This window comes from Ruegeria sp. BF6 (assembly GCF_056538665.1).
Map to the genome: position 1 here is coordinate 55803 of NZ_JBQFTN010000006.1, position 56271 is coordinate 112073.

A 56271-nucleotide genomic window follows, 5' to 3' on the forward strand; every position below is an offset into this window, starting at 1 on the left:
CCCTTCCTCGGACAGGATCAGCGGGTGAGCGGCCAGATCCTTCAGGGAAACTTGGCTGTTTGTGGCCAAAGGGTGATCCGGCGACAAAAGTGCGCGCGGAGAGCTGGCGAACAAGGTGTGTCGAGTGAACGTCGCGTCCATGCTCAGCCCATAGGTCAGCGCGAGGTCGATCCGCCCGTCGATCAGGCCGGAAATCAGGCCCTCGAAACTGTCCACCCGGTAGGACACCGCCACATCCGGCATCTCGGCGCGCAACTGTCGCAGGGCGCGGGCCAGCAGAAACGGGGCCAGATCAACGAAACAGCCTAACCGCAAGCGCGCATTGCCCGCGCTGCTTTCGGCAGCGTTTTCCAACCGGGCAGCGCTGGCAAGCAACACCTCGGCCTCTTCAATGAAGCTGCGCCCTTGCGGGGTCAGCGCCATCGCTGCTCCGCGCCGACGGGCGAACAGGGAATAGCCCAGTTGGTCCTCGACCCGTGTCAGTGCGTTGGACAGCGCCGGTTGCGAGACATTCAGGTGTAACGCGGCGGCGGACAGGCTGCCATGCCGTCCGATGGCGCAGACATATTCGTATTGGCGCAGCGAGATATATAACATGAAGTTAAGTGTATCTTTGAAAGATATGACTTGAACAGAGGGCTTTCCCATGTCCACATCACCCAACCCCACGGTACGGAGATAGACATGACGCACCCTCTGGTCACGCAAGAGAAGATCGACACCTATCAGCAGGACGGCGTTGTCCTGATCAAAGGGCTGTTTGCCGACCATGTCGAGGCCCTGCGCGCAGGCGTCGCTGCCAACATGGCCGAGCCTGGGCCTTACGCGTCGGACAACAAGAAGCAAGGCGAAACCGGCCTTTTCTTTGACGATTACTGCAACTGGTCGCGGATTAATCAGTTTCGCGAGGTGATCGAAAACTCTCCGGCGGCCGAGGTCGCGGCGGACCTGATGCAATCGCAGACCGTTCAAATGTTCCACGACCACGTTTTGGTCAAGGAACCCGGCACGTCGATGGAGACCCCGTGGCATCAGGACGGGCCGTATTATTTTGTCGAAGGGCAGCAGACGATCAGTTTCTGGTCGCCGCTGGATCCGGTGAAACAGGCGACCCTGCGCTGCGTGGCGGGTTCGCATCGGTGGGAGAAAGAGGTTCTGCCAACCCGCTGGGTGTCGGAGGAGGGGTTTTTCCCGGACGAAGGCCAGTACATCCCAGTCCCCGACCCGGATGCCGAAGGTATGAAGGTTGTGGAATTCGAGATGGAGCCGGGCGACGCGGTGGCATTCAACTACCGCACGCTGCACGGCGCGCGCGGGAATCACTCCGACAGCCGCCGCAGGGCGTTTTCATTGCGTTTGGTCGGCGATGATGCGCGGTATGTGGAACGTCCGGGCCGGACATCTCCACCGTTTCCGGGGCATGACATGACCCCCGGCCAGCGCCTGCGCGAAGATTGGTTCCCGGTGCTGCTGCTGCGCTAGTCGCGGCTCAGAACCACTGGCCTGATTCGATCAGGCCAAGGTCGAGCAATTGACCAGAGGTCCACTGGAACGGCACTGAGTTGCGCCAGCAAAAACTCGGGATGTCGAAGGTCGATCCGGCGTTGGTTTTCAACGCTTTGGCCGCCCGGAATGAGCATACGGCAGCCGTCATATTATGATGCCACGGGCAGGAATAGGTGTTGTATTCCGGGTCGTTGAACGTGTGATCGGGGCGCAGTTCCAGACCCTTGCGGGATTTGAACAGGGCGATCCGGTCGATACGGCGGCGTTCATAGGGAATGTGATCCTCAAACCGCCAGCGCAGGCCGCCCGACATGTCCAACTGCCGCTCGACCGGGTGGCCTTCGGCGTCGTGGCGGGTGTGGGCATAGTATCCGGTGCTGTCCAGCATCGCGCGGTCCGGGGCGACTCCGTTCGGAAAGGCATCCAAATCATCGGCATAGAGGTCGATGACATGGCTCAGCATCGCGTCACGGCGTTCTTCGGCGTGAAAGGCCAGCAATTCGCCCACCGTTCGCGTCTCGCAAAACGGAAAGAACAGGTATTCGGCGTTATAGCAGTAATACATCCAAATGCCGGGCGCGGCCTGTATGATTTTGTTGATGGTGTCGAACACGATCGCGCCGGGCACGCAGGTTAGCGTTACGCGGTGAATGCGTTCGGACAACTCCGGGTCCAGCGCAAAATCCTGCGGCATGAAGGCGATCACGGATTTGAACCCCAGGTGCAGATGATGCCGGATCGTGCTGTCGATCTCGACCGTGTCCTCGGCAAAGATCAGGGCGACCGGGCCTTTGGCCAGCGCCGATTTGCCTGAGTTCAGGAAAACGTCGAGTGAATCGTATTGCATTACCTGTCCGGTTCCACTTTGCTGGAATCTTCGGTCAAAATCGGGTATCCGCCCCGGCATTGCAAGCGGCGTTCGTAGGGTATAGATGACGCCGATCCCGCGAACGCAAAGGCCATACCCATGTCAGAACCCAAAAAGCTGTACATCAAAACCTATGGTTGCCAGATGAACGTCTATGACAGCGAGCGCATGTCCGAGACGTTGGGCGGGCAGGGCTACGTGGAAACGCAAAGCCCCGATGATGCGGATATGATTTTGCTCAACACCTGCCATATCCGGGAAAAGGCTGCCGAAAAGGTCTATTCCGAGCTTGGCCGGTTCAAGGGATTGAAAGCGGAAAAGCCCGATCTGAAGATCGGCGTGGCGGGATGTGTTGCGCAGGCCGAAGGCGAAGAAATCATGCGTCGTCAGCCTTTGGTCGATCTGGTTGTGGGCCCACAAAGCTATCACCGCCTGCCCGAGATGGAGGCAAAGACCCGCACTGGCGCCAAGGCGCTGGACACGGACTTCCCCGAAGAAGACAAGTTCGAGAAACTGAAGAACCGCCCCAAGGCCAAGCGTGGCCCGACAGCGTTTCTGACCGTGCAAGAAGGCTGCGACAAATTCTGCGCCTTCTGTGTGGTGCCCTATACCCGTGGTGCCGAAGTCAGCCGCCCGGCGGATCGCATTATCCGTGAAGCCCAAGATCTGGTGGAGCGCGGCGTGCGCGAGATCACTCTGCTGGGTCAGAACGTGAACGCCTATCATGGCTCGGGTCCGAACGGCGACATGACGCTGGCCGGTCTGATCTGGGAGTTGAACAAAGTCGACGGGCTGGAGCGCATCCGCTTTACCACCTCGCACCCCAATGACATGGCCGATGACCTGATCGAGGCGCATGGAACCTGCGAAAAGCTGATGCCGTATCTTCACTTGCCGGTGCAGTCGGGATCGGACAAAATCCTCAAACGGATGAACCGCAGCCACACGGCGGAAAGCTATCTGCGTCTGGTCGAGCGTATCCGTGCGGCGCGGTCCGATATCGTCATGTCCGGTGACTTCATCGTCGGCTTTCCCGAGGAAACCGAAGAAGATTTCCAAGCAACGATGGATTTGGTCGAAGAAGTCAAATACGGCTATGCCTATTCCTTCAAATACTCGACCCGCCCCGGTACGCCCGCGGCTGAGCGGCCTCAGGTCGATCCGCAGGCGGCGGATGACCGTTTGCAACGTCTGCAGGCCCTGATCACGCAGCATCAGCGGGAAATTCAGGATGCAATGGTTGGGCGAAGGGTTAGCGTTCTGTTCGAAAAATCCGGTCGCTTGCCCGGGCAAATGGTTGGAAAATCCGAATATCTGCACTCGGTTCATGTGTCTGATGCAGACGTCGCCGTCGGAGAGCTTAGGGATGTTCAGATCACCGGTTCGGGGACAAATTCGCTGGCGGGGGCAATGATCTGACCTGATCGACTGGTGCTGTCATAATGCCATAGTCAGCACTTGTTTCAATTTTTAACCCTTGATTCACAACCGTGAACTATGTTCCGAGAAGGGCCAGATTTTTTAGGGTCCAGCGCTCTGCGCTCCTGAAAATCCAGTTCTGTACCGGTCCGGTTTTCGGGTTGGGACGATGGAGGTAACGAGTGGAAATTCGAACACGTTTCTTTGGACCAAGCCGTCGGGTTGTTTTCTCGTCAGCGCTGGTGCTTTCCCTTCTATCCAGCGCAACTGTTGCGGGCAATCTGGAGCAGGGTGTGACTGACCCTCCGGTCGTCAGCCCGAAACGTTTCGGCAGCGATGTCAGCGCCTTCTACCTGGGCCTTAGCGGTGGATATGCAACGGGCGGCACGGACCGGTTTGGCCTGACGACCCCGGGCGGTACGTTCGAAATTGGAGAACTCGACCTGAACGGCAACTACGGTGGTGTCCGGGGTGGCTGGCGTGGCGTTCTGCCGGCCATCGGGGGACGCGACTATGTCTACGGGTTCGAACTCGGGTATGATTTTGGCACGCTCGATGACGACGCCATGACGGATATTGGCAGCGTTGCAATCACTGGATCGTCCGAGGTCTCGGACATCCTTTCGATTCGGTTTCGCAATGGTCTGACCAACAAAAGCGGCACGGTATTGTATTTCGTAACGGTAGGATACGTGCAGGGTGACGTGAAAACCACCAGCAGCCTGACTTCCGGCGTCACGACGCAACCATTCGAAGAAAGTGATACCCGGAACGGTTTTTCGGCAAGTATCGGTGCCGAGCACAACCTGAGCGAGAACTGGTCGATTACGGGTGAATACGAATACGTGCAGTTCGACTCGCGCCGGGTCGAATTCAGCAATGGTTTTTCGACGAAATCCACTCCGCGTTACCGCGGTTTGAGATTTGGGTTGAACTACACGTTTTGACCAAGCTCTCAACTAATGGCGATATCGCTTGGGCTACTATTCGGCGGTTTTGCCATCCGTTTTGGAAAATTTAAAACTGTGGCTTGCGCCCACCGAGAGTTGTTGTCTACGCTCGGGGTGAAACGCCAAGACAGGAGAACGGATTGGCCATCGGTGCCCTTACCCCACCGCAAGATGACATGCCCCAAAGTGAGGCGTTTGTTGAATTCCCTGACAATCGGTTGTTGATTGATTTGTGCGGTGAGTATGACCGCAACCTGACCGAAATCGAAAATAAGCTGTCCGTCCAGATTGTCCGACGCGGCAACCAGTTGGTTGTCATGGGCGATGAGGATTCGCAGAAGCAGGCGATTGAGGTGCTGCAAGCGCTTTATACCCGTCTTGAAGGTGGTCGCGATGTTGAGGCTGCCGACGTGGACCGCGAGCTTCGGATGGGCAGCTCCGAGACAGGAACTGGCAGCCGCGATGGCGACCAGCTTGAGATGTTCAAGGGCGGTACGGTCGAAATCAAAACCCGCAAAAAACTGGTCGAGCCACGCACGGACGCGCAAAAGGCCTATGTCCAGTCGCTGTTCAACAACGAACTGGCCTTTGGAATTGGTCCTGCCGGCACTGGTAAGACCTATCTGGCCGTGGCCGTTGGTGTGTCGATGTTTATCGGCGGGCATGTGGACCGGATCATTCTCAGCCGTCCCGCCGTCGAGGCTGGTGAAAAGCTGGGTTATCTGCCGGGTGACATGAAGGACAAGGTCGACCCTTACATGCAGCCGCTCTATGATGCGCTGAACGACTTCCTGCCCGGCAAGCAGCTGGCCAAGCTGATTGAAGAGAAGCGAATCGAAATCGCGCCGCTGGCTTTCATGCGCGGGCGGACACTGGCCAACGCCTTTGTTGTCCTGGACGAGGCGCAAAACGCCACCACCATGCAGATGAAGATGTTCCTGACCCGACTGGGTGAGGGCAGCCGCATGGTCATCACCGGTGACCGCTCGCAGGTCGACCTGCCGCGCGGGGTTCAGTCTGGGTTGGCCGATGCCGAGCGTTTGCTGAAGACGATCTCGAATATCAGCTTCAACTATTTCACCTCGAAGGACGTCGTAAGGCACCCGCTTGTCGCCGCCATTATCGAAGCGTATGAGGCCGACTCGGGCCGTGAGACGGGCTAATCGTCCGCGGCCGCAGGCTTAGGACGTGGTGACATGAACCTTGAACTGACCATCGAAGACGGGCGCTGGCAGGAGCTGGAACCCTTGGCTGCGCGCGCCATTCATGCCGTACTGGATCATTGCGGTCTTGATGCTGACCTATGCGAGATCAGCCTGCTGGCCTGTGACGACACCCGGATCGCTGAACTGAATGCAGAGTTTCGGGAAAAGCCTGCGCCGACCAACGTGCTCAGTTGGCCAGCCGAGGAACTGGCCGCTGACCAACCGGGCCAGTCGCCACTGCCGCCCGACCCGGATTTCACCGGCGAATTCGCGCTGGGAGATATTGCGATCTCCTACGACACCTGCGCGCGTGAGGCGGCCGTGGTTGGCAAACCCATGGATGATCACGTCACACATCTGATCATTCACGGAACACTACATCTGCTGGGATACGACCACATCCGCGATGCAGACGCCGAATTGATGGAAGCGGTCGAGGTCGATATACTTGGCAAACTGGGTCTTGATGACCCATATAATGCGTAGACGGGCCTTCAGGGCTGATAATTTGGAACGGGATTATGGGCGATACAGACGGCAGTTCTATGGCGGCGCAGAGCGCGCAACCGAAGAACGGCGGTGACAATGTCAAAGAGAAAGCTGGTTTTTTTTCTCGCATAGTGGACGCGTTTTCGCCACAGGACGAGGATGAGGTCCACGTAGCCAACGGGCACGAGGCCGACACGACTCAACCGCGCGGCATGATCAACCTGCGGCGGATGCGGGTCGAGGATGTGGCCATTCCGACTGCCGAAATCATCTCGGTCCCTTCAACAATCACGAAAGATGAACTGGCGCAGGTGTTTCGTGATAGTGGCCTGTCTCGGATACCGGTGTACGAGGGAACGCTGGATACTCCTTTGGGATTCGTCCACCTCAAGGATTTTGCGCTGACCCACGGGTTTAACGGCAGCGGCGCCGAGTTCGATCTCGTGTCGATGCTGCGGACTTTGCTGTTCGTGCCGCCCTCGATGCCAATTGGTGTGCTGCTGACAAAGATGCAGACAGAACGCCGCCACATGGCGCTGGTGATCGACGAATATGGCGGTGTTGACGGCTTGCTAACCATCGAGGACTTGATCGAGCAGGTGGTTGGTGAGATTGCCGATGAACATGACGCCGACGAAGATCAGCTTTGGGTGCAGGAAAAGCCCGGCTGCTACATCGTTCAGGCACGTGTCCCTCTGGAAGAGTTCGAGGCCGAGATCGGGCGCTCACTGACCAGTCACGAGGACGTAGACGAGGAAGAGATTGATACCTTGGGCGGTCTTGTTTTCATGCTGTCGGGCCGTGTGCCTGCGCGGGGTGAGGTTGTTCTGCATCCCGAAGGTCCGGAATTCGAGGTGATCGATGCCGATCCGCGCCGAATCAAGCGTTTACGTGTCATGTTACCGGACCTTGCTGCATGAACCCTGCGCAGGGGTGGCCTTTTTGGCTGAGGTTTGTGTTTTCGGCCCTGTTGGGAGCTCTGGCGGCGTTTGGCCTCGCACCGCTTGGGATTTGGGCAGCCACCTTGGCCGCACTGGTGCTGTTGGCACCGCTGTTTCTGTCCTCTGAGACGCGGGGGCGGGCCGCTTGGCTGGGCTGGGCCTTTGCCACCGGATACTTCGCGCACGGACTCAGCTGGATCATCGAGCCGTTTTTTGTAGACGCCGAGCGCCACGCCTGGATGGCACCCTTCGCCTTGATCTTCATGGCAGGTGGGCTTGCACTGTTCTGGGCGCTTGCCTTTTGGGCCGCAAGGAGACCGGGAAAAGGTGCCGTTGGGCAGGCGGTTTTCCTGGCCTTGGCCGTGTCTCTGGCGGAATGCGCCCGAGGCTATGTGCTGACCGGGTTTCCCTGGGCCGGTCTGGCGCAGGTTTGGGTCGATACGCCGATGGTACAGCTTTTATCCCTGTTCGGACCATACGGTCTGGGCACTTTGACCCTTTTGGCAACGCTTCCCATGGGCGTGGCACTGGCGCAACGTGGCGGATTTGCGCTGCCACTGGGCCTGTCGATAGGAATTGCCTGTCTGGCGCTGGCCTATGCGGCCTCGCGTCCGACCGTCACCGAGACCGATCACACCGTGCGTATGATCCAACCCAACGCCCCACAACATCAGAAATGGGATCCGGACTATGCGCCGTTGTTTTTTGCGCGTCAGATTGGGTTCACCGCCGCGCAACCCCGACCGGACCTGATTGTCTGGCCGGAAACGTCGATACCGGCATGGCTGGGCAGTGCACAGCCGTATTTGGCTGCAGTCACAGATGCAGCGCAGGGCGTACCGGTATTTCTGGGTATCCAGCGGGGTGACGGGCCGCGCATCTACAATTCGATGATCTATCTGGACGAGCAGGGACAGCAACAGGGTCTGTATGACAAGCACCACCTTGCGCCGTTTGGAGAATACGTGCCGTTCGGAAACCTTTTGGCACGGTTCGGCATTCACGGGATGGCGACCACCGCTGGCCATGGTTTCAGCTCGGGACCGGGGGCCGCCTTGATGGATGCGGGAAAGCTGGGCAAGGCGCTGCCGCTGATCTGTTACGAGGCCGTGTTCACGCAGGATGTCTTGTCTGCACCGGGGCGCGCTGATTTTCTGCTGCAAATCACCAATGATGCCTGGTTCGGTACGCGGTCCGGCCCATATCAGCATCTGGCTCAAGCCCAGATGCGCGCGATCGAGCAGGGTCTTCCGATGATGCGCTCGGCCAATACCGGGGTTTCGGCGATGATCGATCCGCTGGGGCAAGTTGTGGATTCGCTGGCTTTGGGGCAGGCGGGTTTTGTGGATGCAAAACTGCCGGCGCCGCTGCCCCCCACTGTATACGCCCGGATCGGCGATATCCCGGTCTTTGTTCTGCTGGCGGTTTTGTTCGTGCTGCTTTGGTGCAACGTCCGGCGAAAACACGCTTAAATTCTGATTGACCCTGTGAAGCTGTAGGCGTATCCCCTCGCTTGCCCGTCACAACGGCTTCCTGGCGTGATGGGGAAATCTCAATGGAGCACTTTCATGTCCCGACAGAACTACACATTTACTTCGGAATCCGTATCCGAAGGGCACCCGGATAAGGTTTGTGACCGGATTTCCGATGCCGTCCTTGACGCATTTCTGAACGAAGAACCCGAAGCACGCGTGGCGTGCGAAACCTTTGCCACGACCGACCGAGTGGTGATCGGTGGCGAAGTAGGTCTGTCCGATCAGGAAAAGCTGCACGATTATATGGGCCGCATCGACGAGATCGCGCGCGCCTGTATCAAGGATATCGGCTACGAGCAGGATAAGTTTCATCACGAAACCGTCGAGGTGACAAACCTGCTGCACGAACAGTCCGCCCATATTGCTCAGGGCGTGGACGCCTCGGATAACAAGGATGAGGGCGCTGGCGACCAGGGCATCATGTTCGGTTACGCCACCACCGAAACCCCTGCGCTGATGCCGGCACCGATCCAGTACTCGCACGCGATTCTGCGTCGTCTGGCCGAAGTGCGCAAGAACGGCACCGAGCCCGCACTGGGCCCGGACGCGAAATCGCAGCTGTCGGTTGTGTACCGCGATGGCAAGCCGGTCGGCGTCAGTTCGATCGTGCTGTCGACCCAGCACCTGGATGAGGCGCTGAGCTCGGACGACATCCGCGCCATCGTCGAACCCTATATCACCGAAACCCTGCCCGCAGGCTGGCTGACCGCAGAAACCGAATGGCACGTGAACCCGACGGGCAAATTCGTGATCGGCGGCCCGGATGGCGACGCGGGTTTGACCGGGCGCAAGATCATCGTCGACACCTACGGCGGTGCCGCGCCTCATGGTGGTGGTGCGTTCTCGGGGAAAGACCCGACCAAGGTGGACCGCTCGGCCGCTTATGCCGCGCGCTATCTGGCCAAGAACGTGGTTGCTGCGGGCATGGCGGAACGCTGCACCATTCAGCTGAGCTATGCGATTGGTGTGTCCAAACCTTTGTCGATCTACGCCGATACGCACGGCACCGGCGAGATTGCGGACGCTCTCATCGAAACTGCCGTCGGACAGGTGATGGACCTGACCCCGCGCGGTATTCGCGAGCACCTGAAACTGAACAAGCCTATCTACCAGCGCACGGCTGCTTATGGCCATTTCGGACGTGAACCCGATGCGGATGGCGGATTCAGCTGGGAGCGTACTGACTTGGTCGATGCGCTGAAAACCGCGGTCTGATCCAATGCAATACAAAGCGCGCCGATGTCGGCGCGCTTTTTCGATTCGGCGCCGGGGTTGCAACGTGACGACCCGCGCAGTATGGGCACCGCCATGAGCACCCAGACACCACAACGCCCCCGCAGAAACTTCTATGGCCGCTTCAAGGGAAAGACCCTGAAGCCCAGCCAAAAGACGTATCTGAACGAAGACCTCGACGCCCTGTCGCCCGGCGCAGTGGACTGGGAGACCAATCCCGAACGCCATCCGCTGGACCTGCAGACGCTGTTCGGCGGCAAGGAGGTCTGGCTTGAGGTCGGATTTGGCGGTGGTGAGCATCTGGTGCATCAGGCCGCCAGCAACCCCGATATCGGTATCATCGGGGCTGAACCCTATATCAACGGCGTCGCCATGCTGCTGGGTAAAATTCGTCAGGCCGGCGTCAAAAACCTTGCGGTGCACCCCGGTGACGCACGCGATCTGTTCGACGTGCTTCCCGAAGCCAGCATTTCGCGCGCCTTTTTGCTGTACCCCGACCCCTGGCCCAAAACGCGGCACCACCGCCGTCGCTTTGTCACGCCCGAACATCTGGAACCGCTGGCGCGCGTGCTGAAGCCGGGGTCAATCTTCCGCGTGGCAACTGACATCCCCGACTATGTGCGCCAGACGCTGGAGGAAGTTCCGCACGCAGGTTTCGAGTGGCTGGCTGAACGCCCCGCAGACTGGCGCGAACCGTGGGAGGACTGGATTTCCACTCGATATGAACAGAAAGCTCTGCGCGAAGGCCGCACACCACATTACCTTACGTTCCGCAAAACCTGACCGCTACGGCGCGGGATCGCGCAGGCTGGGGAAGGCTCGGCCTTTTGCAAACCATGCCAGCCCGAATGCCCAAAGCGCGATGGTTTCTACAAAAAAAGTCAGGTTATGGGATTTCCATCCCGTCTGGGCGCCTTCACCAGAAAAGGCGACGATACCCAGAGTCAGAACGCACAACAGGATCGTGATGCCGCATAACGAATACAAAGTATTGCGTCGCTTTTTCGTCTGGATCATTTGCCCGTGTCTTAAGTGACGCTCCGGAACCACGCGGCGTAAAACGAAAAGGCAATAAAGGCCAAGATAGATAAACAGGATGCCCGCAGCCCAGGCATGTAAGTGCGGCGCGCCCGAAAACAGGGTGAAGAATGCTTCCGGTTCGGGGTCCGACAGGACCGGCGGCGGCGTTTGGTTCACATCGGCAAAAATCCGAGACTTAAAGCTGACGGGTTCTTCGCAGCCAGACCCGCTTGTTGGGAAAACCGCGACAAAACATGCGCCTATTCCGGCGATGAATGACCCAAGATCCTCAAGCCAATGATCTCCGGTATAGGCGATTAGGAAGCCACCGATAAAAACCATTAAACCGACGAAGATGGTCCCAAGGAATTGGGCATAGTAGAAATGGCTTATGCTGTCGCGAAAACAGCTGCCACCAAACACTGCGCCGCTGGCAAGGATGATCGGCAGGCCAAAGGCCACGAGGCCGACCAGAAAGGCCAGGCGCATCTGCAGAACACTGTCTGTCTTTAGTGGATCTTTGGGCTGAAAGAACTTTTCCGTTCCGCTGGAAAGCATGGTTTGAAGCTGTGACATGGAAAAAACCTTGGACATTGAATTATGAGCAACAAAAAATGAACTCGTCCTTGAGTTTGACCATTGTAGCCCAGAAACTCCTGATCGCCCAAACCTCGCTCCCTCTGGCGGTCGTATTGCGGCTGGACCAAGCGGCCCCAATTCGCTAATCGGCTTGAGCACTGATAGCGAAAACAGGAGCCCCCATGTCCGGACACGGCACGCCAATCCCGATGACCTCGCATCCCTGCGGCCCGCTGACCGGCACGGCAGAGGTGCCCGGCGACAAGTCGATCTCGCACCGGTCGCTGATCCTTGGCGCTATGGCGGTGGGTGAAACCAAAATCTCGGGCCTGCTTGAGGGCGAGGATGTTCTGGACACTGCCAAGGCGATGCGCGCCTTTGGGGCCGAGGTGACGGACCACGGTGGTGGTGAATGGACCGTGCATGGTGTCGGCGTCGGTGGTTTTGCCGAGCCGGATCAGGTGATCGACTGCGGCAATTCGGGTACCGGAGTGCGACTTATCATGGGGGCAATGGCGACCTCGCCCATCACCGCGACCTTTACCGGCGACGCGAGCCTCAACAAACGTCCGATGGCGCGGGTCACCGATCCGTTGGCGCTGTTTGGTACGCAGTCGGTTGGCCGTGCCGGTGGGCGTCTGCCGATGACGATCGTGGGTGCGGCGGAACCCGTGCCGGTCCGCTACGAAGTCCCAGTACCGTCGGCGCAAGTGAAATCCGCCGTGCTGCTGGCTGGCCTGAACGCGCCCGGCAAGACGGTGGTAATTGAGAAAGAGGCCACGCGTGACCATTCGGAGCGTATGTTGGCCGGGTTTGGCGCCGAAATTTCCGTCGAGGATACCGATGAGGGGCGGGTGATCACTCTGACCGGCCGCCCCGAGCTAAAACCGCAAGTCATCGCCGTGCCGCGCGACCCGTCTAGCGCGGCCTTCCCGGTCTGCGCGGCGCTGATCACGCCGGGTTCGGATGTTCTGGTGCCCGGCATTGGCCTGAACCCGACACGCGCCGGCCTGTTCACCACTCTGCGCGAGATGGGCGCCGATCTGACCTATGAGAACGAACGCCAAGAGGGCGGCGAGCCTGTTGCCGATCTGCGCGCCAAGTATTCACCCAACATGAAGGGCATCAACGTGCCGCCGGAACGCGCGGCCTCGATGATCGACGAATACCCGGTTCTGTCCGTGGTTGCGGCCAATGCCACAGGCACCACGATGATGGGCGGCGTGAAAGAACTGCGCGTCAAGGAAAGCGACCGGATTGATGCCATGGCCAAAGGCCTGCGCGCCAATGGCGTGACCGTTGACGAGGGCGAAGAATGGTGGTCGGTCGACGGGCTGGGCATCGGCAATGTCCCCGGCGGCGGTACGTGCGAGAGCTTTCTGGACCACCGCATCGCCATGTCGTTCATGGTGATGGGGATGGGCGCGCAGACCCCGGTCTCGGTCGATGACGGCGGCCCGATCGCGACCTCATTCCCGATTTTCGAACCGCTGATGGCGTCTCTGGGCGCCAAGGTCGAACGCACGTGAGCTTTACTGTCGCCATTGACGGCCCTGCGGCGGCGGGGAAGGGCACGATCTCGAAAGGCGTTGCCGCACACTTCGGGTTCGCGCATCTGGATACGGGGTTGCTCTACCGCGCGGTTGGGCGTCGCACTCTGGACGGTACCGACCCGGTCGAGGCCGCGCAGGCGCTGACGGCTGACGAGCTGGAGCAGGGTGATCTGCGTACGGCCGAGATTGCGCAGGCGGCGTCGAAAGTGGCTGTAATCCCTGAGGTCCGGTCGGCGTTGGTCGACTTCCAACGCGCTTTTGCCCGTCGTGCCGGGGGCGCGGTTCTGGACGGGCGCGATATCGGAACGGTGATCTGCCCTGAGGCCGAGGTGAAGCTGTTCGTCACCGCCAGCGCCGAAGTTCGGTCCGAGCGGCGTTTTCTGGAATTGAGCGCCAAGGGATCGGAAGTCACCCGCGAAATGGTGCTGGCCGATGTGCGCGAACGCGATGCACGGGATGCCGAACGCAGCACTGCACCGATGAAACCCGCCGACGATGCCGTACTGCTGGACACGTCCGATCTGAGTATCGAGGCTGCGCTAGCTCAGGCCGTGGCCTTCATCGAAAAGAAAAAGCCCGCGACGTCATAGCGCTGCGGGCTTTCAGGATTACAACTCGCCGACGGCGACGCTTTTGATATTCGCCCACTGATCGTCAGCGGTTTTTGCCGTGGCTGTCACGTCCTTCAGGAAGGCCGCGCGGGTTTCGGCGTTCAGGAAAAGGTACAGCTTGCCATCCGCGACGAGATATTGATCCGGATCGCCGTCAAACTTCTTGCCCACCGAAACGCCGAACGAACAGAACCCGCCGTGCTGAGGCAGGTAGGCGGCGGGGTTGGTCTCGAACGCTTCGCGGTTCGCAGCGCTGGTAAAGTAGTAGGATGCCCCGTCATAGGTGGCGGAATGGGTGGCAAAGCCCTCGACCGGATTGCCGTCACTCACCAGCGCGACCAGATCGACGCCGTGCGCGGCCAGCGGCGCACCGGCCGCCGAGATACCGTTAGAAACGTTTATCTCATCCGCGGCAAAGGCGGGTGCCGCGATCAGAGGCAGGGCGGCGAGGACGGTTGTCAGAACCAGAGATTTCATTGGGATTTCCTTTCCTGTTCAGGTTTGGATCAGCCGGGCGGCCAACCGCTGAAACATAAGTAGAGGGGTAGTTCTGAACGGGCTATCGCAGGAAGCCCGCCAAATCTTGCAGATCGTTCAAACCTGCGGTGGGGCGGGATAAGTCCTTCACCAAGCTTTGTTTGGTCACTCCGCCAGCTGGCCCCTATGGTTGGAGCGTAGCCTGCAGGAGAGATGCGATGATCCGACTAGCCCTAACTCTGTTTTTTCTGGCCGGAAGCCTGGCTGCTCAGGAGGCCGAGCCACCGATGGACTATGAACGTCTGGGCAAGATCATCTTCGCGCTCGACCCTGAGGCACAGCCGCGCGGGCCAGGGTTCCAACTGACCGTATCGGACGTTCCGGTTCTGATCATCACCGACAGCAATGCCGACCGGATGCGCGCGATGATCCCGATCCGCAGCGCCGAGGGCCTGACCGCCGAGGACATGCACCGCATGATGCAGGCCAATTTCGACAGCGCTCTCGACGCGCGATATGCGATTGCCAACGGAATGCTGTGGGCAACATTCATTCATCCGCTGTCACCGCTTGAAAAGGACCAGCTGATCTCGGGGTTGGCGCAGACGGTGAACATCGCCAAGACCTATGGCTCGCTTTATTCCGGCGGTGCGCAGCAGTTCGGCGGAGGGGACAGCGGTAGCCTTCAGCGGGACCTGATCGAGGAATTGCTTAAGAAAGGCGAAGAAATCTAAGCCGGAACAGAAGCAGGTGTTCGATCGCCCAGCAAATACCGCAGTACGTCCAAGTAGTCGAAGGCCAGCGACACGGCGATGGTCAAGACCACCACACGGATTATCCATTTGGGAGCGACGGGGATGTCTTCGCGCGCCTGTTGTTTCCAGAGGTAATAGGCAAGCGGTGTCCAGAACACGGCGTGGCCGAGCCCCATCAAACGGACATAACCAAGCTGGTTGAAGATCAGCAGAACGCCGGCCGCCGCCAGCAAACTGCACAGGATCGTAATAATCGCTGTCAGGCGTGTCTGCCGCCAAATCAATAATGAGATCGGTAACAGGAAGGCGCCAAAGCTCAGAATGTTCATCCATATCTGAACCCACTGGGGTTGATGTGCAACGATGACGTTGAACTCTTCCATGATCTGACAATTCCGGTCTGTGTGTCTGCCAGACCAGTGGTGCCGGGGTGATGCAAGGTGTGCAACCGGGCAAGGCTGCTATCAACCGATTGTGAGGTCGGCGATGTTGTCCCTGTTCTTCGCGCTAAGTGCTTTCGACTTGCGAGACCGGAGCCAACCCGCTATAGAGCACCCGTCTTAACAAGGGCGGCTAACGTCCGGATGACGTATCTGAGCAGGGCCGGGTTACCTCGGCCCTTTGTGTTTGTGTAGTCAGATGCGCCCCGGGTTACGCCTCAAGGCACCATGAAACAAGACCGGCGGAGACAACCGCTCGGCCAGCAAAAACGTACTGTAAAGGAAAACAACGCCACATGGCTAACGCATCCATGGAGGAATTCGAAGCCCTCCTTAATGAAAGCTTCGAAATGGACACACCCGAAGAGGGTTCTGTTGTCAAAGGCAAGGTTCTGGCGATCGAAGCCGGCCAAGCCATCATCGACGTCGGCTACAAAATGGAAGGCCGCGTTGATCTGAAAGAATTCGCAAATCCCGGCGAAGCCCCTGAAATCGCTGTTGGCGACGAGGTCGAAGTATACCTGCGCGCCGCAGAAAACGCCCGTGGCGAAGCCGTCATCTCGCGCGAGATGGCCCGCCGTGAAGAGGCATGGGACCGTCTGGAAAAAGCATATGCCGACGACCAGCGCGTTGAAGGTGCAATCTTCGGTCGCGTCAAAGGTGGCTTCACCGTCGATCTGGGTGGCGCAGTTGCGTTCCTGCCCGGCTCGCAGGTTGACGTCCGCCCCGTGCGCGACGCTGGCCCGCTGATGGGTCTGAAGCAGCCGTTCCAGATTCTGAAAATGGACCGCCGCCGTGGCAACATCGTTGTGTCGCGTCGCGCAATCCTGGAAGAATCGCGTGCCGAACAGCGTGCCGAAGTTATCGGCAACCTGTCCGAAGGTCAGACCGTCGAGGGTGTCGTCAAGAACATCACCGAATACGGCGCATTTGTTGACCTGGGCGGCGTTGACGGCCTGCTGCACGTCACCGACATGGCATGGCGTCGTGTGAACCACCCGTCCGAGATCCTGACGATCGGCGAAACCATCAAGGTTCAGGTCATCAAGATCAACAAAGAGACCCACCGCATCAGCCTGGGCATGAAGCAGCTGCAGGAAGATCCGTGGGATCTGGTTGCTGCGAAATACCCGCTGGGCTCGGTCCATCAGGGTCGCGTCACCAACATCACCGACTACGGCGCGTTCGTCGAGCTGGAAGCCGGTGTCGAAGGTCTGGTGCACGTGTCCGAGATGTCCTGGACCAAGAAAAACGTCCACCCCGGCAAGATCGTTTCGACCAGCCAGGAAGTCGACGTTATGGTTCTGGAAATCGACGGCGCCAAGCGTCGCGTGTCTCTGGGCCTGAAGCAGACTCAGCGCAACCCGTGGGAAGTGTTCGCAGAAACGCACCCCGAGGGCACGCAGGTCGAAGGCGAAGTCAAGAACATCACCGAATTCGGTCTGTTCATCGGCCTCGAAGGCGACATCGACGGCATGGTTCACCTGTCGGACCTGTCCTGGGACGAGCGTGGCGAGGATGCCATCCAGAACTACCGCAAAGGCGACATGGTTTCGGCCGTTGTCTCGGAAGTTGACGTCGAAAAAGAGCGTATCTCGCTGTCGATCAAAGCCCTGGGCGGTGACAAGTTCGCCGAAGCCGTGGGCGGCGTGAAGCGTGGTTCGGTCATCACTGTCGAAGTCACCGCGATCGAAGATGGTGGCATCGAGGTCGAGTACGAAGGCATGAAATCGTTCATCCGTCGTTCGGACCTGTCGCGTGACCGTGCCGAACAGCGCCCTGAGCGTTTCTCGGTCGGTGACAAGGTCGACGTTCGCGTCACCAACGTTGACAGCAAGACCCGCCGTTTGGGCCTGTCGATCAAGGCACGCGAGATCGCCGAAGAGAAAGAGGCCGTGGAACAGTACGGTTCTTCCGACTCGGGCGCATCGCTGGGCGATATCCTGGGTGCGGCGCTGAAGTCCGGCGACTAAGCCAAGGCATCAGCCTTAGCCGAATTTACGGCCCCGCGTATCCGCGCGGGGCCGTTTTTGTTGCGAATCAATATGTTCCAAATTCCGGGCTTATTTCGGGTGTGGTTCGCGCTTTAAGCGCGGAATTCGCGTGAACAAGCGAAAAATCGCGCGGTTTAGCAGCAAAATGAAGGCTTTGCACAAAGAGTTTACGTTCCCCCGATCCGACTTTTTTCCTATACTGTTCAGAACAATAGAGATGGTTAACCGATCGCCTGGGAGGGTAGCGCTCATGATCCGTTCAGAACTGATTCAGAAAATCGCCGACGAGAACCCGCATTTATATCAACGCGACGTCGAGCGGATCGTGAATACCGTGTTCGAAGAAGTGACGGATGCCATGGCGCGCGGTGACCGTGTGGAACTGCGTGGCTTCGGTGCCTTTTCGGTGAAACAGCGCGACGCGCGTGTCGGCCGCAATCCCCGCACGGGTGAGACTGTTCAGGTCGAAGAAAAATGTGTGCCGTTTTTCAAAACTGGCAAGTTGCTTAGGGATCGATTGAACGGTAAAGCCTAACTCATGATGCGCTACCTTCGATATGCTTTCCTGGCGATCCTCGGGATCGTTCTTATTTCCGTCTCGCTGGCCAATCGCGAAACGGTTGAACTGTCGCTGATGCCGGAACCCTTTGCCGAGCTTGTGGGTTTTAACTTCAGCACGTCGCTCCCGCTGTTCGTGGTGGTGTTGGGCGGCGTTGTCGCAGGCCTGATCATCGGTTTCCTCTGGGAATGGCTGCGCGAGCACAAGCACCGCCGGGATGCGTCCGTGAAGAAAAACGAAGTGCGCAAGCTTGAGCGTGAAGTCAAAAAGCTCAAGAAAAAGCAGAACGAAGGTCAGGACGAAGTTCTGGCCCTGCTGGACGAGGCCAGCTGAGGCAAACCAATGCCCCAAGACGCAAGTGTCAAAATCTGCGGCCTGACCGCCCCCGATCACGTGCGCGTGGCAGCCGAGGCTGGCGCACGTTATGTCGGGTTCGTGTTCTTCCCAAAATCGCCACGGCATCTGGACATTGAGGCCGCCACTGAACTGGCCCATCTGGTGCCTTCTGGTGTGGCCAAGGTCGCGCTGACCGTGAACGCGTCGGATGAGGAACTGGACCGGATCGTGGCCAGCGTACCGTTGGACATGTTGCAACTGCACGGCAAGGAAAGCCCGGATCGCGTGGCCGAGATCCGCGAACGGTTCGGCCTGCCCGTGATGAAAGCCATTGGTGTGGCCGAAGCTGAAGACCTTGTGGCAATCGACCTGTACTCCGAAGTGGCGGACCAACTGCTGATCGACGCCAAGCCACCGCGCAACGCCGAGTTGCCGGGCGGCAACGGCCTGGCTTTTGACTGGCGCCTGCTGGCCGGGCGCAAGTACTGGCGGTGCCCGTGGATGCTGGCCGGGGGGTTGACGGCTGATAACGTTGCCGATGCCATGCGCATGACTGGCGCGCGGCAGGTCGATGTCTCTTCGGGCGTGGAAAGCGCGCCCGGCGTGAAGAACGCAACCCTCATCCGCGCCTTTATCGACGCCACCCGGTGATCTGATCGCCCGGTGCCTGCGTATCTCCGATAGGGGAGGGCGCGGCAATGCTGGCAGCGATTGGCGGAGTTTCATTGAAACGGTGGTATTACGGGCCGGAGTTTTTTTGGCGCGCCCATCAGGCGTTGCTACAGGCGCGCGGCGATCCGTTGTGTCTGAAAGCGGATGTCTTTCCGTATCAGGGGCTCTATTTCTCGCTCAGTGTCTGGCACGATGCCGAGGCGATGCTGACCTTTGCCCATTCCGGTCCGCACCGACGCGTGGTGCAGGCCGCTGTACGACTGGCCGAGGTGAGTGAGTTTCACCACTTCCCCTGCATTGCAGTGCCCAGTAGAGAGCAGGCGTTGCAAATCTGGGCGCAGCACCTTGAAGCGGCGGAATAATACGTTTTGCCATGGCAAATCCCGCCGCCACCTCCTATGAACAATGGGCACGACGATGGAGACACCCATGGCCAACGATCTTTTCAATTCCTTCATGTCCGGCCCCGATGAACAGGGCCGCTTTGGCATCTTCGGCGGGCGGTTCGTCAGCGAAACGCTGATGCCCCTGATCCTGTCGCTGGAGGAGGAGTATGAGAAGGCCAAGGACGATCCCACCTTCTGGGCCGAGATGGACGATCTGTGGGCGAACTATGTGGGCCGCCCCTCGCCGCTGTATTACGCGGAACGTCTGACTGAGCATCTGGGCGGTGCTAAGATCTACCTGAAACGCGACGAGCTTAACCACACCGGCGCGCACAAGATTAACAACGTGCTGGGCCAGATCATTCTGGCGCGGCGCATGGGCAAGACCCGGATCATTGCTGAAACCGGAGCCGGTCAGCACGGCGTGGCCACTGCCACCGTCTGCGCCAAGTTTGGCCTGAAGTGCGTGGTCTATATGGGCGCGCATGACGTGCAGCGTCAGGCCCCGAACGTGTTTCGTATGCGCCTGCTGGGGGCCGAAGTGATTCCGGTGACCTCTGGCCGCGGCACGCTGAAAGACGCGATGAACGACGCGCTGCGTGACTGGGTGACCAATGTGCGCGACACCTTTTATTGTATCGGCACCGTGGCGGGGCCGCACCCCTATCCGGCGATGGTGCGCGATTTCCAATCGATTATCGGCAAGGAAGCCAAAGAGCAGATGATGAAGGCTGAAGGCCGTCTGCCTGACACGATCATTGCTGCAATCGGTGGCGGCTCGAACGCGATGGGCTTGTTCTACCCGTTCCTCGACGACAAGGACGTCAACATCATCGGTGTTGAGGCCGGTGGCAAGGGCGTGAACGAAAAGATGGAGCATTGCGCCTCATTGACCGGTGGACGTCCGGGCGTATTGCACGGCAACCGCACATATCTGCTGCAGGACGATGACGGGCAGATTCTGGAAGGCTATTCGATCTCGGCCGGTCTGGATTATCCGGGTATCGGTCCCGAACACTCGTGGCTGCACGAAATTGGCCGCGCCAACTATGTCTCGATCACCGACAAAGAAGCGCTGGAGGCGTTCCAGCTGTGCTGCGCGACCGAAGGCATCATCCCGGCGCTCGAGCCCTCCCATGCGCTGGCCCATGTGATGAAGATCGCCCCCAAACTGCCCAAGGATCACCTGATCTGCATGAACATGTGCGGTCGTGGCGACAAGGACGTGCAGACCGTGGCCAAGTATCTGAACTTCGACATGTCGGATACCGAAGGCCGCAGCGCCGATTGACCAGGCGGTAAAATTTGAAATTTGTGACAAGAGCGGCGCACCTTTGACGGGTGCGCCGCTTTGTTTTTGTCGCGCTACCTTTTCGAATATTGCGCAGATGGGTAATTTTGTTGCGCGCTCGCCACAGGTGTGATTTTGACCCTCAAAAATTATTGAACGAATCCAGACCCTTCGCCTAAACCGGCCGTTACCGGTCACAACGGGCCGGACCCTAGCGGGCAGAGGTGATCACTCTCTCGGTGCGGACGGCACTGCCGAAACCGTATGCCAGGGCCGAAACCGGGGATTGGTATGCTTTGTAGCTCAGTTGGATAGAGCGGCAGGTTTCCCATCTGTAGGCGAAGGTTCGACTCCTTCCAAAGCCGCAAATGTAGCTCAACGGTAGAGTAATCGACTGCGAATCGATGTGTTGCGGGTTCGAATCCCGCCATTTGACAAAGCTGTTCAGTCAGCACCGGCCTTCCACGCCGGCCCGTGAAAACGGTCCAAATCATAAGGGTCCGGGTGTTCCCCAGCAGGGGCGGCACTGCGCAACGTCAGGCTTTGGCCCGGCGGGGCAGGGGCCTTCGCTGCTCTGGCCTTGGGCCGGAGGGCGGATGACGGTGCCGCCGGATCGGTGCCCCGCTTGGCCTTCGGGCAGGGCGGCGCATGGATCCCGCGCCCCTCTCTCTGACCCTCCCGCGCAGGGGCAAGGCGCGGGGGATACCCGGATCTTTCCCGCCTTCATCCGAAGGTTTCACACCTGTCACCCAATCGGGGTGCAACCCACTGAAAACATGAAAAGGAGTTCGCGTTTGCGACGACGATAGAGCGAGACGAAAAGGAGAAATGACATGACACTGTTCCAAGATCTGATCGACCGGCTGACCGGTCACCAACGGCTGACCCTGACCGAGACCCAGCGGATGCTGGTCCTGCGCAACGGGGTGTTCGATGCAATCCTCGGCCCCGGGAAGCACCGGCTGCCACGCAAGGATGTGCTGACCGAGCTGCACGATCTGGAAAAGCTCTTTTTCGTGTCGCCCTATGAGCGGGCGCTGATGCAGAACCGGCCCGAGCTGGCCGCCAAGCATCTGACCGAGTTCCGGGCCGAATCTGACGAAGTTCTGGTTCTGCTGCGGGATGGGACACCTGTTCGGGTCCTGAACCCCGAAGCACGGGTGCTTGTATGGAAGGCCGCAGGGCCGTGGAAGATCGAGCATCACGCGTTGACCGACACCATGGTTGTGCCCAAAGCGACGGCGCAGCGGCTGGTTCGGGCCGGGCTGCGGCTGAACCTGACGCAGGTTGAGGTGGCCGAAGGGCATACCGGGCTGCTGACGGTTGACGGGGTACTGGTGGATCAGCTGGCCCCCGGTGCGCATGCCTTCTGGAAAGTCGGGCGGAACGTCGAGGTCAAACAGATCGACCTGCGGCAACGGACCCATGAGGTGACAGGGCAGGAGATCCTGACCAAGGACCGGGTGACCATCCGGGTCAACCTCAGCGCTGATTACCGGGTCGTTGATCCGGTAAAGGCGGTGGGGGCGGTTAAGGACTTCGATCAGGCCCTGCACCGGGCGCTGCAACTGGCGTTTCGGAAGACTTTGGGGGCGATGACACTGGACCGGCTGCTGGCCGAGAAGGTGACTGTCGACACCGAGGCCGCGGATCGGGTGCGGACACAAATGGCCGGGATCGGTATCGAAGTGGGTGAGATCGCGTTGAAAGACGTCATCCTGCCCGGTGAGATGCGGGAAATCCTGACCGCCGTGGTCGCTGCCGAGAAACAGGCCGAGGCCAACGTCATCCGGCGGCGGGAAGAAACCAACGCCACGCGGTCCCTGCTGAACACCGCGAAGGTGATGGCGGAAAACCCGGTGATGCTGCGGCTGAAAGAGCTGGAGGCGCTGGAAACCATCGCCGGGAAGGTCGAACGGCTGACGGTCCACAACGGGACCGAAGGGCTGATGTCCGACCTTGTCAAACTGCGGGAGTGATCCCGAATAAGGGCCGGTCCGGGATGTCCTGGGCCGGTCTGGCTATTCCGCAACCGCGTGTTCGGTCAGCAGCCGCAGTGGCACCAAGTCGAGCGCGCGCTGGTGTGTGGCTTCAAGATGTACCTTTGGCGCGCAGCCTTCGTCATGGGCCTGCAGAAAACGCCCGGCGCACAGACACCAGCTGTCACCCGGTTTCAGGCCGGCAAAGTTGAACTCGGGGCGCGGGGTGCTCAGATCGTTTCCGACATACTTGGAGAACGCGAGAAACTCGGCCGTCATTACCGCGCAAACCGTGTGGCTGCCCTGATCCTCGGGGCAGGTGTTGCAGGCCCCATCGCGAAAGAATCCGGTCAATGGATCACGGGAACACGGGGCAAGCACACCTCCCAAAACGTTGATACTGTCCTGTTTTTGCATGGATCCACCTTACAGGCTTTGCGCGATCTTGCGGAACATTTCTATATTCTGGTCGCTGACGCCCGGATCGCGGAATTTCCGGTCTGCTCCGGTGGACACAATCAGCACGTCGCGGGATTGATCAAAATAGATGTATTGTCCGTAGATTCCACGCGCAAAGAACTCACCCTCATGTGCACCTTTGGGAATCCACCATTGATAGCCATACCCGGTTTCACCCGCCTGTGTCGGGGCGCTGGGCCAGGTTGACTCGCGAATCCATTCAGCCGGAACAAGCTGTTGTCCGTCATGCGTGCCGTTCTGCAGGATCATCTGCCCAAAGCGCGCAAAATCCCGCGTGGTAAAGTTCAACCCAGCCAGCACAAAGGCAACGCCCGCCCCGTCGGTGATGTAATACCCGTCCCGTTCCAGCTGCAGCGGTTGTATGATCTTTTCGGTCATCAGCTCGGGCACATTGCGCCCGGTTGCGCCGCGGATCACCATACCCAGCACGTGGGTATCGATCGACACATATTGCCAAGTCTCACCCGGGGGTGCGAAACCGTCTTGTAGTGAAGCCGCGAAATCATCCAGTTCACCGCCCAGTGCTATTATCCGGCCCATTCGGTTGATGTCGGAATTGTAGTCAAAGTAGTCTTCATCAAAGGTAACGCCGCTGGCCATGTTCAGTACGTTCCGGATCGTCGCACCGTCATAGGCAGAGCCCGCCAGTTTTGGCGCGTATTTCACGACCGGGTCGTCCAGCGACTCGATAGCCCCTTCGGCCAGTAGGACGCCGAACAGCGCCGAAAGGTAGCTCTTGGCAACCGACCATGAAATTCGCCGATCCTCGGGAGACGTGCCCAGATAGTATTCTTCGAACCGGATCTGCCCGTCCTGCATCACCAGCAGAGAGGTTACCGCGCGATCCTCGATCCATTGGTCAGTGCCGTCGGGCAGGTCAAAGCCGGGGCCATAGGGCAGCTCCCATGTCTGGCCATCGCCGCGCGGCAGATCGACCGTCAGAAAAGCCTCATCCATATGAGAGAAATTGTGGACGATTTTTTCTTCGGAAAACAAAGAATTCACAGCCATCAGCCGTTGAATCTCTTCGCGTTTCCAGACCCCGACAACAACTGCAGCCAGCACCAACATCAGCAGGATGCGCAGCACCCACTTGAACAGAGCCTTCATCTTTCGCCTCCCTCATTCCTGCGGCATTGGAACCCGCCCGATGTGGTTCCGCAATTGGGACGTTGCGGCAAGGTCAACAGCCCTATTTGAACTTGTCCAGCAGCTTTTGCATGGCCGAGCGTTCGTCGACCTCGGGTTCCGGCGCGGGGGTGGCGTCCGATTTTGGTGTTTTGGCCGGAGATTTCGAAGACCGCGGCGGCGCGGTGCGCAGGGCAACTGCGTTCATGAACTTGCCGCTTTCCTCATCAGCCAGATATCCAGCGCCGTCAGACACTCCACGCAGCACGTCGTCCAGCCAGTCGGCATCGGCCTTGGCGAAATCGCTCAGGACATATGGAGAGACCAGCTCTTTCCGCCCCGGATGCCCGATCCCCAGCCTGACCCGGTCATAGGCCGGGCTGATATGTTCGTGGATCGAGCGCAGCCCGTTATGCCCGGCATGTCCACCGCCCGCCTTGACGCGCACCTTACCAGGGGCAAGGTCCAACTCGTCGTGAAAGATGGTCACGTCAGTCGAGTCCAGCTTGTAGAACCGCATCGCCTCGCCTACCGACTGACCAGACCGGTTCATGAAAGTTTGCGGCTTGATCAGCAGCACCTTTTCGCGGCCCAAACGCCCCTCGGCGGTCTCAGCCTGAAATTTGGACTTCCACGGACCAAAACCGTGATCTTCGGCGATCCGGTCCACGGCCATAAAGCCGATATTGTGCCGGTTGCGGGCGTATTTCGACCCCGGGTTCCCCAATCCGACAAACAGTTTCATAGTCTCGTCCTTGTGCGATGCACGTGGTTGATGGCACGGAATGCCATCTGTTTTCCAGCCCAAGGGCCAAAAGAAAACGGGGCCCGGTAAAGGCCCCGTTTCTTAATCCGGAATGTTGGGTCCGGACTTATTCTTCTGTTTCTTCCTGACCGACGACTTCTACTTCGTCTGCGGCCACTTCTTCGCCTTCTTCTTCATCGTCGCTGGACGACAGGCCGGTCGGTGCCGAGACATTCGCGATCACGAAGTCACGGTCGATGGTCGGTTTGGTGCCTGCGGGCAGGTCAACGGAGGAAATGGTCACAACGTCGTTGATCTCCATACCGGTCAGATCGACGGTGATCTTCTCAGGGATGTCGCCGGCGGTGCACAGCAGTTCGACTTCCGGTCGGACAACAGTCAGAACGCCGCCCTTCTTGATGCCAGGGGCTGCTTCTTCGTTGATAAACTCAACCGGGATGAACAGCGCGATCTTGGTGGTCCGACGCAGGCGCATCAGGTCCAGGTGGGTCGGCAGGTCTTTGACAACGTCACGCTGAACGTCGCGGCAGATGACACGAACGTCTTCGTGGCCTTCAACCTTCAGGTTCCACAGGGTCGACTTGAACCGGCCTGCTTTCAGGCGCTTGAACAGGACGTTGAACGGGATCTGAATCGGCAGCGGCTCTTTATCGCCACCAAAAACAATGCCCGGAACCATGCCGTCGCGGCGTGCTTGACGAGCGGCGCCCTTGCCTGTCCCCGTCCGTTCCAGAGCTACGAGATCAGGAATCTCTCCAGCCATGATAATTCTCCAAATGTTAGGGCGGGCATCCTCCAAGGCTGTATGCCCGCGTGAAGCCGCGTCCTTAGCTTGATTCACTTGATTTGGAAAGGGCTTTTTGAGCTTTCGCTTCTAGGTTCAAGTCAGTCCTGCCAGCGACCGCCGAAGTCTTCGGGGATCAGCAGGTTGTGCCGCCCCAGATCGCCAACGTTACGTTCGCCGCACAGCGCCAAAGTAGTATCCAGTTCCTTGTGAATGACGTCCAGCGCAGTTGTCACACCTTTCTGCCCCATCGCGCCCAGCCCATAGATAAAAGCGCGACCAATATAGGTGCCCTTGGCCCCCAGAGCCAAGGCCTTGAGGACGTCCTGACCAGAGCGGATGCCACTGTCCAGATGGACCTCGATATCATCGCCGACCGCGTCCATGATTTGTGGCAGCATACGGATGGAACTGAGTGCGCCATCCAACTGCCGTCCTCCGTGGTTGGACACAACGATGGCATCAGCGCCAAGTTTAGCTGCCATCCTGGCGTCGTCGGCGTCCAGAATGCCTTTGAGGATGACCTTGCCGCCCCATTGTGCCATCAGCTTTTCGACCTTGCTCCAGTCGAGGCTGGGGTCGAATTGCTCGGCCGTCCATGCGCCGAGGGAGGAGGCATCCGAGATACCCTCGACGTGACCGACGATATTGCCGAACTCGCGCCGCTTTGCGCCCAGCATCTCGATGCCCCATGACCATTTTGTCATCAGGTTCGCGGTGGTTTTGGCCGTCAGTTTCGGCGGTGCGGACAAGCCGTTTTTCAAGTCCTTGTGGCGCTGGCCCAGAATCTGCAGGTCCAGCGTGATCACCAAGGCTGAGCATTTCGCATCCTTGGCGCGTTGGATGAGGCGGCTGACATAGTCCTGATCCTTCATCGTATAAAGCTGAAACCAGAAAGGTTTCGTCGTGTGCTCGGCCACATCCTCGATTGAGTTGATCGACATGGTGGACAGGGTAAATGGCACGCCAAATTCTTCGGCGGCTTTGGCGGCTTTCATCTCGCCATCCGCATGTTGCATGCCCGTCAGCCCGACCGGGGCCAGCGCGACGGGCATCGCGACGTCCTCTCCAATCATCTGCGAGGCGGTCGAGCGTCCGGCCATGTCCACCGCAACCCGCTGTCGCAGGCGGATATCCGAGAAATCCGAGCTGTTGTCGCGGAAGGTCTGCTCTGTCCAGCTGCCGCTTTCGGCATAGTCGTAGAACATCCGCGGCACACGGCGTTCATAGATCCGCCGGAGATCTTCGATGGTGGTGATTACAGGCATGGGACCGCGCCTTTGGTTGAGTGGTTACATATTTCTACTGAGGCATCCGGCATGGCGCAATTGTCTGAAGACGAGAAAAAACCGCAGCAGGTCAGTTGCTTGCTGCGGTCTGTTGAAAGGGTTCGATGCCAATCGATCAGGCGGAATGCGCGCCGTCGGCAAGGGTCTTCACAAAATCCAGAACTTCGGCCACGGGTTTGCCTGACGCGATCTGGCTGACAATGGCCGAGCCAACCACAGCACCATCGGCGACGCTGGCGATGGCCTTGGATTTCTCGGGCGTGTTGATGCCAAAGCCTACGATCACGGGCAGATCGGTAGCGGATTTGATCCGCGCCACTTCTGGGCCGACATTCGTGGCTTGAGCCTCGGCCGCGCCGGTGATGCCGGTGATCGACACATAATATACAAAGCCCGAGGTGTTCTGAAGCACGCGGGGCAGGCGTTTGTCGTCGGTTGTAGGGGTCGCCAGCCGGATGAAGTTCAGCCCCGCCGCCTGCGCGGGCAGGCAAAGCTCTTCGTCTTCTTCTGGTGGCAGGTCCACCACGATCAGCCCGTCGATGCCAGCGGCTTGCGCATCGACCAGAAACTTATCAACGCCTCGGCTGTAGATCGGGTTGTAATAGCCCATCAGAACAATGGGTGTCGTGTCGTCGGTTTCGCGGAACGCACGCGCCAGGTCCAGAGTGCGCTGCAGGGTCATGCCCCCTTCCAGCGCCCGTTGACCAGCAGCCTGAATGGTCGGGCCGTCCGCCATGGGATCAGTAAAGGGCAGCCCCAGTTCGATCACGTCGACACCAGCGCCGGGCAGGCCTTTCACAACCTCAAGCGAGGTGTCGAAATCGGGGTCGCCTGCCATGATATATGCGACAAAGGCCTTTTTTCCCTCGGCCTTCAAGGCGGCGAACTTAGCGTCAATACGGGTCATCTGCAGTCCTTGCATTCAGAGTTGAACCTGATGTGCAGAAACTTTGCCCGGAAATCAATCCCGCCGGGTCAGATTGCCTCAGAACTGGTAGTGGTATCGCAGCAGGCCCGAGTTGACGCCGGGGTTTTCGTTATTCGTGCTGGCGTTGGATTTGTGGGTGATTGCAAAGGACACCTTGTTGCCATTGTCCAGAGTGTACCCGAGGCCTAGCAGGCTGCGGATCTGGAATTCTCCGCCAAGATCGTTCAGGTCATCGCTATGGGAAAAGTACCCCGGCATGACACTACCTTCGATGAACCAGCGGTCGGCAAAGGTGTAGAAGCCGATTAGTCCGATGCCGATATGGACATTGCTTGCGGTATCCACTGTCAGGGCGCTGCCCCAGGTTGCGGAAAAGCGGGTGGCTTCGTGAAACGGGCGGTGATGATATTCAAGCGCGAATACCGCTTCGTCATCTGCTTCGCTGTCGGAAAAATCTGAGAACCCGGCGCCAAATACAAGGGATTGTGCTTGCGCCGTCTGGGCGGCCAGCAGCAGCGCAAGAGTTACGATAATTTTCTTCATGCCTACCATTCACTATTTGTTTGTTCATAACGTTCTATACGACGATCTTAGAGTGCGATTTCGAACCCCGGCAAGCTGCTGGGTAGTGAACATTTTCGTGATGTTGCAGATTGGACTTGGCCGGGTTGCTTGCAGTCCGGCTTGCGCATCGACCCGGACCTGCATAGAAGCACCCCTCGAATGGCTTCAGGAGACTGTCATGGGCTTTAAAATGGGAATCGTGGGTTTGCCGAATGTGGGCAAGTCGACACTCTTCAATGCGCTGACCAAAACCGCAGCCGCTCAGGCGGCAAATTTCCCGTTCTGCACGATTGAGCCCAACGTCGGTGACGTTGCTGTGCCTGATGACCGTCTGGATAATCTGGCGGCGATTGCAAGCTCGAAACAGATCATCCCCACGCGGATGACCTTCGTGGATATCGCGGGTCTGGTGAAGGGGGCCTCGAAGGGTGAAGGGCTGGGCAATCAGTTTCTGGCCAACATTCGTGAAACCGACGCCATCGCCCATGTACTGCGCTGTTTCGAAGATGGTGACGTGACCCATGTGGATGGCCGCGTTGACCCGGTGGCTGATGCCGACACCATCGAGACCGAACTGATGCTGGCCGATCTGGAAAGCATCGAAAAGCGCCGTGCCAACCTGGTGCGTAAGCTGAAGGGCAACGATAAGGAAGCGCAACAGCAGGACCGCCTGTTGTCCGCCGCGCAGGAGATGCTGGAAAGCGGCAAGCCTGCACGTCTGGTAGAGGTCTCTGCCGAAGACGCCAAGGCCTGGAAGATGCTGCAACTGCTGACGACCAAACCTGTGCTCTACGTCTGTAACGTGTCTGAGGAAGAGGCCGCCGAAGGCAACGAATACTCGGCCAAAGTTGCCGAGATGGCGGCGGCGCAGGGCAACGCGCATGTCATCATCAGCGCCAAGATCGAAGAAGAGATCAGCTTGCTGGAAGAGGACGAGGCGCAGATGTTCCTCGAAGAAATGGGTCTGGAAGAGCCCGGTCTGGATCGTCTGATCCGCGCCGGTTATGACCTGCTCAAGCTGGAAACCTATTTCACGGTTGGCCCGAAAGAGGCCCGCGCCTGGACCATCCGCACCGGCACCGCCGCGCCGCAGGCCGCTGGCGTGATCCACGGTGATTTCGAAAAAGGCTTCATCCGGGCCGAGACCATCGCCTATGACGATTATGTTTCTGCCAATGGCGAGCAGGGTGCAAAAGAGGCGGGCAAGATGAGGGCCGAAGGCAAGGGCTACATCGTCAAGGATGGCGATGTCATGCACTTCTTGTTCAACACCTGAACGGCGACAGTTTCGGCCTGGCATTCTGCACGCTCGACATAAGGCGACTGGATGCCTCGTTTTGAGATTGAGAGCAGGCGTTTGACGTGAGATGCACGGAGCATGGGCGTAAACAACTTAATGCGGGCTAAAAGAGGCCAACCGTCAAAACGGCAACGCTGGCAAGTCGGGGCGCTGGTTGAAATTCCGTTAGGTGAATGCTGTTGGGCTTATGGGCAATTGGGGGAAGAGTATTTCGTTGCGGTTCTCGAAGGCTACTTTTCAGAGCGGCCGAAAATCGAGGATCTGATTGAACTACCGGTACTGTTCAAATCTTTTGTCTGTCGTGATGTTATTAGCAGAGGTTATTGGCTGAAAGTCGGCCGAGTTGAACCTCGTTGCGATGTCATCAGGGAGGACCTTCGCTTCAAACAGGACAAAACATCTGGGGTCCTTTCGCTTTGTCATTCTGACTTTGCAGAGCAAGGCGGGGAGCGACCAGCGCTTTTGAGCGAGTGCCTTGGGTTGGAATGCGTTGCTGTTTGGGAAGCGAGCCACGTTGAAGATCGGATCATCGCTACACGTGACGGCCACGTGTGCAAATGGGTCAGTTCCTTGGCGATCGACTTACAAAAAGTTCCTGCGCACCAAAACGACATTCGCTAAAAGTCGTCTTAGCACTAACCACGACTTTGAATCTGGGTTACATTCTCCTGCCATTTACTTTCTGACGCAGTATGCCGAGTTTTCGTGCGGCTTCGAATTTCCATTCAGTCAACACATTTCTACGCATAGAAAACCTCGTTAGTATGGATTTTGATCCGCCAACCGAGAAGACCCCAAATGATCGAAATCCGCGACCTCCAACTCCTCAGCGCCCTGGCGCGGCATCAGCATTTTGCCAAGGCGGCCGAGGAATGCGGGATTTCGCAGCCTGCGTTCTCGATGCGCATCCGAAATCTTGAGGACCGGTTGGGTGTTTCCATTGTTCGTCGTGCCAACCGATTTCAGGGCCTGACCGAAGAGGGCGAGATGATCGTCCAGCGTGCGCGGCGGATCCTCGACGAAACCAAGGCGCTGGAACAGCAGGTTCTGGCCGCCAAGGGCGAGATCACCGGCACGCTGATTCTGGGCGTTATCCCAACGGCGACTGCATTCACTGGCCGCCTGACCAAACGATTGCGGCAGGCGCACCCCCGGATCGTTACGCGAATCGAAACCATGTCGGCCACAGCGATTCAACATCGGCTGGATGAGGGCAGTTTGGATGCGGGCATCACCTATGGTGACAGCATCGGCACCGATCTTCGGCAGGTGCAGCCATTGTACCAAGAGACCTATGTACTGTTGATCCCGTCTCACATGACCAGCGAGACCGGTCCGATCCCATGGGCGCGGGTGGCCGAATTCCCGCTTAGCCTGTTGGAGCCGCAAATGCAGAACCGACGCATTTTGGATCGGATTTTCGCCGAACAGGGGTTGCACCCGCAAGTTGTTGCAGAAACCAGTGGTTTCACTGCCTCGATGGTCATGGCACGCGAGGGGTTGGCTGCCACAGTCATCCCGCGCGTGTTGGTCAGCGCGCTGGGCGATTTGAAGGGAACGAAGGTATTGCCACTGGTCAATCCCGTGGTCAGCAAACCAATTTGTCTGGCAACTTTGTCTCGCGATCCGGAGCTGCCCACGGTTGAGGCTTTGCGGGCGGTGGTGACGTCTTTGCGGTGATAAGGTGTCGTTATCGTGCGATTGCAATAAGCGATTTGACGATATGTTATTCTGATGAGACACGGAGCCTCAATCGGAGGGCATCATGGCACCATTAGACACCAAGCCATCAGGCGCACCCAAGGGCGTCTGGAAGTCAGGTAAAGGCAAAGGGCGTCACACGCCCAAAGGCCGTCAGTTTACGGATGAGGCGCAGGCAGAAATTCATCGCCTGCTGGGTGACCGCCCGCGCCGTCGCGACCTGCTGATCGAATTCCTGCATTTGATTCAAGACGAACACGGCCATATCAGCGCCGACCATATTGCCGCGCTTGCGGTTGAGATGCGGATCGGACAGGCCGAGATTTACGAAACCGCGACCTTCTACGCCCATTTTGATGTGGTAAAAGAAGGTGAGACGCCTCCTCCGGCGTTGACCATCCGGGTTTGTGATTCCCTGTCCTGTGAAATGGCCGGTGCTCAGCAGCTGCAAAAAGCGCTGGAAGACGGTCTGGACCCGGCTGAGGTTCGTGTTGTCCGCGCGCCGTGCATGGGCCGCTGCGACACCGCTCCGGTGCTTGAGATCGGTCACAACCATATCGATCATGCGACCCCTGAAAAGGTGAAGGCTGCAATTGCTGCCAGTGACACGCACGCCCATTTGCCCGGCTACGAAGCCTTTGCCGCTTATGAGACAAACGGTGGCTACGCCAAGCTGAAAGAGCTGCGCGAAAGCGGCGATTGGGAGAAGGTACAGGAAGACGTTCTGTCCTCAGGCCTGCGTGGTTTGGGTGGAGCTGGCTTCCCATCCGGCAAGAAATGGGGCTTTGTTCGCATGAACGAAGGTCCGCGCTATCTGGCCGTGAACGGGGACGAGGGCGAACCCGGCACGTTCAAGGACCGTTTTTACCTGGAGCGCACGCCGCATGTCTTCCTCGAAGGGATGCTGATCGCTGCCTGGGCGGTCGAGGCGGAAACCTGCTTTATCTACATGCGCGACGAATACCCGGCCGTTCTGGAAATCCTGCGCCGTGAGATCGCCGCGCTGGAACAGGCCGGGATTGTTGAGCCGGGTTACATCGACCTGCGCCGCGGTGCCGGTGCGTATATCTGCGGTGAAGAATCCGCGATGATTGAGTCGATTGAGGGTAAGAAAGGCCTGCCGCGTCACCGTCCTCCGTTCGTGGCGCAGGTTGGGGTCTTCAACCGCCCAACGCTCGTGCACAATGTCGAGACGCTCTATTGGGTCACCAAAGTCTGCCGCGAGGGGCCCGAGTGCCTCAACAGCACTGAAAAAAATGGCCGTAAGGGCCTGCGAAGCTATTCGATCTCGGGCCGGGTGGCAAAGCCGGGCGTTTACCTGCTGCCCGCCGGATCGACCATTCTGGACGTGATCGAAGCCGCTGGTGGGATGGTCGAAGGTCAGACCTTCAAAGCCTATCAGCCGGGCGGTCCGTCCTCGGGCCTGCTGCCTGCGTCGATGGATGACATCCCGCTGGATTTCGACACTCTGCAACCGCACGGTACTTTCATCGGTTCTGCTGCCGTTGTGGTTCTGTCCGATCAGGACACTGCCCGCGATGCCGCGCTGAACATGCTGCGGTTCTTCGAAGATGAAAGCTGTGGCCAGTGTACGCCCTGCCGGGCAGGCTGCGAAAAGGCTGTGAAGCTGATGCAAGCCGACAAGTGGGATCAGGATCTGCTGGAAGATCTGTGCCAGGTCATGGGCGACGCATCGATTTGCGGCCTGGGGCAGGCCGCTCCGAACCCGATCCGCCTAGTCATGAAACATTTCGCTGACGAAATCTGAGGGAGACAGAGCCATGCTTGATGCAAGCCCAAACAAGACCGTCACCTTCAACCTGAACGGCGAAGATGTCACTGTGCCCGAAGGCTGGACCATCTGGGAAGCCGCAAAGGGGCAGGGGTTCACCATCCCGCACCTGTGCCACAAGCCACAGCCGGGTTACCGTCCGGACGGAAACTGCCGCGCCTGTATGGTCGAGGTGGAAGGCGAACGCACTCTGGTCGCCTCGTGCATCCGTCCGGCGGCTGACGGGATGGTGGTCAAAACCGACAGCGACCGGGCCGAGAAATCGCGCGCGATGGTCATGGAGCTGCTGGTCGCTGACCAGCCCGAGGAGGCGCACGACAAGTCCAGCCATTTCTGGGATATGGCCAAGCTGAACGATGTCAGCGACAGCCGTTTCCCGGCGAAAGAGGCCGAGAAAATCCCTCTGCTGGATGACAGCCACGTTGCGATGCGCGTCAACCTCGATGCCTGCATCAACTGCAACCTTTGCGTCCGGGCGTGCCGCGAAGTGCAGGTGAACGACGTGATTGGCATGGCCGGTCGTGGCCACACCGCGCAGGTGGTGTTCGACCAGAACGACCCGATGGGCGATTCAACCTGTGTGGCCTGTGGCGAATGCGTTCAGGCCTGCCCGACGGGAGCCTTGATGCCCGCCACCGTTCTGGACGACCAACAGAAGGGTGACAGCAAGGACTACGATTCTGAGACCGAAAGCGTCTGCCCGTTCTGCGGCGTGGGCTGTAAGGTCTCGCTGAAGGTCAAGGACGGCAAGGTCAGATATGTCGAGGGCATCAACGGCCCGGCAAACGAAGGCCGTCTGTGCGTCAAAGGCCGCTTCGGGTTCGATTACATCCACCACCCGCACCGTCTGACCAAGCCGCTGATCCGGCGTGAGGATGCGCCCGAGAAAGGTTTGAACGTCGATCCGGGCAACCTGTCGACCCATTTCCGCGAAGCGACATGGGAAGAAGCAATGGATCTGGCGGCCACCAAGCTGAAGGCCCTGCGCGACCAAGACCCGCGCAGCGTAGCAGGCTTCGGTTCGGCCAAATGCACCAACGAAGAAGCCTACCTGTTCCAGAAGTTCATCCGTCAGGGTTTCAAGCACAACAACGTCGACCACTGCACCCGCTTGTGCCACGCGTCGTCCGTGGCGGCACTGATCGAGAACGTCGGTTCCGGCGCCGTGACCGCGACCTTCAATGAGGTCGAGAACTCGGATGTGGTTATCATTATCGGTGCCAACCCGATCGAGAACCACCCTGTCGCGGCGACTTACTTCAAGCAGTTCGCCAAGCGCGGCGGCAAGCTGATCGTGATGGACCCGCGCGGCGTCGGCATGCGCAAGTTCGCCGATGAAATGCTGCAGTTCCGTCCGGGGGCTGATGTCTCGATGCTCAATGCGATCATGAATGTGATCGTCGAAGAAGAGCTGTATGACAGCCAGTACATCCACCGCTGGACCGAGAACTGGGAGGCAGAGAAAGAGCACCTGCGCCAGTTCACGCCTGAGGCGATGGCGCCGATCTGTGGCATCGAGCCGGATCAGCTGCGCCGCGTGGCACGCACCTTTGCACAGGCCAAGGCTGGTTTGATCTTCTGGGGTATGGGCGTCAGCCAGCACATCCACGGCACCGACAACTCGCGCTGTCTGATCAGCCTTGCGCTGATGACCGGCAACGTTGGTAAACCCGGCGCGGGCCTGCACCCGCTGCGTGGTCAGAACAACGTGCAGGGCGCATCCGATGCGGGCCTGATCCCGATGTTCCTGCCCGACTACCAGACCGTGACTGACGATGGCATTCGCGCCAAGTTCAACAATGTCTGGAATTCGGACGACTTCTCGAACGAGAAAGGTCTGACCGTCACCGAGATCATCGACCAGGCCTATGCTGGCAACATCAAGGGCATGTACATCATGGGTGAAAACCCGGCCATGTCCGACCCCGATGTGAACCACGCCCGAGAGGCGCTGGCCAAGCTGGACCTGATGATCGTGCAGGACATCTTCCTGACCGAGACGGCGAACTATGCCGACATCATACTGCCAGCCTCGGCGCTCTATGAGAAGAACGGCACGGTGTCGAACACCAACCGTCAGGTACAGCGTGTGCGTCCGGCCGTGACCCCTCCGGGTGCGGCGCGCGAAGACTGGAAAATCACGGTCGAACTGGCGCAGCGGATCGGTCTGAACTGGGATTACACCGATGTGTCTCAGGTCTTTGCCGAGATGAAGTTGACGATGAACTCGCTCAACAACATCACATGGGAGCGTCTGGAGACCGAGACTATCACCTATCCGTCGCTGTCCGAGACAGACCCGGGGCAGGCGATCGTGTTCGGTGACGGCTTCCCGCGTGCGGAAGGCCGGGCCCGGTTTACCCCGGCCAGCGTCATCCCGCCGGATGAAGCACCGGATGACGAATACCCGATGATCGCCACCACCGGCCGTCAATTGGAACACTGGCATACCGGTTCGATGACCCGCCGGTCGAACGTTCTGGACGCGGTGGAGCCCGAGGCGAACTGCTCGCTGAACCCGCGTACGCTTAAGCTGATGGGGATCGAACCGGGTGAGATGATCCGTCTGACCACCCGTCGCGGCTCGATTGAGATCATGGCGCGGGCCGACCGGGCGATTGCCGAGGATATGGTGTTCATCCCGTTCGCCTATGTCGAGGCGGCGGCGAATATCCTGACCAACTCGGCCATCGATCCCTATGGGAAAATCCCCGAGTTCAAGTTCTCGGCGATCCGGGTCGAAAAGATCGAAGACACCGTCGCGGCGGAATAAGACCGACACTCACAAATCCAGGAAAGGCGGCCCCAAGGGTCGCCTTTTTTTCTTTCCTTGACAGAGTGTTGCTTGCGGCCAAACCTGTCATCACCTTGGTGATGGAGGAGCATATGGCCCGCCGTTTTGTCGATCTGTCGGTTCCGCTGGAAACCGGGATCGTGTCCGACCCGCCGATCATGTTGCCCGGAATCGAGTATCTGACGCATGACCAAACCGCTGAGCAGGTGATGGAATTCTTTCCCGGCCTTCAGAAAGACGACCTTCCAGGCGGCGAGGGTTGGGCCATCGAACGGCTGCAGATCGCCACCCATAACGGCACCCATCTGGACGCGCCCTATCACCATCATTCGACCATGAATAATGGCGAACGGGCGATTACCATCGACGAGGTGCCGCTGGAATGGTGCATGAATCCCGGCGTGAAACTGGATTTCCGGCATTTCGACGATGGCTATGTCGCGACTGCTGCCGATGTAGAAGCCGAGTTGAAACGGATCGGCCATGACCTGCAGCCGCTGGACATCGTGATCGTCAATACTTCGGCGGGCACGCAGTACGGCCAGCCGGACTATCTGATGAAAGGTTGCGGTATGGGACGCGAGGCGACCTTGTACCTGACAGAACGCGGTGTACGCGTGACCGGCACAGACGCCTGGAGCTGGGACGCACCCTTTCCCCTGACTGCACAGGAATACGCTGAAACCAAGGATGCCTCGATCATCTGGGAGGGGCATCGCGCCTCGATAGAGATCGGCTATTGCCATATCGAAAAGCTGACCAACCTCGAAGGTCTGCCACCCACCGGGTTCGAAATCTCGTGCTTTCCGTTCAAGATAAAAGGCGCCTCGGCAGGCTTTGTGCGGGCTGTCGCGATCTTTGAGGAGGTTGGTGATGAATAAACCTCTCAGCGGACATGATGGGCCTTATGATGCGCCGGTCGAAATCTGCGGGTTCTCGGTGTTGCCAGAATGGGTCGATTACAATGGTCACATGAACGTGGGTTTCTATGGCGTGGCCTTCGACATGGCGCTGGAAAAGCTGATGGTCGATCACCTCGGGCTGGGTGAGGTGCAGGTCAAGGCGCTGGGGCAGGGGCCGTACGTCCTACAATCCCACATGAATTTCCTGCGCGAGGTTCAGCCAGACGAGCCGTTCTATTACCGCTTTCGTATGCTGGATTCAGACCAGAAACGTGGCCACTACTTTGCGCAAATGCTGTCGGGAAAAGACGACGTCATCTGCGCCACGCAGGAAGCGCTGTTCATGAATGTCAGTCACACCAGTGGGCGGTCAGAACCTTACCCGGATTGGGCAGCGGCCCGGCTGGCCCGCATGGTCCGCGATCACGCCGGGCTGGAGGCCGCGCCGCAGGTCGGGCAGGCGATTGGCATCCGGCGGAAACAACGCCTTCAGTAATCCCGTTCGAAGAACAGGCCCAGACCGGTTTCGCCACGCCCGTCAACAGTGCCGCGCACAGTGAAACTGTCGGTGACGTCGAGGTTCAGGTTCACCTCGGTGTCGCCCTGGGTGTTGACGGTGAAATCGGTGTAGAGGTTGTCGCTCAGATAGGCTCCGGCCCCCAGACGACCGGCGCCGCCCTCGGTTGCCCCGATATCCACCGTGTCCACACCAGTCGAGTCTCGTAGCCCCTTGGTCGCGTCACCCCCCGCACCGCTGAGCTGCGCCAGGGACGCCGCCATCTGGGCAATGATAAAGGGTGACAGTTCCGAGAAACGATTGCCGAACAACAGCATGGCCAGTGCTTCTTCTGCCGGGCGTTCGGGGTCGGAATAGACGTCAACCTCGGGCGCATCCAGCGGGCCGGCGATTTCGATCGTGGCGGTGCCCTCAGAGGTGCTGGTTGACGAGGCGAACTCGATATACGGTGTCAGGTCCCCCTGCAGGGTCACGATGCCTTTGGTCAGGGCCAGTCTGCGGCCCAGAATGTCAAAATTTCCCCGGATCAGTTCGATCTGGCCGGAGGGTACAACCGACGCTGTCGTGCCACCAATGAACAGGTTTCCACCCAGTTCGGCATTAACGCCGCGACCGCGCACGAAAACTGCCTTGGGCGCCCGAAGGGTGACGCCCAGCGCAATACGGGAATCGCTTTTGGTCGCACCTTCCTCAACGACCAGCCGTGCCCGTTCGCGCGTGATATAGCCAGCCCGGCTTTCGTTGATGTGTTCGATCTCGGGGATCGGTGCAGCGCCCACAGCCCCTGCCGCGGCGGCGAGGTTGATGTTGGTCTCTTCAAACGTGATTTGCCCGGAAATGGTGCTGTTACCCGCCAGGGCCCCGGTCATGGCAATCTCGCCGTTCAGTGTGGTTTCATAGAGAAGCATGTCGGTCAGTACGAGCTGGTTGAGTTTGGTGACGATGTTGGCATTAAACGGCGGCGTCAGGTCCAGCGGACCCGAGATGGTAAAGTTGCCCCCGGCCCGCATTCCGCCGTTCAACGAAATCGTAGCCCGGCTTTGCGCCAATTCGACTGAACCGCTAATCCCGGTGACCGTCTGCCCGATATCGGGAATTGCGAGCGACGTCCCCGAGGTGGTGATGGAACCGCTGAGTGCGTTCAGTGAGGGCTTGCCTTTCAGGCGCAGATTGTGCCGTGCCGTTCCGTCGATTTTGTTGGGTGAGATGAACAGGTTAGCGACGCCAAGATTAATGCCACCCTGCGCTTGCAGGTCAGCCTCCCCAGAGGTCTCATCAAAGGTGCCTTTGACTGTGCTGCTGATCTCGGCGGGGCCATTGGCCGAGCCATCGATGGTCCAGACACCGTTCTTGCGTTTGGCATTGCCGGTTGCCGCGACAGTGCCGGGGAATTCGGGCGCGAAACGTTCGATCTTGTTCAGCTTGGCGTCGAAATCCAAATCTGCAGTACCATCCGTGTCCACCGTTCCGGTCAGTGCTGCGTAAGAACTGTCCGGTCCGCTCAGCCGCGTGGTGCCCTCAATACCCGATCTGGTTGGGGCGACATTTCCGTCCAGGGTCAGCGGTCCGGACATCGTGGTGAGGATACGGGAAAGATCATCAAGCTGAGCACTGAAATCCAGCCCGCCGGCGTCACGGTCCAGCTTGCCTGATGCGCTGGCGGACAAGGCTGTGCCCTGCAGGCGGAAAGTGCGGATATCCACCCCTTCCTCACCCTTTACTGCATCGACGGTCAGAGTCGTGCGGCCCTGAACCAGCTTGTCGACTATCTCGATACCGGTCTGAATATCGTCTGCATTCACGTCGCCCTGAATGTCGAAAACCTTGTTGGCGAGGGCCGCGCTGCCCTGAAGATTTGCCGAGATTGATCCGGCCAGGTCGCGATTGGCCAGCCCCGAGAACAGCGACAGATCTGGCGCATTCACCTGCGCCTTGCCATCCACCGCCAGATTGCCGGTGGGGTCATCAACGGTTGCTGCAACCTGCGCCGTCAGGGCGTTGCCGTCGACCGTGGCCTGCCGGATTTCGATCTGATCTGCCGTGCGCGCGCCATCCCAAGTGATCGTGGTTTTGCCGGACAGCAGAGGATCAATATCGGACATCCCGGTCTTGATATCCTGTCCGGTCACGCTGGCGGTGCCGTCGAATTCCAGCGTCTGCACCGTGCCAATGCCGTCCAGTTTCGCCTGCAGGGCACCGCCCAGTTCGCGTTTGGCCAGCCCGGAGAAGACCGACAGATCCGACGCATTCACGCTGGCTTGTCCGTCGATGGTCAGATTGCCGTCGGGCGTAGTGACCTCACCGCTGGCCTGCGCTTGCGCGGCTTCGCTGTTCAGGTCGAACTCGCGGATGGTGATGCCGTCGCTGCCACGGCTGCCATCCAGTGTGATCGTGGTCTCGCCTTTGATGACGGGGTCGATATCGTCGCGCCCGGTGACCAGATCGCGTCCCTCGACCACCACTTTGCCGTCAAAGCTCCGTTCCAACGGAGAGCCCTTGCCCGTAACCCTGACCGAAGCAGTTCCACCCAGATCAAGCTGCGCGAGATCCGAAAACCGCGAAAGGTCAGATGCGTCGAGCGCGGCTGACCCATCTACCGTCAACCCGCTGGTAAGCCCGTCGATCAACGCGTCCAGCGCCAACGAGTAATCGGTTCCCACCAACTCGAAACCCGACAGATTCAGAGACTGATCGCTGCCGTAGTCGAATTGGCCGTCCAGCGTGATGCGCTCGCCCAAAGCGGTATTCAACGCCTGATCGTTCAGGTCGATTCCGTCAACGATAGCCTGCAGATCACCGATGACGGTGAACGCATCGCCCTGTTCCAACGTGCCTTGCGCGGTGATCCGGGCTTTTTCAAGTTTCGCCTGCGGCGATTGAAACGCGTCTGCCGTCAGGCTCAGATCCCACAGGTTACCGTTCTTCTGATCGAACAGGGCAGAAATCTGTGCCGCCTCGATCGAGGTATCCCCGCCCGCAACCGGCAGCACTACGGTATTCCCATCCGGTGGAGTGATCCTGCCCTGCAAGGCTGCAAGCTGCAGACTGCCGCCTTCAGCCAACTGCAGCTCACCTTTCAGGTTTAGCGCCTGGGTGGTCAGTTCCAGATCAGAGACATCCAGCGCGCCTCGGGGTTTGGTCTGGCCGTCCACGAAAAGCCGCGTTCTGGGGCCGAAGAACGGGTCCAGATCTTCGGCCATGAAGGGGGTCAGGTCGCCACCCAGATCGGCGGTAAAGGCTATGCCGTCCGCTGCGCCGGTTTCCGCCGCGCGCAGCTCAACCTGTCCTGTCACCCTTGGCTGCTTGTCGCTGCTCAGGGCAATATCGGCAGTGAAATCGGTCAGGGGGCCCGCGCCCTTGGCCGTAAAGCCGATCGGCGGGCTGTCGGGGATATTCAGCGCGGTCGAAATCAGGCCGCCCTCAGCTTCGTTCACATCCAGATCCAAATTGATTTCACGCGAAGCGTTCTGGAACCCGGCGGTCAGCTTGATTCTGTCGCCGGCGCGGTCCAGTCGGGTGATGTCCAGTTTGGTGTCCAGGGTGCCATCGGCCAGCGACAGGTTGCCGGTCACGGACAATGCGGCAGAAACCCCGATCAAGGGTTTGCCCAGCAACAACTCATCCACCCGAATCTCGCCGATTTCGACAGAGACGGGCAATTCGGGCAGTTGAAAGGGCTTGGTCTCAACCGAGGGGGGCGGGGCCTCTTTGGTCGTCGTGCCGGGCGCACGGGCGATGTCAATTTCCTGCGCTGTCAGGGCATTGACGGAAAACCGCCCCCGGATCAGGGCCAGCCGGTTCCAGTCCAATTCTGCATCCTTGATGGTCAGCCAAACGCCTTCATCGTCCGATACAGTGATCTCCTGGATCGTGGCGCGAGCGCTAAGGGCACCTTGCAGCCCCTTGACGGTGACGTTCTGATCGTCGCCCGATAGCGTGTCCTGCAGGAACCGTTCCAGCATACTGCCTCCGCCCTCATCCTCCTGTGCGATCACAGGAGGGGCAGTCACGATCAGCATCGTGGTCACAAAAGGATATGCGCAGCGCCGTATCAAAATGCCTGTCCGATCCCGATATAGAATTGTAGACCGTCGCCGGTATCGCCCTGTACCGGCAGGGCAAGGTCCAGACGCAGCGGGCCAAACCCGCCCAGATCATAACGGACCCCTAGACCTGCACCCGAGTGGTATTCGGCTCCGCTGCCAATAAAGGATGACGTGTCTACGGTACCAAAATCATAAAACCCAACAAGGGATATTGTGTCTGTGATCTTTCCGCGAACCTCACCGGACAGCCCAAGGAAGGACTTGCCCCCCGCCACGCCGCCGTTGACCGGGATGCCAAGGCTTTCAAAGGGTTGCCCGCGTACGGTTCCCGCACCGCCCGAGAAGAACAGGAAATCCGGCGTCACACCGCTTGCTGAGGGGCCGATCACCGATCCCAGCTGAGCACGGCCCGCGAGAACAAGACGCCCTCCGGTGTTCAGGCTGGTATAGGCGCGCCCGTCAAAGAACAGCCGAATGCCATTCTGTGTGCCGGACAGCCCTGCAAAGGGCATGGCCTGTGCATCCAGATAAAACCCGCGCGTGGCGCTGACCTTGCTGTCGCGCTCATCCCATTCCGAGCGGAACGGGATGATGAAGTACCGAAATTTGCGGCCGCTGCCATAGGCGTCATCCGCATCCGACCACTGGAATCCGGCCGAGGCTTCGGCATAGAGCCGGTCGGAAAAGGTTCGCCGCGCACCATAGGCCAACGAAGCGACCGAGACATTATAGTTCTCGGTGTTGCGCCGCTCCAGCAGGGCGCTCCAGAAGGTGTTGTCATCCGGACCCAGCCGGTCAGGCTGATCCAGACGCAGGCCGATCCGGCCGTCCAGGTCCTCGGACCCGCCGATGTTGCGCAGCGCGGCTTCGAACCGCAGCCGTTCGGCGCGGCGGAACACGTTGCGGTGGGTCCAGGTTGCGGTCACGTCCAGCCCGGCGTTCGAGGCAAGCTCGACCCCGAAGGTCAGGCGGCGTTTGGGCATGTCTTCGAACGTGGCGTCGAAATCCAGCGTGCCGTCGGGGTTGGGGGTTTCGTGCTCCTCGATCGACACGACGCTGAACGTGCCGGTGCGGCGCAACCGTGTGCCGACCCGCTGGATTTTCGCCGGTGAATAGACTTCGCCTGACGGGAACCCGGCGATCTTTTCAATCGACCGGTGCCGAACATCTGTGTCACCCTTGATGATCATCTTGCCAAAGGTCAGACGCGGACCCGGTGCAAGGTCGATCTCGGCGTCCAGCCGTTTCTGCGCATGGCGGGCGATGACCTTTTGGTCTTCGACTTCGGCCTTGGCGTGGCCGGTATCGCGCCACCCCTGCACCCCGGCCGAGGCCGCCTGCTGAATGGCGCCGGTCGTGGCCAGTTTGCCGGGCGCGAATTCTTCGGGCAGGACGGTATCCGGCGCGACGGGTTCAACGATGGCGGTGCCGAACGTGAAGGTTGGACCAGTAGTTACCGTGATAACAGCGCGGTTGATTGCGTTCGGCACGGTAAGCGAGCTCATGTCCGCTGCTTCCTGCCCGTCCAGTTTGATGCTGACGACCGGACTGAAATAGCCTTCGTCGTACAAAATCTGAACGATGGTGCGGTAATCCGACAAAGCGGCGGACAGGATTTCCAGCGGCGTATCCAGGCCTCTGTTTTCAGCGGTTGCAACCGAGGACGTTTCTTCAATGCGTTCAATCAACGCCTTCGGGGCTCCGGGTACCGAGAGCGTCGTTTCAAGCGCGACCAGTGACGAGGGAAAAGCGGCGGCAGCCATGCCAAGAAGACAGTAGTTCACAAAGGCCCGTGGCCTGCTTACCCGCATCGAATGGCTCCAACTGCCCCAAGTCGAAATCAGTTTCACCGTTTTATGAAACGCAACGGCTCATTGCATTCATGTTAGAGCATCAGTTTCTATGCAGGGAAAGAGATTATCGTAAACAAAGCTGAATTTAGGGGCCTGTTGTGGTCAAGACCCGGCATTTTGGAGCAAGAGAATGATTGCGGCGCGATCTTCGGGCTCCACGTCGACCACATCGGCGGTCGGCACAGCGTGGGTGACACCTACCTGCAGTTAATTTGTCTGGCATTTCGGAAAATGGTGCCTGCGGTTCCCAGCAAGACACCTTTTGGAGTCCACTAAATGCCCTTCGACACCGGTTTGAAGGCGATGAACAAAATGGTGGTGACGGCCCAGATCCAGGTCGGGTCCCCTGCGCAGGCAGGGCGCGTGTTGAAGTAATGCCGGATGGTGACGCCCATCAGGAAACCAGCGTGGCGATGATCCAGCTGTTTTCGGTCGCAAACGCCAGCGGGTGGTGCATTTGGAACACGACCGGCAGCATCAGGTAATTGTCGTGGGGCGAGCGCAGATTGGCGATCACGATCGTTGCGGTGAACGCCCCCAGATGCAGCATCATAGTGCGGCCGGTGAAGAACTGGTTATGGCTCCAGCCCATCGCCACCTGCAGCTCCATCAGTAGGGTAGGTCGCTTACTCAGCCCTGATCTGCAGGGAAAGTCGTAGATCAGCCAGTCCGCGGTCAGAATAGCTTCTGGGATCACGACGCCTTGGCACAATTCCAGATCGGTTTTTTCAGCATCGATCAGATACAGCTCACCTTCGACACAGTAAACCACCATCAAAAGCACGGCGCCGCTCAGCCCGGTCTCGCAGCTTTCCCGTTTGAACCATGCCAGGTGGTTCGGCATCTTCTCAGGCGCGACCAGGAATTTCTGGATGCGATAGAATGCACCGCAGAGCACCTGCCGCGCCACGCCTGAAAGGCGTGGCGCTTGGTCCAACGGGAGGTGCTCCGTCAGGGGCAGCCGACGGGCGGGAGCTTTGTGGGTAGCATTCAACTGCCCCGATGGATCGAGTAGCCCGAGGGTAACGGCAACAATGGCACGTGGTAGGGCGCATCCGCGTCAAACATGCCTAAACAGGTCGGCACCTGATCCGGAAGCAGTGGGTCCTCGGTGGCCTGACCTGCGGTGCGCAGATAGTCTCGGCAAAGAAAACAAGCTTAAATGAGCCTGTATTGAAGTCTTTTTGCGGTAGAGCCGGGTTGTTGATCCAGGCGTCGGAATTGGTTTCGGTCTCGGCCAGTTTGCAGCCGGTTTCCTTGGTGACGTCGTTCAGGGCGATCTTCAGCCCTTTCGCCGGGCAATCGCGCGCCGTTTCCAGAACGTGGGTTGCCCGATAGCAAGCCACGGGGTCTTCTTTGATTTGCCTTTAGCTATTTCGCAGTCTGGCGCAAAGTTTGAAACAGCGGAAATGCCGAAAGAACCGGAAACAGCGCTCGGATTAGTCCGACAATCAAAATCGCATTTCCGGGCTATGTCCGAAGAAACGTACAGGAACGGAAGATATTACGTAGCCGCCTCGATACGCTCGTGACTTGACCGGGCATGGAACCAACCCGCCCAACGCCCAGCGGAGCGGGGGCGAGAAGTCGGCCGTGCAAACCGTGCTGAACTACGAAGTGGGCGGCAAACACATTGTCCTGCACCGCGACACGGCGTCCGATGCTCTTCTGTCCGAAGTCGTGGGAGCCGTGACATGGCCCGAGCGGCGGAAATGGAGTAAGGAACCGATTTAAGAATACGGGTCGCGCGCAGGGTTTTGACGTCTGCTACGGTTTATTTAGGGTTTGCGGATCGCGGTTTACGGCGTGGTGACGGCTTTGGTGAGGTCGCCGGATCAAGTGGCGGTGAATAATGCGAGAGGCTGGGATATGGCCAGCCACGGCCTGAAATGGGTCCAGCGCATGGATGTGCCTGAGGCCGAAGAGCACGCGCAGAAAACCGAGGCCTTCCGACTGCATGTCGCAGTTATGGGTGAACGCCCGCGTGATTGGTGTAATGGGTGTTGTTCTAACAATACAATTCGGCTGGTGGCTGAAGAAGGCGGTTTTGACTATGTGGCCGACACGACTGCCGGTGATCTGCCCTACTGGACGCAGACCGACGGGCGGGATCAATTGATTGTGCCGTAAACGCTGGATTGCGGAAAAAGCCTTTGATTTGGAATCTTGACTGGTTCGTGACAATGCGGGTGGCATGCACAATGCACTGTCGCGCGTGTTCCGCTCGGCCTCTGAAGATGAGCGTCTGAGTGTGTTGACCGGGCAACCTGATTTGGCGGACAAGCTGGCTCAGGCCAAGCGGTGGACGCAGGAAAGTTCGTCCGAACAGGCCTCGGCGGGTTGGATGCTTTGACGGATCAGGAGCGCGTCACTATCACGATCTGAAACAGCGCTACACCGTGAAGTTTGGCTTTCCATTCATCATCGTGGTGCACGATCACGACACGGCGTCTTTCTTTCAGGCGCTTCAATAGAGGATCGAGCAGGACCGCGATGCGGAAACCGCCGAGGCTTGCCGTCAGGTTGAACGGATCGCGGATTTTCGTTTGTGGGACGTATTGCTCTCGTGAGCTGCCGGATCGTTGTTGCGCCGCTGATCGCCGAGGTTTTCTCGCCCTTTGGCGATGTGATCGAGATTGCGGGCGAACCGGACAAGATCATAAATCAGGGTCAGTGTGGTCGTTCTCATGATCGCTCTGGGCTGGAATTTCCCGATGGCCGCGCTAGCCAGGTCCGCCCGCTGCGGTATCGCAAGGGTCAGGGTTGCGCCATCAGGCGGGCAACGTCGAGCATGCGTGCAGAAAAGCCCCATTCATTGTCATACCAACCGAATACGCGCACCTGATGGTCACCGATCATTCGCGTTTCGGGGCCGGCGATGACCAGTGATTCCGGTCTGGTCCGCAGGTCTGACGAAACTAGCGGGTGGTCTGTCCAGCCCAGAACGGAAGAGTGTGTGACGCCTTTGCGCAGTTCCGCGTCGAACTCGGTGACCGACATGCCGCGGTCCAAGGTCGCGACCAGATCGACTGCGGACACGCTGGCGGTTGGAACACGCACCGCCGCGCCTGAGATACGGCCTGCGAGGTGGGGCATGACCTCATCGATCAGATGCGTGGCGCTGGTGGTGGTGGGGACCATGGATAACGCCCCCGCCCGTGACCGGGCGAGATCGCCACGTGGCGCATCCACCATGGGCTGGCTGTTGGTGTAGCAGTGGATCGTTGTCATATGGGCCGAGGCGATGCCTCCGATCCCGTCCAGAATCTTGATCAGCGGGGCCAACCCGTTGGTGGTGCAGGACGCGTTCGATACGATCCGGGCGTTGCCCAGGTGATCCTCGTTGGCACCCAGAACGATAGTTACCTCGGTGGCCGGTGAAGGGCCGGAGATCAGCACTTTGCCTGCCCCCGCGGTCAGCCCCTGACTGGCCACGTCCGAGGTACGTGCAACACCGGTGCAATCCATAAGGACGTCGACCCCGGTCAGATCCACACGTGACAAATCCGGGCTGTGGGTGACCGGTATGGAATGGCCGTCGACCACCAAGGCCTCGTCACCGGCCTCGACCGATCCAGGATAAGGGCCGAAGGTGCTGTCGTATTTGAACAGATAGGCACAAGTTTCGAGCGGCGCGATATCGTTGATCAGCACCAGTTCAACATCACTGTCCTGCGGCAAGGCCAGCAGCTGCCGCAGGATCGTGCGGCCGATGCGGCCGAATCCGTTGATCGCAAGTTTCATGCGTAAGCTATGGCAGCGGGTTGCGCTGACCTCAATGCCGTTTCGACCTCAGGTCAGTTGCAGCTGACCTGCGAGAAGAACTGCCCCGAAATGTTCTGATACATGCTGGCCCGGAGCGGCTTGCAGCCGGTCGCCGCCTGGATAGCCGCAATGGCTTGGATGGTGCGCAGGCGCGGCGGCGGACCAAACGGGTTCAGGTTGTTGTTGTCACGGGTTGCGCGATACACGACCGGAGCATCCGAGACTTGCGTAACGGCCCATGTGCGGCTCATGACGAATACCGATTTGGTTTCCTCTTTTGCGGCAACGGGGGTTGCCTCCAGGGCCATCAGGCCAATTACAGCTGCCAGTGCCAGCATCGATCCGCGCAGTACCATTGAACAATCTCCAGTGCTAAAAACCGGTGTTATTTCACCAGATTCAAGCGCTTCTGTGAACCCCCGCACCGGAAAAAGCCAATTTGACGTCAGCGTTTAGGCAACGACAGCGGTATATGGCGTTTCTAATCCTTGTAGAGCAGATAGCGGAATCGCCCCGGCCCGCCCGCATAGCACGCCTGCGGGCAGAAGGCGTGCAGCCACATGTAGTCGTCGGCTTCGACTTCGACCCAATCCTGATTGAGCCGGCGGACCGCTTTGCCTTCAAGCACATAAAAACCATGTTCCATCACGTGTGTATTGGCAAAAGGGAACACGCCACCGGATTCGAAATTGACGGTATCCACATGCATGTCGTGGCGCAGGTCCCGTGAGTCGGCGAAGCGGGTGGTGGACCAGCGGCCCTCGGTGCCAGACACCTCAACAAGGGTCACGTCGCGTTCATTGGTGATGATCGGATCGGGGCGGGCATGCCGTGGATGGTCTCATAGGTTATGCGGACCAAGTGGAAACGGGCGGTTGCTTTGGTGCTGTTGTGCAGGTGCCATACAGAGTCGGCCGGAATACATGCGTATCCGCATATGTCCAGCTGTTGCACCTCGCCGCGCAGTGTCAGCGTCACTTCACTTTCGACTACGAACAGCAAGCCTTGTGCCTGCGGGTCGGCTTCGGGGCGGTCGCTATCGCCGCCGGGCTGCATTTCCACGATGCATTGCGAGAAGATCTCGGAAAACCCGCTGTGGGGGCGGAACGGTAACCAGGGTCGCGAAAGTTTGTTCGGAGTACTTTGAAGGTCGCCTAACGGGGGCTTGGCCCCGGTTCGCTGGCGGTATAATCTTGAATGCAAATCTTTTTCAGCAAGGCGAGGCGATCATGAGAGCCTGGATTTCTTCTACACTGGCGGCGGTTATTGTTCTTGGAGCGGCGGCGGTCGTCCATGCTAAGCCGATTTCACGAATTATTGCCGAAATGGGGCTGACGCCTGCAGACTTCGAAGTCGTGAACTTGACTGCAGATGCGATGCTTGCGGACGGGACACCCCAGGTCGGTGAAGAAAGCACCTGGGTGAATGACGCGTCTGGGTCCAAGGGCACAATCCGTGTCCGCGATGTGCGGGACAACTGCGTTCATCTGCAGCACTTTATTCAGCCCGAAGGATCTGATCAGACCCGAGAGGTCCGGACCCGTCGCTGCCGCGATGCGGGTGGCAACTGGATCCTGACACCCTGATTAAGGTTTAGTAGCCGCGCGCCCTGTCAACCTCGTGCAGCAGGGGTTTTCCCGCGGCCAGCCGCTGAAAGTTCTCGCCTACATCTGACAGTGCCTCGCCCAGGTGCCAGCCTGACACATGCGGTGTGATGGAGACGCCCCGATGCGCCCAGAGAGGGCTGTCCGAGGGCAGCGGTTCATTTGAGGTCACATCCAGAACCGCATGGCCGGGGGTGCCGTTGTCCAGCGCTGCGATCAGCGCAGTTTCGTCGATCAGATCACCCCGACCGGCATTCAGTAACTGGCTGCCCGGTTTCATCGCGGCCAGCATCCCGGCATCGAACAGCCTGACGGTCTGAGGGGTCGAGGGCAGGATCGCGCAGACATGATCGCACTGGCCCAGCAAATCGGGCAGCGCATCATCGCCATGCAGGCACGTCACACCGTCGATCTGTTTGGGGGAACGGCTCCAGCCCATGACTTGAAACCCGACCGCCCGCAGCATCTTGGCGCTGCGCGCGCCGATATGGCCCAGGCCCAGAACACCCACCACAGTATCGGGGGAATAAAGCGGTGCCCTGGGCAGCCATTCCGCGCGGCGCTGGGCAGCCTCGTGAAAGCCCATGTGGCGTTGATGGCGCAAAATGTAAGCCACGAACCATTCGGCGATGCCCTGCGCGGGGGCGTCCGGTTTCAGCCGAGCGACGCGCACATGCTGGGGAAGGTTGGGATTGCTGACGATGGTCTCGACCCCGGCGCCCAGCTTTTGCACCAGTTTAAGGTTCGGCAGGCGATTGGGGTGGTCGTCGCTCAACCCGACGACGGCGATCATGGTGATGTCGGCAGGATCTCCAAGGCTGTCCGGTGTCCGCACATCCGCGTCGGGATGCAGCCGCTTGATATCGCGAGCAATATCGCTGTCGCTGATCCAGTCAGACAACCCGGTTTCGATCAACAACGCCATGCCGCACCTCCCACTGCTTCAATTTGCGTAATGTCCCGTCGCGGAACTGGACATTTTCCCCGCAGCTAAGTCATTCTCTGGCCCAAGGTAAAGCCCGGTTTTAGCGTCGGGTGAACAGAAAAATACTTGAGGTAGCCCATGAGCGGGACATCAGAGCTAAGCCGACAGGCTTATTTTCATCTGCGCGATGACGGTGCATTTGTGGGCTGTGATCCGGCGCGCGGACCATGGTCTGCCGATCACTGCCACGCAGGGCCGGTCAGCGGCCTGATTGTGCGGGCGGCAGAAACCGAGGTTGGCCCCGAGAAGATGCTGACCCGTCTGACCGTCGACCTGCTGCGGCCGCAACCTTTGGCGGGGCTGCGTGTGGCGGCGGAAACCACCCGCCATACCAAGACGCTGGCGACCACGCGGGTCACAGTGCATGATCTGGATGACAGGCTCTGCGCCACCGCGACGACCATGCATCTGGCGCGACGCGATCTGGGACCGGTTCCGAATGTGACGATAGCTCCACCCCGGTTGGAAGACGCGGTGACCGGTCCGTTCCCGATCGGCGAGGTCCGCCATGATCTGCCCGGCTTCGCCAATCACTCTGATGTGTTGTATCCGAAGGACGGCAATCAGGGAGCCGGGCCCAAGACCGTCTGGATGCGTGTACCAGCCCTGTTGGAGGGAGAGGCTCCATCGCCGATACAGGCGCTGTGCCCGCTGGCCGATTGCGGCAATGGTATCTCGTGGAACGCGCCGACAACCGAGATGGGGTTTATGAATACTGATCTGACAGTTCAGATCCATCGAGAACCCGTTTCGGATTGGTTGGCTTCGGAGTCGTTGTGCCACTGGCAACCTTCGGGGATCGGGATGTCTCAATCGGTGCTCTATGACACCGAAGGGCCAGTGGGAACGGCCTTGCAAACGCTGGTCCTGTTTCCGCCGGCCTGATCTTTTGGCCGATTTATGCACGTCATCTGTGAAACGCGTTGCCGGGCGTGGATCGAACCCCTATCTTTCGCCCATGCGCTGTATCGTGACCCTTTTGACCTGTTGCCTGCCGATATCGGCCATGGCGCACCCGCATGTCTACATCGACACCGGGCTTGAGTTCATCGTGGACGACTCCGGCCAGTTGACGCATGTGCGCGTGACCTGGGCCTATGACGAGCTATACTCGCTTTACCAACTTGAACAGTTGAAACTGGATCACGACTTCGATGGCGTCTTGACCGAAGGCGAAGAACAGGTCCTGTCGGGTTTCGACGCGCATTGGATTGAAGGGTACAACGGTGATCTGGTTGTTTTCGCCGATGGCGCTCCGGTGGCGTTGTCCGGCCCGTTGGAGCCTACAGCCACAACTGAGGACGGGCGTATTGTAACAAGCCATTTGCGTGCGGTTGAGGGCGGCGCGGTGTCTGCATCTTCGCTGACGGCGAAAGCCTACGATGAGACATTCTACATCGCATACGACGTGACGCGCCCCGTTACAGTGACAGGGCCCGCATCCTGCCAGATTGATCGGATTGATCCCGATATTGATGGGCAATTGGCGCAGATGCAGGCATTCCTGCTGACGCTCGACGCCGATTATGATCTTGAGGAAAACGATATCCCGATGGTCGGGGAGAGCTTCGCGTCCGAGATTTTCGTTTCATGTCCAAATACCTGATTGTTCCGGTTGCCATCACCATTGCTTTGCTGCTGTGGTTCTGGGGAAGTGGCGGATTTGACAGCCTTGCCGCCTGGGCTGCGGGTGAGCAGCGCGAATTTCAGAATCAGATCGCGCGGGCTTTGCGCGCGGTTCGAACCGAGCAGCCCGAAGCGGTCGCAACACTGCTAACAGTCTGTTTCGCCTATGGCTTTTTTCATGCCATCGGCCCCGGCCACGGTAAGGTTCTGATCGGAGGCTACGGGCTGGGCCGTCGCGTCGCCTTCTGGCGCCTGTCCGCGATCAGCGTGCTGTCAAGTCTGGGGCAGGCGGTGACGGCTGTTGTGCTGGTTTATGCGGGTGTCCTGATTTTTCAGATGTCGCGCGAAAGTCTTGTGGGCACAACCGAGCAAGTCATGGCTCCGATCAGTTATGCCGCTATTGCCGCGATCGGCCTTTGGTTGGTGACCCGTTCCATTCGCAGCTTTGCACGGCGGCATCGAACCGAAACCGCGCATCAGCACCATGATCACCACCATCATGAACACGATCACCATGATCACAATGATGGCGTCTGTTCCGATTGCGGCCACCGACACGGCCCGACGGCCGAGGAAGTCGCTCAGGTTGGCAGCCTTCGCGAAGCCACGCTGCTGATCGCAGGCATTGCCGCGCGGCCCTGCACAGGCGCATTGTTCGTGTTGATCCTGACATGGCAAATGGGCATCGCAATGATCGGCATCGCAGGCGCGTTTGCGATGGCTTTGGGCACGGCAACGGTGACAACTCTGGTTGGTTGGACCTCGTTTGGCCTGCGCGGAGGGTTGTTGGCTTCAGTCTCGGCCACACGGTTTGCTTCGGTGTTGGCCCCGACCATCGAACTGGTGGCGGGACTGACTATCGTGGTGATCGCCAGCGGTCTCTTGATGCGCGCGATCTAGTCGAATACCGGTTCCGGATACTCAACCCGCGCCAGATACAGGCCCTGCGGTGGGCAAACGGGCCCACATGCGGCACGGTCGGTGGCCTCTAGCGCAGCGCGTACATCTTCGGGCGTCCACGCACCTGCGCCGACCCGTTCCAGAGTTCCCACGAAGCTGCGCACCTGATTGTGCAGGAATGACCGTGCGCGGACGTGGAAATGCACCTCGGGGCCGGAAAATCCCTGAACCTTTTCGACCCGCAACTCATCCAGCGTTTTGACCGGGCTGGCGGCCTGACAGATGGAGGAGCGGAAAGTGGTGAAATCATGCCGACCGATCAACGTATCCGCCCCAGCCTGCATGGAGTCGACGTCCAACCGATGATTGATCCGCCAGACCTGTCCGGCGTCATGGGTTGCAGGGGCACGGCGCATCAGGATGCGAAACAGGTATTGTCGCTCCAGCGCTGAAAACCGGGCGTGCCAGTCATCGTCAACCTGTGCGGCTTTGACGATGGCCACCGGCTGCGGCTTGAGGTGATAGTTCAGCGCCTCGGACAGGCGGAACGGGTCCCAGTCCTTGACCAGATCGCAATGGGCGATTTGACCCAGCGCATGAACGCCCGCATCGGTGCGGCCGGCGGCGGCGATGGTATGCTCTCCGGGTTGAATGCGCGACAAGGCCTGTTCGATTGCCCCCTGCACAGACGGCAATTCCTTTTGCCGCTGCCACCCGGCGAACGGTTCCCCCTGGTATTCGACTTTCAGCGCGTATCTGGGCATGGGCCGCTGGTAACCTGCCGCGAGAAAAGGGGCAAGGGTGGGAAAGCTCTGGCAAGTGCGGCGACCTCTACCTATCTTGAGCGAAACGAAAAAAGCGGGGCGACAGTTTGGTCATCTCATCCCTGGCAGACAGTCTTGTGCGCGGTGTTGAATCCGTGGGTGACCGTGTGTCTGAAACTCTGTTTGAACCAGTCATCCGTCTGGGCGTCACCGGGTTGGCCCGGTCGGGTAAGACGGTGTTCATAACCTCTTTGGTTGCGAACCTTCTAGACCGGGGGCGGATGCCCGGTCTGGTGGCGCAGCAGGAAGGTCGCATCAATTCCGTCTACCTGCAGCCGCAGCCGGACGATACTGTGCCACGGTTCGACTACGAAAACCATCTGGCCGCCCTGACCGGCCTACAACCGCACTGGCCCGACAGCACCCGCGCCGTGTCCGAGCTGCGCCTGTCCTTCAAGGCTCGTCCTTCCGGGCTGCTTTCCGGCCTGCAGGGGCCGCGAACCATCCATCTGGATATCGTGGACTATCCCGGAGAATGGCTGCTGGATTTGGCTCTGCTGGACAAGTCTTATGAGGTCTGGTCCGCGGAAACGCTGGACCGTATCGCCGGTCGCACTGAGGCCGCCGCGTTTCTTCATTTGGTCAACACGAGCGACCCGGCTGAAACGCATGAAGAACCCAAAGCGCAGGCCCTAGCCAAGGAATTCGCATCTTATCTCGGCGCTGCGCGCGATGCCGGGTTCTATGATTGCACACCCGGGAGATTCCTGTTGCCGGGCGATTTGGCAGGGTCTCCGGTGCTAACCTTCGCGCCACTGAACGTGGAGGGACACGCGCCCCGGCGCAGCTTGCACCGCGAAATGGCGCGGCGGTACGAGGCCTATAAGTCTCAGGTCGTAAAGCCGTTCTTTCGGGATCATTTCGCTCGGATCGACCGGCAGGTGGTTCTGGTCGACACACTGGGTGCGATCCATAAAGGACCACAAGCGGTTGAGGATATGCGACGAGCAATGGCCGACATCCTTGCGGCCTTCCGCCCGGGGCGCAACGCATGGCTCAGCCAGTTGCTGTTGGGCAAACGGGTCGAGCGCATCTTGTTTGCCGCCACCAAGGCCGATCACCTTCACCACACGCAACATCCCCGCCTGACCCACATCATGGAAGCTCTGACCCGCGATGCCCGCGACCGTGCCAATTTTGCCGGGGCGGAAACGGCGGCGCTGTCACTGGCGGCGCTGCGGGCGACGACCGAAGAAATCCGCAATCACAACGGGGCTGACTTGCCATGCGTACGCGGCACCTTGCTGGACGGCAAACAGGCGGCCTTTTATCCCGGCGAATTGCCCGACGACCCGGCGCATCTGCTGGGCCCGGCCCGCAACGGGGCCGAAAGCTGGCTGGGTGAGGATTTCGAATTCATGGCTTTTGCGCCCGCGCATCTGACCCTGCGCCCCGGCGACGGCCCTCCGCATATTCGGTTGGACCGCGCCGCGCAGTTCCTGATCGGAGACCGCCTGTGACAGTGACCCTCCGCCCCGCCCGCAGCACGGATGCCGGTAGCATCGGAGAGATCCTGCACGGGTTTTCGCGGGAAAACGGCTGGATGCCCAAGCTGCACTCCCGCGCCGAAACGATCGCTTTTTGCGGCTGGATGATTGACCAGAACTGGGTCACTGTGGCCGAGGCCGAGAGGGGAATCCTTGGATTTCTGGCGCTGAATGGGGATGACATCCACTCGCTGTACCTGACACCGGCAGCGCGTGGGCAAGGAATTGGGCGGCGTTTGCTGCAACACGCCAAATCCGTCCGGGCACAGCTGTCCCTGTATGCGTTTCAGGCCAATCTTGGTGCGCAGCGGTTCTATGAACACAACGGATTTGTCGAGATTTCCCGCAGTGATGGGGCGGACAATGATGAAAACCTGCCGGACATCAAATATATCTGGCGCAGGGAAGGGGCGGTAGATGCCTAGAGGTCCGGTACTGATCGATCTGGATGCGGAAGAGCCCGCGGCTGATGTGGCGCAGGCCCCGCCAGTGCCCGATATTGCCCCACCGCAAGGGCAGGCGATACAGGTGGCGGCGCGGCTGGCGGCGCGGAAACCCTCAGCCCTGTCGCGGTGGTTCTGGGGGCTGGCGCTGGCGGTGATCGGCGCCGTGGTCTCGGTTGCCGCCTGGGACTTCGTCAATTCACTGCTGCTGCGCGCGCCCATCTTGGGCTGGGTCGTGACGGGGTTGATCGGGGCGCTTTTTCTGGTTGCTCTGATCATCGCGGTGCGGGAACTGGCGGCTATTGGGCGACTGTCCCGCGTGGATGGAACGCGCCACGCTGCGGATGTTGCACTGGCCGAGGGTGATCTGGCGCAGGCCCGCGCGGTGACCAACCGCCTGATCGCGTTCTACAAAGGGTGCGACGAAACCCAATGGGGCCGCGATCGTCTGGCCGAACGGATGGGCGAGCAATTCGACGCGTCAACCCTGCTGACCCTGGCCGAAGACGAGTTGCTGGCCCCTCTGGATGCTGCCGCCAGCCGCGAGGTCGAGGCCGCCGCCCGGCAGGTTGCTACTGTGACCGCACTGGTGCCCTTGGCGTTGGCCGATGTTGTGACGGCGCTTGCGGCTTCGTTGCGGATGATCCGCCGGGTGGCCGAGATCTATGGCGGCCGCGCAGGGTTTCTGGGCAGTTGGCGTCTGACGCGGACTGTCTTTGTGCATCTGGTGGCGACCGGGGCCGTGGCCGTGGGTGACGACCTGCTGGAGCCTATTTTGGGCGGATCGGTCCTCAGCAAACTGTCACGCCGATTTGGCGAGGGGCTGGTGAACGGCGCACTCAGCGCGCGGGTTGGCGTGGCCGCGATGGAGGTCTGCCGACCGCTGCCATTTTCCGACCGGCACAAACCTTCAACGCGCGGGATGATCAAGCGTGCGCTCAGCGGGTTGTTTTCCAAAACTTGACCTGTCGCAAAGCCCTTTGGCCGGTTGGCAT

Annotated in this window: 55 protein-coding genes, 1 tRNA gene, 3 pseudogenes and 1 riboswitch (1 of these 60 cut by a window edge); of the genes and pseudogenes, 37 read left to right on the forward strand and 22 right to left on the reverse strand. The window is 59.4% G+C overall.

What is annotated here, in order from left to right; genetic code table 11:
• Positions 1-597: the 5' portion of a LysR family transcriptional regulator gene (locus ACR0IM_RS14970; RefSeq protein WP_480642393.1), read on the reverse strand. The gene continues 294 nt to the left of window position 1, outside the view; only the first 597 of its 891 coding nucleotides appear in the window; its start codon is at positions 595-597; its stop codon lies beyond the left edge, outside the window.
• An 87-nt stretch (positions 598-684) separates the two neighbouring features.
• Between ACR0IM_RS14970 and ACR0IM_RS14975 the strand changes: the two genes are divergently transcribed.
• Positions 685-1482, forward strand: coding sequence for a phytanoyl-CoA dioxygenase family protein (locus tag ACR0IM_RS14975; RefSeq protein ID WP_480682414.1), 798 nt, complete (start codon positions 685-687; stop codon positions 1480-1482).
• Positions 1483-1489: 7 nt separating this feature from the next.
• Here the strand turns inward: ACR0IM_RS14975 and ACR0IM_RS14980 are convergent, their stop codons facing one another.
• Positions 1490-2353: a hypothetical protein gene (locus tag ACR0IM_RS14980; protein WP_480682415.1), complete on the reverse strand. Its 864-nt coding sequence runs from the start codon at positions 2351-2353 to the stop codon at positions 1490-1492.
• Positions 2354-2473: 120 nt separating this feature from the next.
• Between ACR0IM_RS14980 and miaB the strand changes: the two genes are divergently transcribed.
• From miaB to trmB, 8 genes are all read left to right on the forward strand, one after another.
• The gene (gene miaB, locus ACR0IM_RS14985) at positions 2474-3793 is read left to right on the forward strand and encodes a tRNA (N6-isopentenyl adenosine(37)-C2)-methylthiotransferase MiaB (RefSeq protein ID WP_480593718.1); all 1320 of its coding nucleotides are present in this window, start codon (positions 2474-2476) and stop codon (positions 3791-3793) included.
• Between the two features lie 182 nt (positions 3794-3975).
• A complete protein-coding gene (locus ACR0IM_RS14990) occupies positions 3976-4740 on the forward strand; it encodes an outer membrane protein (RefSeq protein ID WP_480593716.1) in 765 nt (254 codons plus the stop codon).
• A gap of 143 nt (positions 4741-4883) precedes the next feature.
• On the forward strand, positions 4884-5906 hold the full coding sequence (locus tag ACR0IM_RS14995) for a PhoH family protein (protein WP_480682416.1): 1023 nt from the start codon (positions 4884-4886) through the stop codon (positions 5904-5906).
• 33 nt (positions 5907-5939) lie between these two features.
• Positions 5940-6434 carry an rRNA maturation RNase YbeY gene (gene ybeY, locus ACR0IM_RS15000; protein ID WP_480682417.1) on the forward strand — a complete coding sequence of 165 codons (495 nt, stop codon included), beginning with the start codon at positions 5940-5942 and terminating at the stop codon, positions 6432-6434.
• A 35-nt stretch (positions 6435-6469) separates the two neighbouring features.
• Positions 6470-7357: a hemolysin family protein gene (locus tag ACR0IM_RS15005; protein ID WP_480593713.1), complete on the forward strand. Its 888-nt coding sequence runs from the start codon at positions 6470-6472 to the stop codon at positions 7355-7357.
• Positions 7354-8850: an apolipoprotein N-acyltransferase gene (lnt, locus tag ACR0IM_RS15010; protein WP_480682418.1), complete on the forward strand. Its 1497-nt coding sequence runs from the start codon at positions 7354-7356 to the stop codon at positions 8848-8850. The genes ACR0IM_RS15005 and lnt overlap by 4 nt, the downstream gene beginning before the upstream one ends.
• A 42-nt stretch (positions 8851-8892) precedes the next feature.
• Positions 8893-8941: riboswitch (SAM-SAH riboswitch) on the forward strand.
• Positions 8942-8946: 5 nt separating this feature from the next.
• Positions 8947-10128 carry a methionine adenosyltransferase gene (metK, locus tag ACR0IM_RS15015; protein ID WP_480593710.1) on the forward strand — a complete coding sequence of 394 codons (1182 nt, stop codon included), beginning with the start codon at positions 8947-8949 and terminating at the stop codon, positions 10126-10128.
• Between the two features lie 93 nt (positions 10129-10221).
• On the forward strand, positions 10222-10929 hold the full coding sequence (gene trmB / locus ACR0IM_RS15020; RefSeq protein ID WP_480682419.1) for a tRNA (guanosine(46)-N7)-methyltransferase TrmB: 708 nt from the start codon (positions 10222-10224) through the stop codon (positions 10927-10929).
• A 3-nt stretch (positions 10930-10932) separates the two neighbouring features.
• Here the strand turns inward: trmB and ACR0IM_RS15025 are convergent, their stop codons facing one another.
• The gene (locus ACR0IM_RS15025; protein ID WP_480642383.1) at positions 10933-11742 is read right to left on the reverse strand and encodes a hypothetical protein; all 810 of its coding nucleotides are present in this window, start codon (positions 11740-11742) and stop codon (positions 10933-10935) included.
• A gap of 185 nt (positions 11743-11927) precedes the next feature.
• On the opposite strand from ACR0IM_RS15025, the gene aroA reads away from it, so the two are divergent.
• Positions 11928-13274: a 3-phosphoshikimate 1-carboxyvinyltransferase gene (gene aroA / locus ACR0IM_RS15030; RefSeq protein ID WP_480682420.1), complete on the forward strand. Its 1347-nt coding sequence runs from the start codon at positions 11928-11930 to the stop codon at positions 13272-13274.
• Positions 13271-13888, forward strand: a complete 618-nt coding sequence (locus ACR0IM_RS15035; protein WP_480682421.1) for a (d)CMP kinase — start codon at positions 13271-13273, stop codon at positions 13886-13888. Before aroA ends, ACR0IM_RS15035 begins: the two co-directional genes overlap by 4 nt.
• A gap of 18 nt (positions 13889-13906) precedes the next feature.
• Here the strand turns inward: ACR0IM_RS15035 and ACR0IM_RS15040 are convergent, their stop codons facing one another.
• Positions 13907-14386 carry a YHS domain-containing (seleno)protein gene (locus ACR0IM_RS15040; protein ID WP_480593702.1) on the reverse strand — a complete coding sequence of 160 codons (480 nt, stop codon included), beginning with the start codon at positions 14384-14386 and terminating at the stop codon, positions 13907-13909.
• A 218-nt stretch (positions 14387-14604) separates the two neighbouring features.
• On the opposite strand from ACR0IM_RS15040, the gene ACR0IM_RS15045 reads away from it, so the two are divergent.
• The gene (locus ACR0IM_RS15045) at positions 14605-15120 is read left to right on the forward strand and encodes a hypothetical protein (protein ID WP_480682422.1); all 516 of its coding nucleotides are present in this window, start codon (positions 14605-14607) and stop codon (positions 15118-15120) included.
• Here ACR0IM_RS15045 and ACR0IM_RS15050 read toward each other — a convergent pair.
• Positions 15117-15524, reverse strand: a complete 408-nt coding sequence (locus ACR0IM_RS15050) for a hypothetical protein (RefSeq protein WP_480593699.1) — start codon at positions 15522-15524, stop codon at positions 15117-15119. The genes ACR0IM_RS15045 and ACR0IM_RS15050 overlap by 4 nt on opposite strands.
• Before the next feature lie 353 nt (positions 15525-15877).
• Here ACR0IM_RS15050 and rpsA point away from each other — a divergent pair, with 353 nt between their 5' ends.
• The 8 genes from rpsA (at position 15878) to ACR0IM_RS15090 (ending at position 22798) form a co-directional block, all read left to right on the forward strand.
• Positions 15878-17554 (forward strand): 30S ribosomal protein S1, encoded by a 1677-nt coding sequence (gene rpsA, locus ACR0IM_RS15055; RefSeq protein WP_170326968.1) that lies wholly within the window; start codon positions 15878-15880, stop codon positions 17552-17554.
• A gap of 271 nt (positions 17555-17825) precedes the next feature.
• Complete coding sequence (gene ihfB / locus ACR0IM_RS15060; protein ID WP_037310872.1) at positions 17826-18110, forward strand: integration host factor subunit beta; 285 nt, start codon at positions 17826-17828, stop codon at positions 18108-18110.
• Positions 18111-18116: 6 nt separating this feature from the next.
• Entirely contained in the window at positions 18117-18467 is a 351-nt protein-coding gene (locus tag ACR0IM_RS15065) for a lipopolysaccharide assembly protein LapA domain-containing protein (RefSeq protein WP_480593798.1), read from the forward strand.
• Positions 18468-18476: 9 nt separating this feature from the next.
• The gene (locus ACR0IM_RS15070) at positions 18477-19121 is read left to right on the forward strand and encodes a phosphoribosylanthranilate isomerase (protein ID WP_480682423.1); all 645 of its coding nucleotides are present in this window, start codon (positions 18477-18479) and stop codon (positions 19119-19121) included.
• A gap of 47 nt (positions 19122-19168) precedes the next feature.
• On the forward strand, positions 19169-19504 hold the full coding sequence (locus ACR0IM_RS15075; RefSeq protein WP_480593697.1) for a hypothetical protein: 336 nt from the start codon (positions 19169-19171) through the stop codon (positions 19502-19504).
• Between the two features lie 67 nt (positions 19505-19571).
• Complete coding sequence (gene trpB, locus ACR0IM_RS15080) at positions 19572-20819, forward strand: tryptophan synthase subunit beta (protein WP_480682424.1); 1248 nt, start codon at positions 19572-19574, stop codon at positions 20817-20819.
• A gap of 364 nt (positions 20820-21183) precedes the next feature.
• A tRNA-Arg gene (locus tag ACR0IM_RS15085) sits at positions 21184-21256 on the forward strand.
• A gap of 396 nt (positions 21257-21652) precedes the next feature.
• Positions 21653-22798 carry a slipin family protein gene (locus tag ACR0IM_RS15090; RefSeq protein ID WP_480682425.1) on the forward strand — a complete coding sequence of 382 codons (1146 nt, stop codon included), beginning with the start codon at positions 21653-21655 and terminating at the stop codon, positions 22796-22798.
• Positions 22799-22840: 42 nt separating this feature from the next.
• On the opposite strand, the gene ACR0IM_RS15095 is transcribed toward ACR0IM_RS15090, so the two are convergent.
• The 7 genes from ACR0IM_RS15095 to ACR0IM_RS15125 form a co-directional block, all read right to left on the reverse strand.
• On the reverse strand, positions 22841-23215 hold the full coding sequence (locus ACR0IM_RS15095) for a DUF2237 family protein (protein ID WP_480682426.1): 375 nt from the start codon (positions 23213-23215) through the stop codon (positions 22841-22843).
• Positions 23216-23224: 9 nt separating this feature from the next.
• Positions 23225-24388 carry a serine hydrolase domain-containing protein gene (locus ACR0IM_RS15100; protein WP_480593690.1) on the reverse strand — a complete coding sequence of 388 codons (1164 nt, stop codon included), beginning with the start codon at positions 24386-24388 and terminating at the stop codon, positions 23225-23227.
• Between the two features lie 82 nt (positions 24389-24470).
• On the reverse strand, positions 24471-25151 hold the full coding sequence (pth, locus tag ACR0IM_RS15105; protein ID WP_480682427.1) for an aminoacyl-tRNA hydrolase: 681 nt from the start codon (positions 25149-25151) through the stop codon (positions 24471-24473).
• A 127-nt stretch (positions 25152-25278) separates the two neighbouring features.
• Positions 25279-25935, reverse strand: a complete 657-nt coding sequence (locus ACR0IM_RS15110; protein WP_480593688.1) for a 50S ribosomal protein L25/general stress protein Ctc — start codon at positions 25933-25935, stop codon at positions 25279-25281.
• Positions 25936-26057: 122 nt separating this feature from the next.
• On the reverse strand, positions 26058-27224 hold the full coding sequence (locus tag ACR0IM_RS15115; protein WP_480682428.1) for an alpha-hydroxy acid oxidase: 1167 nt from the start codon (positions 27222-27224) through the stop codon (positions 26058-26060).
• 136 nt (positions 27225-27360) lie between these two features.
• Complete coding sequence (gene trpA / locus ACR0IM_RS15120) at positions 27361-28152, reverse strand: tryptophan synthase subunit alpha (RefSeq protein ID WP_480682429.1); 792 nt, start codon at positions 28150-28152, stop codon at positions 27361-27363.
• 78 nt (positions 28153-28230) lie between these two features.
• Complete coding sequence (locus tag ACR0IM_RS15125) at positions 28231-28716, reverse strand: acyloxyacyl hydrolase (RefSeq protein WP_480682430.1); 486 nt, start codon at positions 28714-28716, stop codon at positions 28231-28233.
• 199 nt (positions 28717-28915) lie between these two features.
• Between ACR0IM_RS15125 and ychF the strand changes: the two genes are divergently transcribed.
• The 7 genes from ychF to ACR0IM_RS15160 all read left to right on the forward strand — a co-directional run bounded on the left by ychF (position 28916) and on the right by ACR0IM_RS15160 (position 37722).
• Positions 28916-30013, forward strand: a complete 1098-nt coding sequence (gene ychF / locus ACR0IM_RS15130; RefSeq protein ID WP_480682431.1) for a redox-regulated ATPase YchF — start codon at positions 28916-28918, stop codon at positions 30011-30013.
• A gap of 102 nt (positions 30014-30115) precedes the next feature.
• Positions 30116-30658, forward strand: a complete 543-nt coding sequence (locus tag ACR0IM_RS15135; RefSeq protein WP_480682432.1) for a hypothetical protein — start codon at positions 30116-30118, stop codon at positions 30656-30658.
• A 177-nt stretch (positions 30659-30835) separates the two neighbouring features.
• Positions 30836-31717, forward strand: coding sequence for a LysR family transcriptional regulator (locus ACR0IM_RS15140; RefSeq protein WP_480642369.1), 882 nt, complete (start codon positions 30836-30838; stop codon positions 31715-31717).
• Between the two features lie 85 nt (positions 31718-31802).
• Positions 31803-33506, forward strand: a complete 1704-nt coding sequence (locus ACR0IM_RS15145) for an NAD(P)H-dependent oxidoreductase subunit E (protein WP_480682433.1) — start codon at positions 31803-31805, stop codon at positions 33504-33506.
• Between the two features lie 13 nt (positions 33507-33519).
• Positions 33520-36303 (forward strand): formate dehydrogenase subunit alpha, encoded by a 2784-nt coding sequence (gene fdhF / locus ACR0IM_RS15150; RefSeq protein WP_480682434.1) that lies wholly within the window; start codon positions 33520-33522, stop codon positions 36301-36303.
• Positions 36304-36416: 113 nt separating this feature from the next.
• Entirely contained in the window at positions 36417-37205 is a 789-nt protein-coding gene (locus ACR0IM_RS15155; protein WP_480682435.1) for a cyclase family protein, read from the forward strand.
• Positions 37198-37722, forward strand: coding sequence for a thioesterase family protein (locus tag ACR0IM_RS15160; protein WP_480642363.1), 525 nt, complete (start codon positions 37198-37200; stop codon positions 37720-37722). Before ACR0IM_RS15155 ends, ACR0IM_RS15160 begins: the two co-directional genes overlap by 8 nt.
• Here the strand turns inward: ACR0IM_RS15160 and ACR0IM_RS15165 are convergent.
• From ACR0IM_RS15165 to ACR0IM_RS15180, 4 genes and pseudogenes are all read right to left on the reverse strand, one after another.
• Entirely contained in the window at positions 37716-41762 is a 4047-nt protein-coding gene (locus tag ACR0IM_RS15165) for a translocation/assembly module TamB domain-containing protein (protein WP_480682436.1), read from the reverse strand. The genes ACR0IM_RS15160 and ACR0IM_RS15165 overlap by 7 nt on opposite strands.
• Before the next feature lie 32 nt (positions 41763-41794).
• On the reverse strand, positions 41795-43600 hold the full coding sequence (locus ACR0IM_RS15170) for an autotransporter assembly complex protein TamA (protein ID WP_480682437.1): 1806 nt from the start codon (positions 43598-43600) through the stop codon (positions 41795-41797).
• Between the two features lie 144 nt (positions 43601-43744).
• Positions 43745-44576: pseudogene (locus ACR0IM_RS15175) on the reverse strand (urate hydroxylase PuuD); the annotation flags it as partial.
• Positions 44577-44712: 136 nt separating this feature from the next.
• Positions 44713-44988: a hydroxyisourate hydrolase gene (locus ACR0IM_RS15180; protein ID WP_480682438.1), complete on the reverse strand. Its 276-nt coding sequence runs from the start codon at positions 44986-44988 to the stop codon at positions 44713-44715.
• 247 nt (positions 44989-45235) lie between these two features.
• On the opposite strand from ACR0IM_RS15180, the gene ACR0IM_RS15185 reads away from it, so the two are divergent.
• A complete protein-coding gene (locus ACR0IM_RS15185; RefSeq protein WP_480642358.1) occupies positions 45236-45376 on the forward strand; it encodes a hypothetical protein in 141 nt (46 codons plus the stop codon).
• Between the two features lie 162 nt (positions 45377-45538).
• A pseudogene (uraD, locus tag ACR0IM_RS15190) lies at positions 45539-46212 on the forward strand (2-oxo-4-hydroxy-4-carboxy-5-ureidoimidazoline decarboxylase); the annotation flags it as partial.
• Here the strand turns inward: uraD and ACR0IM_RS15195 are convergent.
• Positions 46161-46331, reverse strand: a complete 171-nt coding sequence (locus ACR0IM_RS15195; protein WP_480682467.1) for a hypothetical protein — start codon at positions 46329-46331, stop codon at positions 46161-46163. The pseudogene uraD and the gene ACR0IM_RS15195 sit on opposite strands and share 52 nt — an antisense overlap.
• Between ACR0IM_RS15195 and ACR0IM_RS15200 the strand changes: the two genes are divergently transcribed.
• Positions 46269-46487, forward strand: a complete 219-nt coding sequence (locus tag ACR0IM_RS15200; protein WP_480682466.1) for a hypothetical protein — start codon at positions 46269-46271, stop codon at positions 46485-46487. The genes ACR0IM_RS15195 and ACR0IM_RS15200 overlap by 63 nt on opposite strands.
• Here the strand turns inward: ACR0IM_RS15200 and ACR0IM_RS15205 are convergent.
• The 3 genes and pseudogenes from ACR0IM_RS15205 to allE form a co-directional block, all read right to left on the reverse strand.
• Entirely contained in the window at positions 46400-47386 is a 987-nt protein-coding gene (locus ACR0IM_RS15205) for a type I glyceraldehyde-3-phosphate dehydrogenase (protein ID WP_480682439.1), read from the reverse strand. The two genes, ACR0IM_RS15200 and ACR0IM_RS15205, sit on opposite strands and share 88 nt — an antisense overlap.
• A gap of 53 nt (positions 47387-47439) precedes the next feature.
• Positions 47440-47763, reverse strand: coding sequence for a hypothetical protein (locus ACR0IM_RS15210; RefSeq protein WP_480682440.1), 324 nt, complete (start codon positions 47761-47763; stop codon positions 47440-47442).
• Positions 47764-47888: 125 nt separating this feature from the next.
• Positions 47889-48532 (reverse strand): annotated as a pseudogene (gene allE / locus ACR0IM_RS15215) ((S)-ureidoglycine aminohydrolase); the annotation flags it as partial.
• A gap of 104 nt (positions 48533-48636) precedes the next feature.
• On the opposite strand from allE, the gene ACR0IM_RS15220 reads away from it, so the two are divergent.
• Complete coding sequence (locus ACR0IM_RS15220) at positions 48637-48993, forward strand: hypothetical protein (protein WP_480682441.1); 357 nt, start codon at positions 48637-48639, stop codon at positions 48991-48993.
• Between the two features lie 7 nt (positions 48994-49000).
• On the opposite strand, the gene ACR0IM_RS15225 is transcribed toward ACR0IM_RS15220, so the two are convergent.
• Entirely contained in the window at positions 49001-49936 is a 936-nt protein-coding gene (locus ACR0IM_RS15225) for a 2-hydroxyacid dehydrogenase (protein ID WP_480682442.1), read from the reverse strand.
• Between the two features lie 138 nt (positions 49937-50074).
• Here ACR0IM_RS15225 and ACR0IM_RS15230 point away from each other — a divergent pair, with 138 nt between their 5' ends.
• Genes ACR0IM_RS15230 through ACR0IM_RS15240 form a run of 3 tightly spaced genes read left to right on the forward strand, consistent with a single transcriptional unit; the run spans position 50075 to position 52522 of the window.
• Positions 50075-50881 carry a thioesterase family protein gene (locus tag ACR0IM_RS15230; RefSeq protein WP_480593666.1) on the forward strand — a complete coding sequence of 269 codons (807 nt, stop codon included), beginning with the start codon at positions 50075-50077 and terminating at the stop codon, positions 50879-50881.
• Positions 50882-50909: 28 nt separating this feature from the next.
• The gene (locus ACR0IM_RS15235) at positions 50910-51602 is read left to right on the forward strand and encodes a DUF1007 family protein (protein WP_480682443.1); all 693 of its coding nucleotides are present in this window, start codon (positions 50910-50912) and stop codon (positions 51600-51602) included.
• Positions 51587-52522 (forward strand): nickel/cobalt transporter, encoded by a 936-nt coding sequence (locus ACR0IM_RS15240; protein ID WP_480682444.1) that lies wholly within the window; start codon positions 51587-51589, stop codon positions 52520-52522. Before ACR0IM_RS15235 ends, ACR0IM_RS15240 begins: the two co-directional genes overlap by 16 nt.
• Here ACR0IM_RS15240 and truA read toward each other — a convergent pair.
• Positions 52519-53286, reverse strand: coding sequence for a tRNA pseudouridine(38-40) synthase TruA (truA, locus tag ACR0IM_RS15245; RefSeq protein WP_480682445.1), 768 nt, complete (start codon positions 53284-53286; stop codon positions 52519-52521). The two genes, ACR0IM_RS15240 and truA, sit on opposite strands and share 4 nt — an antisense overlap.
• Before the next feature lie 107 nt (positions 53287-53393).
• On the opposite strand from truA, the gene ACR0IM_RS15250 reads away from it, so the two are divergent.
• From ACR0IM_RS15250 to ACR0IM_RS15260, 3 genes are read left to right on the forward strand one after another with little or no spacing between them, the layout of a single operon-like run.
• A complete protein-coding gene (locus ACR0IM_RS15250; RefSeq protein ID WP_480593662.1) occupies positions 53394-54806 on the forward strand; it encodes a YcjX family GTP-binding protein in 1413 nt (470 codons plus the stop codon).
• Positions 54803-55258: an N-acetyltransferase family protein gene (locus tag ACR0IM_RS15255; RefSeq protein ID WP_480593661.1), complete on the forward strand. Its 456-nt coding sequence runs from the start codon at positions 54803-54805 to the stop codon at positions 55256-55258. The genes ACR0IM_RS15250 and ACR0IM_RS15255 overlap by 4 nt, the downstream gene beginning before the upstream one ends.
• Positions 55251-56240, forward strand: a complete 990-nt coding sequence (locus tag ACR0IM_RS15260; RefSeq protein ID WP_480682446.1) for a YcjF family protein — start codon at positions 55251-55253, stop codon at positions 56238-56240. Before ACR0IM_RS15255 ends, ACR0IM_RS15260 begins: the two co-directional genes overlap by 8 nt.
• Positions 56241-56271 lie beyond the last annotated feature (31 nt).

Coding starts and splice junctions, on each gene's coding strand:
- ACR0IM_RS14975 (WP_480682414.1), top strand. CDS start 685: ATGACGCACCCTCTGGTCACGCAAGAGAAGATCGACACCTATCAGCAG.
- ACR0IM_RS14980 (WP_480682415.1), bottom strand. CDS start 2,353: ATGCAATACGATTCACTCGACGTTTTCCTGAACTCAGGCAAATCGGCG.
- miaB (WP_480593718.1), top strand. CDS start 2,474: ATGTCAGAACCCAAAAAGCTGTACATCAAAACCTATGGTTGCCAGATG.
- ybeY (WP_480682417.1), top strand. CDS start 5,940: ATGAACCTTGAACTGACCATCGAAGACGGGCGCTGGCAGGAGCTGGAA.
- ACR0IM_RS15005 (WP_480593713.1), top strand. CDS start 6,470: ATGGGCGATACAGACGGCAGTTCTATGGCGGCGCAGAGCGCGCAACCG.
- lnt (WP_480682418.1), top strand. CDS start 7,354: ATGAACCCTGCGCAGGGGTGGCCTTTTTGGCTGAGGTTTGTGTTTTCG.
- metK (WP_480593710.1), top strand. CDS start 8,947: ATGTCCCGACAGAACTACACATTTACTTCGGAATCCGTATCCGAAGGG.
- trmB (WP_480682419.1), top strand. CDS start 10,222: ATGAGCACCCAGACACCACAACGCCCCCGCAGAAACTTCTATGGCCGC.
- ACR0IM_RS15025 (WP_480642383.1), bottom strand. CDS start 11,742: ATGTCACAGCTTCAAACCATGCTTTCCAGCGGAACGGAAAAGTTCTTT.
- aroA (WP_480682420.1), top strand. CDS start 11,928: ATGTCCGGACACGGCACGCCAATCCCGATGACCTCGCATCCCTGCGGC.
- ACR0IM_RS15040 (WP_480593702.1), bottom strand. CDS start 14,386: ATGAAATCTCTGGTTCTGACAACCGTCCTCGCCGCCCTGCCTCTGATC.
- ACR0IM_RS15045 (WP_480682422.1), top strand. CDS start 14,605: ATGATCCGACTAGCCCTAACTCTGTTTTTTCTGGCCGGAAGCCTGGCT.
- ACR0IM_RS15050 (WP_480593699.1), bottom strand. CDS start 15,524: ATGGAAGAGTTCAACGTCATCGTTGCACATCAACCCCAGTGGGTTCAG.
- rpsA (WP_170326968.1), top strand. CDS start 15,878: ATGGCTAACGCATCCATGGAGGAATTCGAAGCCCTCCTTAATGAAAGC.
- ihfB (WP_037310872.1), top strand. CDS start 17,826: ATGATCCGTTCAGAACTGATTCAGAAAATCGCCGACGAGAACCCGCAT.
- ACR0IM_RS15065 (WP_480593798.1), top strand. CDS start 18,117: ATGCGCTACCTTCGATATGCTTTCCTGGCGATCCTCGGGATCGTTCTT.
- ACR0IM_RS15070 (WP_480682423.1), top strand. CDS start 18,477: ATGCCCCAAGACGCAAGTGTCAAAATCTGCGGCCTGACCGCCCCCGAT.
- ACR0IM_RS15075 (WP_480593697.1), top strand. CDS start 19,169: ATGCTGGCAGCGATTGGCGGAGTTTCATTGAAACGGTGGTATTACGGG.
- trpB (WP_480682424.1), top strand. CDS start 19,572: ATGGCCAACGATCTTTTCAATTCCTTCATGTCCGGCCCCGATGAACAG.
- ACR0IM_RS15090 (WP_480682425.1), top strand. CDS start 21,653: ATGACACTGTTCCAAGATCTGATCGACCGGCTGACCGGTCACCAACGG.
- ACR0IM_RS15095 (WP_480682426.1), bottom strand. CDS start 23,215: ATGCAAAAACAGGACAGTATCAACGTTTTGGGAGGTGTGCTTGCCCCG.
- ACR0IM_RS15100 (WP_480593690.1), bottom strand. CDS start 24,388: ATGAAGGCTCTGTTCAAGTGGGTGCTGCGCATCCTGCTGATGTTGGTG.
- pth (WP_480682427.1), bottom strand. CDS start 25,151: ATGAAACTGTTTGTCGGATTGGGGAACCCGGGGTCGAAATACGCCCGC.
- ACR0IM_RS15110 (WP_480593688.1), bottom strand. CDS start 25,935: ATGGCTGGAGAGATTCCTGATCTCGTAGCTCTGGAACGGACGGGGACA.
- ACR0IM_RS15115 (WP_480682428.1), bottom strand. CDS start 27,224: ATGCCTGTAATCACCACCATCGAAGATCTCCGGCGGATCTATGAACGC.
- trpA (WP_480682429.1), bottom strand. CDS start 28,152: ATGACCCGTATTGACGCTAAGTTCGCCGCCTTGAAGGCCGAGGGAAAA.
- ACR0IM_RS15125 (WP_480682430.1), bottom strand. CDS start 28,716: ATGAAGAAAATTATCGTAACTCTTGCGCTGCTGCTGGCCGCCCAGACG.
- ychF (WP_480682431.1), top strand. CDS start 28,916: ATGGGCTTTAAAATGGGAATCGTGGGTTTGCCGAATGTGGGCAAGTCG.
- ACR0IM_RS15135 (WP_480682432.1), top strand. CDS start 30,116: ATGGGCGTAAACAACTTAATGCGGGCTAAAAGAGGCCAACCGTCAAAA.
- ACR0IM_RS15140 (WP_480642369.1), top strand. CDS start 30,836: ATGATCGAAATCCGCGACCTCCAACTCCTCAGCGCCCTGGCGCGGCAT.
- ACR0IM_RS15145 (WP_480682433.1), top strand. CDS start 31,803: ATGGCACCATTAGACACCAAGCCATCAGGCGCACCCAAGGGCGTCTGG.
- fdhF (WP_480682434.1), top strand. CDS start 33,520: ATGCTTGATGCAAGCCCAAACAAGACCGTCACCTTCAACCTGAACGGC.
- ACR0IM_RS15155 (WP_480682435.1), top strand. CDS start 36,417: ATGGCCCGCCGTTTTGTCGATCTGTCGGTTCCGCTGGAAACCGGGATC.
- ACR0IM_RS15160 (WP_480642363.1), top strand. CDS start 37,198: ATGAATAAACCTCTCAGCGGACATGATGGGCCTTATGATGCGCCGGTC.
- ACR0IM_RS15165 (WP_480682436.1), bottom strand. CDS start 41,762: ATGCTGATCGTGACTGCCCCTCCTGTGATCGCACAGGAGGATGAGGGC.
- ACR0IM_RS15170 (WP_480682437.1), bottom strand. CDS start 43,600: ATGCGGGTAAGCAGGCCACGGGCCTTTGTGAACTACTGTCTTCTTGGC.
- ACR0IM_RS15195 (WP_480682467.1), bottom strand. CDS start 46,331: ATGAGAACGACCACACTGACCCTGATTTATGATCTTGTCCGGTTCGCC.
- ACR0IM_RS15205 (WP_480682439.1), bottom strand. CDS start 47,386: ATGAAACTTGCGATCAACGGATTCGGCCGCATCGGCCGCACGATCCTG.
- ACR0IM_RS15210 (WP_480682440.1), bottom strand. CDS start 47,763: ATGGTACTGCGCGGATCGATGCTGGCACTGGCAGCTGTAATTGGCCTG.
- ACR0IM_RS15220 (WP_480682441.1), top strand. CDS start 48,637: ATGAGAGCCTGGATTTCTTCTACACTGGCGGCGGTTATTGTTCTTGGA.
- ACR0IM_RS15225 (WP_480682442.1), bottom strand. CDS start 49,936: ATGGCGTTGTTGATCGAAACCGGGTTGTCTGACTGGATCAGCGACAGC.
- ACR0IM_RS15230 (WP_480593666.1), top strand. CDS start 50,075: ATGAGCGGGACATCAGAGCTAAGCCGACAGGCTTATTTTCATCTGCGC.
- ACR0IM_RS15240 (WP_480682444.1), top strand. CDS start 51,587: ATGTCCAAATACCTGATTGTTCCGGTTGCCATCACCATTGCTTTGCTG.
- truA (WP_480682445.1), bottom strand. CDS start 53,286: ATGCCCAGATACGCGCTGAAAGTCGAATACCAGGGGGAACCGTTCGCC.
- ACR0IM_RS15260 (WP_480682446.1), top strand. CDS start 55,251: ATGCCTAGAGGTCCGGTACTGATCGATCTGGATGCGGAAGAGCCCGCG.